Genomic DNA, 48,376 nt, shown 5'->3' with positions numbered 1-48,376 from the left:
TGGCCACCATTCCCATCAAGCGCCTGGGCACGCCGGAGGAGATCGCCTCCATCGTTGCCTGGCTGGCCGGCGAGGAATCGGGCTTCACCACCGGCGCCGACTTCAGCTGCAACGGCGGCCTGCACATGGGTTAAGTCGCAGGCTGCGCCGCCCGCGAGGGCGCGTGCCGAAGCACCAAAAGGCCGCGCATTGCGCGGCCTTTTCCTTTGGATCGGCGCGGGCGGAAGGCGCGTCAGGAAGGGCAGGGCCCGCAGGCCCTCACTCCACGATCCCCGCCATGAAGTACTTGATCAGCCCCTTGGCCGCGAAGCCCAGCATGCCGAAGCCCAGCGCCAGGAAGAGCACGAAGGTGCCGAACTTGCCGGCCTTCGACTCGCGCGCGAGCTGGAAAATGATGAATGCCATGTAGAGCATGAAGGCCGTGACGCCGATGGTCAGGCCCAGCTGGGCAATGTTTTCCTCGTTGAATTCGAACATCGTTTGTTGTTTCAGGCTGCTGCCGCGCGGCTGACGTGCACGCCGCGCGGCCGGGCCCCAACTGCCCGCAGCGGTTCTCGATCAGGTTCTCAAGGCATCTCGTGCCACTGGGAGGTGTCCACCAAGTCGCGGTAGGCGTGCCAGCTCGAATGCGCCAGCCACGGCACCACCACGATCAGGCCCAGCAGCAGCGTGGCCATGCCCACCAGCGTCAGCGCCATGATCAGCGCCGCCCACAGCGCCAGCGGCAGCGGGTGCTGCATCACCACGCGCCAGCTCGTGAGCACCGCCACCAGCACGCCCACGCGGCGGTCCAGCAGCATCGGGATCGCCACCACCGAGGAGGCGAACACCGGCGCCGCCAGCACGCCGCCCAGCAGCAGCCAGGCTTCGAAGAGCTTGCCTTCATCGGCCAGTACCACGTGGCGCAGGAAGTCCTGCGGCGTGTGCACCGCCGCCGGCGCGAAGGTCAGAATGAATGAGGTGGAGGTCATCACCCAGCCCGTGCCCGCGAAGGCCAGCAGGATGCCGAACACGATCAGCCGTCCGTCGTCGGGCTTCCAGGCCCGCAGCGCGGTCTGCAGCGTCGCGGGCTGGCGCTTGTTGTGCAGCGCGCGGCTCACGGCATAGAGCCCGGTGGCCAGCAGCGGCGCCACCAGCAAGAAGCCCGAGAAGGCCCCGGCCAGCAGCCACACATGCCCCTGCGCCAGCACCGCCAGCAAGGCGCCGAACAGGGCCATGGCCACCCCGTGCACCAGGCCTGGAAGCGGTGCGTGCACCAGGTCTTGCCAGCCGCGCGCCAGCCAGCCCAGCGGGCGCAGCACGGGGATGGGCCGCACGCCGAAGCGGCGGGACTGTTCTATGGCGGGTTCAGTGGTTCGCATGCGTGGAGCGGCGACTGTCGCCGAAGTGGGGACGCCCCACTTTAAGCCGCCTCAAGCCTGCGACAGCAGCTCGCGAGCGGCCGCCTGCAGGTTGTCGGTGCCTCCGTCACGCAGCACGAGGCACGGCGCCTGCGCCAGGTGGAGGAAGTGCTTGTCCATGGAGCGCAGGTACAGCGGGTCGTAGTGCTCGCGCATCATCTCGGCGAAGACCTCGGACCAGGCGCCGGCGCGCGCCTGGCGCTGCCAGCGCTGCACGGTTTCGCGCCCGCGCAGCTCCACCAGGCCGTCGATGAGACGGCAGAAGCGCTCGGGGTCGGCCGCGAAGAAGCCGTAGTCCTCCAGCAGCAGCGCCACGCGCGCGTCCTCGGCCATCTCCACCACGGTGCAGCGGCCGTGCTCGCGCAGGCGCAGGATCAGCGCATCGGGCACGCGCACGCTGCCCACCTTCTGGCTCTCGCTCTCCACGAACACCGGCCGCGCCGGGTCCAGCGCGCGCAGCGCCTGCCACAGCAGGGTGTCGAAGCGCTTCTGCGGCGGCTGCGGCTTGTCGGGCAGCCCGCCCAGCACCGAGCCGCGGTGGCAGGCGAGGGCTTCCAGGTCCAGCACCTGCGCGCCCTGGTCGCGCAGCGCCTGCAGCAGCCGCGTCTTGCCGCTACCCGTACGTCCGGCCAGCACGCGGAAGTCGAACCGCGCGGGCAGTTGCTCCAGGTCCTCGCGCACGAGGGCGCGGAAGGCCTTGTAGCCGCCGGCGAGCTGGAAGGTGCGAAAGCCGATCTGCGACAGGAACCACGCCAGGCTCCCCGATCGCTGCCCGCCGCGCCAGCAGTACACCAGCGGGCGCCACTCGCGCGGCTTGTCGGCCACATGGCGCTCGATGTGCTGCGCAACGTTCTTGGCCACCAGCGCGGCGCCGACCTTGCGCGCCTGCAGTGCCGAGACTTGCTTGTAGAGCGTGCCCACCAGTCGGCGTTCACCGTCGTCGAGCACGGGCCAGTTCAGGGCACCGGGCAGGAAGTCCTCGGCGAATTCGCTGGGCGAGCGCGCGTCGATGACGCTGTCGAACTCGCCCAGCCGGTCGGCGGCTTCGCGGGCCTCCACGATGGTCAGGGACATGGGTCAGGAATTCACTTCTCTTTCCGTTCGCCCTGAGCTTGTCGAAGGGCCGCAGCCATGCGATGCGGCAGGGGGCTTCGACAGGCTCAGCCCGAACGGGGTGGTCAATTGGGCAGCGGCGCCGCGGCGTCCAGCAGCTCGCTTTCGATCTGCAGCTGCTTGCGCGCGTGCTGCAGCTCCGGGCCGTCCACGAGGAAGGTGTCTTCCACGCGCTCGCCCAGGGTGCTGATCTTGGCCAGCTGCAGGTTCACGTGGTGCGCCGCCAGCACGCGGGCGATGGCGTAGAGCAGGCCCGAGCGGTCGCTGGTGCTCACGCTCAGCAGCCAGCGCTGGGCACGCTCGTCCGGGCGCAGCGACACGCGCGGCATCACGGGGAAGGATTTCACTCGGCGCGATACCCGCCCGCGGCTGGGCTCGGGCAGCGGGCCGCTGGCGTGCAGCGCCGCCGAGAGCTGGTTTTCCACCAGCGCGGTGAGGTCGCGGTAGCTGGCCGAGCCGGGCTCGTCCAGGCGCGGGTGCACGACCTGGAAGGTGTCCAGCGCGTAACCGCTGCGCGTGGTGTGCACCTTGGCGTCCTGGATGTTGAAGCCCGCGCCGTCGAAGTAGCCGCACAGCCGCGCGAAGAGATCCGGCCTGTCCGGCGCGTACACCAGCACCTGCAGCCCTTCGCCGATGGGGGAGGGCCGTGCGCGCACCACCGGCGAGGGGCTGTCCACGTAGCGCCACAGTGCGCGCGCGTGCCAAGCGATCTCGGCGGCGTCGTGGCGCGCGAAGTAGCTCAGCTCCAGCGTCTTCCACAGCGGCCCCTCGGTGCCGGGCAGCTGCGAGGCCAGCGCCAGCAGCGAGCGCGCCTCGGCCTTGCGGGCCTCGATCTCGGCCTCCTGGGAAGGCTTGGCGCCGCCCAGGGCGCGCAGCGTCAGGCGGTACAGATCCTCCAGCAGCTTGCCCTTCCAGGCGTTCCAGACCTTGGGGCCGGTGCCGCGGATGTCGGCCACCGTCAGCAGGTACAGCGCGGTGAGCGTGCGCTCGTCGGCCACCTTGCCCGTGAAGGCGTGGATGACCTCGGGGTCGGAGAGGTCCTCCTTCTGCGCCGTGCGGCTCATGCTCAGGTGCTCGGCGACCAGGAATTCGCACAGCTGCGCGTCCTCCTTGGGCAGGCCGTGGTCGCGGCAGAAGCGGCGCACCTCTGCCGCACCCAGCGCGGAATGGTCGCCGCCGCGGCCCTTGGCCACGTCGTGGAACAGCGCGGCGATGTAGAGCACCCAGGGCCGCTCGAACTGCAGCGCCAGCTGCGAGCAGAAGGGGTACTCGTGCGCGTGCTCCGGCATGAAGAAGCGCCGGACGTTGCGCAGCACCATCAGGATGTGCTGGTCCACGGTGTAGACGTGGAACAGGTCGTGCTGCATCTGGCCCACGATCTTGCGGAACACCCACAGGTAGCGCCCCAGCACCGAGCTCTGGTTCATGAGCCTGAAGGTGCGCGTCTGGCCCTCGGGCGCCTGCAAGATCTGCATGAAGGTGGCGCGGTTGGCGGGGTCGCGCCGGAAGTGGCCGTCCATCAGGCCGCGCGCGTTGTAGAGCGCGCGCCAGGTACGCGCCGACAGGCCCTTGATGCCGACCTCGCGCTGGAACACCGCGAAGGTCTGCAGGATGGCGTGGGGATCGCGCTCGTAGAGGTCGTCGCTGGCCACCTCCAGCATGCCCGCGCGCTCCAGGAAGCGGTCGTCGATGGGGCGCATCGGCGCGTCGCGCGAGCCCTGGATCTGCTCCTCCATGTTGAGCAGCACGATCTGGTTGAGCTGCACCACGGCCTTGGCGGCCCAGTAGTAGCGGCGCATCAGCGACTCGGACGCGCGCTGCGTGCGCGTGCCGCGGTGTCCGAAGCTCTCGGCCACGGCGGTCTGCAGGTCGAACACCAACCGGTCCTCGCGCCGGCCCGCCACCACGTGCAGCCGGGCGCGGATGAGCTTCAGGGTGCCTTCGTTGCGCTGCAGCTGCAGCGCTTCGAAGGGCGTGACCAAGCCGTTGGCGGCCATGGCGCGCCAGTTCTTGCCCAGCCCGGCTCCCAGCGCCACCCAGCGCAGCACCTGCAGGTCGCGCAGGCCGCCGGGACTCTCCTTGCAGTTGGGCTCCAGCGCGTAGGGCGTGTCCTCGTACTTGACGTGGCGCTGGCGCATCTCCAGCGTCTTGGCGCGCAGGAAGGCCTTGGGGTCCACCGCGGCCTCGCTGGTCTTGCGGAACTGCTCGAAGAGCTTTTTGGGCCCGCACACCAGCCGCGATTCCAGCAGCGAGGTCTGCACCGTGACGTCGCGCCGGGCCTCGTCCACGCACTCGTCGAGCGTGCGCACCGAGGAACCGATCTCCAGGCCGATGTCCCAGCAGGCGGTGATGAAGCTCTCGATGGACGAACGCAGCGCCTGCATCGGGCCGCAGCTCGCCGTGGCCGCGGGCTCCTCGCACACCGCGCAGCCGTTGGGCAGCAGCAGCAGCACGTCCACGTCGGAGTAGGGGAAGAGCTCGCCGCGGCCGTAGCCGCCCACGGCCACCAGCGCGGCGCTGTCGGGCAGGCCGCACTGCTGCCACAGTGCCTGCAGCGTCGCGTCCACGTGGCGCGCGAGCCCGCGCAGCAGCCGCGTGGCGGCCGGTACGCTGGGATGCGTGTCACGGAAGGCCTGGATCAGCGCGGCCTTGCCGCTGCGGAATTGCTGGCGCAGCGTCGCCAGGTCGCCCGGGGCCGGGCTCAGGGTCGCGGACATGGGATCGGCAAAAAGAGCGAAGGGAAGCGGCTTGGCCGGTCAGGCGGCAGCCGCGGGCTGCTTGACGAAGGCCGGCGGCGGCGGGGTGCCGGCGGACAGCGTCAGGATCTCGTAGCCGGTGTCGGTCACCAGCACGGTGTGCTCCCACTGCGCGGAGAGCGAGCGGTCCTTGGTGACGATGGTCCAGCCGTCGTACTTGCCGCCCTTGCGGTCCTCTTTGATCTCGCGCCGGCCGGCGTTGATCATGGGCTCGATGGTGAACACCATCCCCGGCACCAGTTCCTCCAGCGTGCCCGGGCGCCCGTAGTGCAGCACCTGCGGCTCCTCGTGGAAGCGCTGGCCGATGCCGTGGCCGCAGAACTCGCGCACCACCGAGAAGCCCTGGCTCTCGGCGAACATCTGGATGGCGTGGCCGATGTCGCCCAGCCGCGCGCCGGGACGCACCTTCTCGATGCCCTTCCACATCGCCTCGTAGGTGATGGTGCACAGCCGCCGCGCGGCGATGCTGCCGTCGCCGACGATGTACATGCGGCTGGTGTCGCCGTGCCAGCCGTCCTTGATGACGGTGACGTCGATGTTGACGATGTCGCCCACCTTCAGCGCCCGCTCGCCGGGCACGCCGTGGCAGACCTGTTCGTTGATCGAAGTGCAGACCGACTTGGGGTAGGGCGGATAGCCGTTGGGCTGGTAGTTCAGCGGCGCGGGGATGGCCTGCTGCACGTTCACGATGTAGTCATGCGCCAGCTTGTCGAGCTCGCCGGTGGTGATGCCGGGGCGCACGTGCGGGGTGAGCATGTCCAGCACTTCGGCCGCCAACCGGCCGGCGACGCGCATGCCTTCGACATCGGCAGCGCTCTTGATGGAGATCGTCATGGGGAAATTATCTCACCCCCCTCTAAAATCACGGGTTTGCACGCATCTGCCGCCATTTGGTGCGCAGGTGCAGCCCCCATGGCGTCCATCACGGACGCGCCTGACGCGAGCTCCCCAGCGTGACCAGCAAACACCTGTTTTCCTTCGAGGGCGGCAATGCCCTGTCGTCCTTCCGCGCCCAGGCGCTGCTGCAGCGGTTGCAAGCCGTCAGCGCCCGCATCACCGGCGTGAGCGCACGCTACGTGCACTGGGCCTGGGCCGATGCGCCGCTGTCGGCCGAGGCGCAGTCCAAGCTGGGCGCGCTGCTGGACTACGGCAGCCCCTACGCCGGCGAGGCCGCCGGCGCCCTGGTGGTGGTGATGCCGCGCCTGGGCACCGTCTCGCCCTGGGCCTCCAAGGCCACCGACATCGCGCACAACTGCGGCATCGGCATCCATCGCGTGGAGCGGGTGACGGAGTACCGCCTCACGCTCAAGAGCGGGCTGCTGGGCGGCGTCAAGCCGCTGGAGCCGCGTGAGCTGCAGGAAGCGGCGCTGCTGCTGCATGACCGCATGACCGAGAGCGTGGCCTTCGAGCGCGAGGCCGCGGCGCACCTGTTCGACGAGCGCGAGGCCGAACCGCTGGCGCACGTGGACGTGCTGGGGCGCGGGCGCGCCGCGCTGGAGCAGGCCAACACCGAGTTCGGCCTGGCGCTGTCCGAGGACGAGATCGATTACCTCGTCAACGCCTTCACCGGCCTGCAGCGCAACCCCAGCGACGTCGAGCTGATGATGTTCGCGCAGGCCAACTCCGAGCACTGCCGCCACAAGATCTTCAACGCGGAATTCATCATCGACGGCGAGCCGCAGCCCCTGTCGATGTTCGGAATGATCCGCAACACCGAGAAGGCCAACCCGCAGCACAGCATCGTCGCCTACAGCGACAACGCCGCCGTGATGGAAGGCGGCCCGGTGGAGCGCTGGCTCCCCGAGGGTTTCACGAATGCCCCGCGCTATGGCGCGCGCCAGGAAGCGGCGCACGTGCTGATGAAGGTCGAGACGCACAACCACCCGACCGCCATCTCCCCGTTCCCGGGCGCCTCCACCGGCGCCGGCGGCGAGATCCGCGACGAGGGCGCCACCGGCCGCGGCGCGCGGCCCAAGGCGGGCCTCACGGGCTTCTCGGTGTCGAACCTGCACCTGCCCGGCACGAACGAGCCCTGGGAGCAGGACCCGGTGGGCAAGCCGGAACACATCGCCAGCGCCTTGCAAATCATGACCGAGGGCCCGCTGGGCGGCGCCGCGTTCAACAACGAGTTCGGCCGGCCCAACCTGGGCGGCTACTTCCGCGTCTACGAGCAGACCGTGGACGGCGTGCGCCGCGGCTACCACAAGCCCATCATGATCGCCGGCGGCCTGGGCACCATCAGCGACGGGCAGACCCACAAGCTCCCGTTTGGCGCCGGCACGCTGCTGGTGCAGCTGGGCGGCCCGGGCATGCGCATCGGCATGGGCGGCGGCGCCGCCAGCTCCATGGCCGCGGGCACCAACACCGCCGCGCTGGACTTCGACTCGGTACAGCGCGGCAACCCGGAAATCGAACGCCGGGCGCAGGAGGTCATCAACCACTGCTGGGCGCTGGGCGACAACAACCCGATCCTGGCCATCCACGACGTGGGCGCGGGCGGCATCTCCAACGCCTTCCCGGAGCTGGTGGACGGCGCGGGCAAGGGGGCGACCTTTGATTTGCGCAAGGTGCCGCTGGAGGAGTCCGGCCTGGCGCCCAAGGAAATCTGGTGCAACGAGAGCCAGGAGCGCTACGTCCTGGCGCTGAACCCGGACCTGCTGCCGCTCTTCGAGCAGATGTGCGAGCGCGAGCGCTGCCCCTTCGCCATCGTGGGTGTCGCCACGGACGACCGCGAGCTGGTTCTGGAGGACGGCCCCGGCGGCGACCGCGCCATCGACATGCCCATGGACGTGCTGCTGGGCAAGCCGCCCAAGATGCAGCGCAACGTGCAGCGCGTGTTGCGCCAGGGCGCGCCGCTGGACCTCTCCGCCGCCATGCTGGAGCAGGCCGCCTTCGACGTGCTGCGCCATCCGACGGTGGCTTCCAAGCGCTTCCTCATCACCATCGGCGACCGCACCGTGGGCGGCCTGTCGCACCGCGACCAGATGGTGGGCCCCTGGCAGGTGCCGGTGGCCGACTGCGCCGTGACGCTGGCCGACTACGCCGGCCTGCGCGGCGAGGCCATGAGCATGGGCGAGCGCACGCCGCTGGCCGCCGTGGACGCGCCGGCCTCGGGCCGCATGGCCGTGGCGGAAGCCGTGCTGAACCTGCTGGCCGCGCCCATCGAGCTGGAGCGCGTGAAGCTGAGCTGCAACTGGATGGCCGCCTGCGGCGAGCCCGGCGAGGACGCCGCCCTCTATGACACCGTCAAGGCCGTGGGCATGGAGATCTGCCCGCAGCTGGGCATCGGCGTGCCGGTGGGCAAGGACAGCCTGTCCATGCGCACGCGCTGGAGCGACGGCGGTGAAGCGAAGCAGGTGGTGGCGCCGGTGTCGCTGATCGTCTCGGCCTTCGCCACGCTGGACGACGTGCGGGGCACGCTCACGCCGCAGCTGCAGGAGGGCGAGAGCACGCTGATCCTGGTCGATCTGGCCGAAGGCAAGACGCGCATGGGCGGCTCGATCCTGGCGCAGACGCTGCGGCAGTTCGGCGACGCGGTGCCCGACCTCGACAACCCGCAGCGCCTCAAGGCGCTGGTGCAGGCCGTCAACCGCCTGCGCGCCGAAGGCAAGCTGCTTGCGTACCACGACCGCAGCGACGGCGGCCTGTGGGCCGCGGCCTGCGAGATGGCTTTCGCCGGCCACCGCGGCGTCAGCCTGAACGTGGACCTGCTGGTCACCGAGGGCGACGGCATCAGCGACAGCCGCGCCGACCACGGCGACGCCAAGAACTGGGCCACGCACGTGAGCGCGCGCCGCAACGAGCTCACGCTCAAGGCGCTGTTCAACGAGGAGCCCGGTGTGCTGCTGCAGGTGCGCCGCAGCGAGCGTGACGCCGTCATCGCCGTGCTGCGCGAGTTCGGCCTGAGCCGCCACAGCCACGTGGTGGGCACGCCCAACGACCGCGGCGTGATGGAGGTCTGGCGCGACACCAAGGCCGTGTTCTCCGCGCCGCTGCGCGACCTGCACCAGGCCTGGGACGAGGTGAGCTGGCGCATCGCCCAGCAGCGCGACAACCCGGCCTGCGCCGATGCCGAGCACGCCGCCGCCGGCGCGCAGGACGACCCGGGCCTGCACCTGCAGCTGAGCTTCGACCCGGCCGAGGACATCGCCGCGCCGTTCCTCAACCGCGGCGCGCAGCCCAAGGTGGCGATCCTGCGCGAGCAGGGCGTGAACTCGCAGGTGGAGATGAGCTACGCGGTGGCGCACGCCGGCTTCGAGAGCTACGACGTGCACATGAGCGACCTGCTGGCCGGCCGCACCCGGCTGGACCAGTACCAGGCCTTCATCGCCTGCGGCGGCTTCAGCTACGGCGACACGCTGGGCGCGGGCGAGGGCTGGGCGCGGACCATCATGTTCCACCCCGAGCTGGCCGAGCAGTTCGCCGCCTTCTTCGGGCGCCAGGACACCTTCGCGCTGGGCGTGTGCAACGGCTGCCAGATGCTGGCGGCGCTGGCGCCGATCATCCCGGGCGCGCAGGCCTGGCCGAAGTTCACGCGCAACAAGAGCGAGCAGTTCGAGGCGCGGCTGAGCCTGGTGGAGGTGCTGGAGAGCCCGTCCGTGTTCCTGCAGGGCATGGCCGGCAGCCGCCTGCCCATCGCCGTGTCGCACGGCGAGGGGTTTGCGGACTTCTCGCAGCGCGGCGACGCCGGCGCGGTGGTGCGCGCGCTGCGCTTCGTGGACCACCACGGCCAGCCCACCGAGCAGTACCCCTTCAACCCCAACGGCAGCCCCGGCGGCCTGACGGGTGTGACCACCGCCGACGGCCGCTTCACCGCGCTGATGCCGCACCCGGAGCGCGTGTTCCGCAACGCGCAGATGAGCTGGAGCGGGGCAGGGGTGGAGGGCTTCAGCCCCTGGATGCGCATGTTCCGCAACGCGCGCAAGTGGGTGGGCTGATCTCTTTTTCCGCTCGTCACTGACGCGATTTCCGTTCGCCCTGAGGTATCGAAGGGTGAACGGCCCTCGCCGGCGTGCCGCCATCGCGCCCTGTCCTGAGGTGCCGAAGGGTCAGTACGAACGGGTCTGGAGGGGTGGCCACAATGCCGCTTCGACTTCCCGCCGGAGCCGCCATGACCGAGTCCGCTTCTCCCGCCGTGCAGGCCGTGCGTCCCGACCGCGAGGTCATGACCACGCAGCGCCTGCCGTACTTCACCGGCCTGTCGGGCCAGACCGTGGGTGCCACCGGGCTGGCGATGCACCTGGTGGTGATCCCGCCTGGCGCCTCCTCGCAGCCCCATGTGCACCTGGGCTACGAAACCGGCATCTACGTGCTGGAGGGCCGGGTGGAGACGCGCTGGGGCGAGCGGCTGCAGCACTCGGTGGTGAGCGAGGCGGGCGAATTCCTGTTCGTGCCGCCCGGCGTGCCGCACCAGGCCATCAACCTGAGCCCCGACACGCCCGCCCGCGCCGTGGTGGCGCGCAACGACCCGGCGGAAGCCGACAAGGTGCAGCCCTGGCCGCCCGCCCAAACCTGAGACTCATGGACGCCGAAACCGACCGCCGCCTCGAAGCCCTGGAGATCAAGGCCAGCTTCGCCGACGACCTGCTGGAAGAGCTCAACCGCACCGTGGCGCGCCAGCAGATGCAGATCCAGCACCTGATGCAGCAGTTGCGCGCGCTGCAGGAACAGCTCCCTGCGGCGGGCACGCCGCGCAGCCTGCGCGACGAGTTGCCGCCGCATTACTGAGCCGAGCCGAACCCCTGCCCGGCAGGCTCCATCGCGAAGGCCGGCGCCAGCCCCGTGCGCCGCGTGATCGTTTTGTGAACTAAGCGCTGTTTCGGGGCGGGTGCAGGGTGCCGCGACTCATTGCGGCCTGCCGGTTGCCGAACATCTGCTGACGCCGGGCCGGCACCGCCGGACCCGGACAAGCAGTGGAGACAAGGTGCCGTCATGGAGCAGTACGCGGGTTTTTTCGACACCTTGGAGGAGCTCGACCTCCTCCTGTCCGCGGCGCCGCTGCGCGGCAAGCTCGGTTCAGCCCGCAGCGTGCTGGCGCAGGTGTTCGTCTCACGGACCGAGGACGACTGGGCGCAGGCCGTGGCCGCGCGTGTGGCCGGCGTCGATGCCCGCATCGTGGTCGTGGGGGCCAGCACCGCCGGTGAGATTTGTGGCGGACAGGTGCGCTCGGCCAGCAATGTCCTTTCGCTGCTGCTGTTCCACACCGCCGAGCTGCATGCGGTGGCGTACGACTGCGCGCCGGGACAGGAAGCCGCGGTGGCCGCGCGCCTCGCGGCCGACCTCGCGGCGCCGGCAGCGGCGCCGCTCAAGGGGCTGCTGCTGCTGGGCACAGGCACCGACCTCGATACCGGCCTGCTGCTGCAGGCGCTGCACGGCCAGGCGCCGGGCCTGCCGCTGTTTGGTGGCGCCGCGGCCGACAGCGTGCAACTGGGCCGCACGCTGGTGCTGCACGGGCAGCGCGTGCTGGACCAGGGTTATGTGGGCGTGGGCCTGTATGGCGATGACCTGGAGGTGCTGCGCCAGGCCTACCTGGGCTGGGAGCCCATGGGCAAGCGCATGCGTGCCACCCGCGCCAGCCGCTTCGTGATCGAGACCATCGATGACCAGCCCGCGCTGGACGTCTATCGCCACTACCTGGGCATCGGCGACGACGATCAGCTGTTTCTCAACGCCATGGAGTTCCCGCTGCTGGTCGAGCGTGACGGGCATCTGCTGGCGCGCGTGCCGCGTCACGCCTTGCCCGGCGGCGCCATCGAGTACATCGGCGACGTGCGGGAAGGTGAGGAGCTGCAATTCGGCTACGCGCATCTGGACGGCATCGTCGAGCGCGCGCGCGGCACGCAGGCCGCGGTGCGGGTGTTCGAGCCCCAGGCCATCCTGCTGTACTCGTGCAATTGCCGCTTCTTCGTGATGCAGCAGGACGTGGAGCTGGAGCTGCGTCCCTACGAGACGATGGCGCCCACCGCGGGCTTTTTCACCTACGGCGAGTTCTGCGACCTGGGCCACAGCAGCCCGCTGATGACGAGCACCCTGCTCGTGGTCGCGTTGCGCGAGGGCCCGCGCGACGGCGTTCCGGCGTTGGAGTCGGACGCCGTGACCACGTCGCGCGACGTGTACGCGCGCAGTCATGCGCGCATCCTGTCGCGCTTCCAGCACTTCGTCCGGGCCATTGCCGAGGACCTGGAGCACGCCAACCGCGAGCTGCAGGTGCTGGCGGAGCACGACGGGCTCACGGGCCTGGCGAATCGGCGCAAGCTGCAGTCGCTGGTGGCCGTGGAGACGGAACGCGCACAGCGTTACGGCCAAGACTTCAGCGTGATGGTGTGCGACGTCGACCACTTCAAGCGCTTCAACGACACCTATGGCCACGAGGTGGGTGACGAGGTGTTGCGCCAGGTGGCACACGCCCTGGTGCGCCAGGTGCGAGGCACCGATACGGTGTGCCGCTACGGCGGCGAGGAGTTCGTGGTGCTGTTGCCGCATACCGGCCTGGACGAGGCGCTGCAGTGCGCCGAGCGGTTGCGCAGCGCGGTGGCGGGCCTGTGCGAACAGCCGGGACACCTGTTGCCCTGTGAGGTGACCATGTCCTTCGGCGTGGCCGGGTATCCAGCCCATGGCCTCAACGAGGCGGCGCTGCTGGCGGCTGCCGACCGGGCGCTGTACGGCGCCAAGCATGCGGGCCGCAACCGGGTGTGCGCCGCGGGCCTGGCGCCCTGAGCCGGCGGCTGCGCGCTGCCGTGCGGGACGGCACGGTGTGGCAGGCGCAATCCGGGCTTCCCACAGCTTGGACCGGCCCACCCCTTGCCTCCAGGCTTGCGCGCGGTGGCGGCCCGGAGGGCTGCCGCATCGACCATGGGAGCCCCTGTCATGAAAACCATTGCCTCGATCCTGCTGCACCTGGACGCCGCGCCCCAGAGCCGCGACCGCCTTACCCTGGCTTGCCGCCTGGCCCAGCGCCTGGACGCCGGACTGCTGGCGCTGTACGCCGCCGCGCCCAGCGGCACCAGCCTCATGCCGCTGCCCATGGGCGGTGGCGGGCTGACCATGCAGGACGTGCAGCGCGACGAGGAGCGCCGTGCGCAGGCGCGCGCCTGGTTCGAGGCGGCGGCCGCGGGCCAGTCCAGGCTCAACTGGTCCGAGCTGCATGCCACCGCGCCCATGGCCGAGGTGTTCGCCCGCCAAGCGCTGCTGCACGACCTGGTCGTGATCGGCCAGCACGATCCCGATAGCTCCGACGCCGCCGGCGTTGCGCCGGATTTCGCCGAGGAGGTGGTGATCGACAGCGGCCGTCCGGCGCTGCTGGTGCCCTTCGCGGGCCGCTATCACGACGTGGGCCGGCGCGTGCTGGTGGCTTGGAAGGCTTCCCGCGAGGCCGCGCGGGCGCTGTCCGCGGCGCTGGCGCTGCTGCAGCCGGGGGCCGAGGTGCATGTGGTGTCCTGGGGCAGCGACCCGTCAGAGCTGCGGCCGTTGCTGCAGCACCACGGCATCGAGGCGCAGTTCCATGCCGAGGGTGGCGACGAGGGACAGGTGGGCGAGCTGATGCTGTCGCGCGCGGCGGACCTGGGCGTGGACCTGATCGTCATGGGCTGCTACGGCCGCAGCCGTACCCGCGAGCGGCTGCTGGGCGGCGCCAGCCGCTCGGTGTTCGGCGCCATGACGGTGCCGGTGCTGATGTCGCACTGAGCGCCCGGCGTGGGCGCGGCGCTCACGCCCGCCGCGGCGCCGCGCGCACCACGTCGCGCACGTAGGGCCAGTAGGGATGCGCCTCGGACATCCCCGGCGTGCCGGACCAGCCGGGTGGCCCCAGCGGGCCCGGGCAGAACCACTCATCGACCACGGTCGCCTGCTGCTCCAGGTTCAGCGGCGGCCAAGGCGGCGCGAGCCCCGCCGGTGGCCGGTAGAAGGCATGGCCGGCCCACGGCCCGGCCAGCAGGCGCCGGCCCAGCCGTGGGAAGTACTCGCCGTGGGCCAGTTGCCAGGCGTGGGCCAGCTCGTGGATGAATAGCTTTCCGGCGCCGGGATAGCCGGGACAGCGGAAGGCAACCGGGTCCTCGTAGGCGCCGCGGCCCAGGTTCACCAGGATCTGGCCGTCGATGGCCGGCACCACGAAGCAGCTGCCGCCCAGCCCGGCCAGGTCCGTGATCACGATCCGCCCCGATCGCGGCAGGGAAGGGCCGAAGACCTGGGCTGCGAAATCCCGTTCCCGCGCCGTCATCGGCCGGTGGCGGATGAGACGCCGCGCCGCCGCCATCCCCGCGACGGCCACCGGCGCGGCCACGCCCGGGCCGGCCAGCAGCAGCGCGCAGCCGCCCGCCAGCACGCCCACGGTGGCGCCGGGTCCGGCCAGCCAAGGGGCCAGGGCTTGGCGGAGTCCGTGAAGCGATCGCATCACGTTGCAGGGTGGGGCGGACCCGTCATGGCCGCCGGTCCGCCGGGCTCGCGCCGTGCGTTGAACGCACGGCCGGAAACCCGTGCGTCAACGGCAACAAGTCCCGGCTCAGTGCCGGTCCGCCCGGGCCGGGCGCGTGGCCTGGGCGTCGGCGGAGCCGGACCCGGTGGTGGCGGCCGAGCCGCTGCCGGTGCCGGCGCCCATGGTGCTGCTGGTCGAGCCGGTGGCGCTGCTGGTATCGCGGTCGCGTCCGGGGGTGAGCGCGTCGGCCGTGGCGTCTCCCGCGCGACGTGCCTTGTCGGCCGCGGACTCGTCGGTGCGGGTCACGGTGGCGGTGTCCGAGCGCGGGACGGCCTCCTTCATGGCCTCCCGGGCTTCGGACGGCGTGACGCCAATGGTGCTGTCGGGCGTCGTGGTGGTGTTCTGGGCAAAGGCCGTCGCGGAGAAGGCGGCCAGGGCGAGCGCGAGGAGACGGTTGCGGTTCGTGGGCATGGTGCTGTCCTTGTGGAAGAGGGTTTCACCGCAGGGAGGCAACCGGCATGCCTCGTTGGGCGCCGTACCCGGCTGGCGCTCACCGCCCCGGCGCCGCCGGCCGCGTCCGGTAGAACACCATCGGCTCCGCCTTGAGGCTGGCCTTTTCCGCCGCCTTGGCCTGCTGCAGCACGTTCTTCTTGATGCGGCCCACCACGTGCATCTCGCAGGGCTTGCAGTCGAAGCGCAGCGTCAGCACCTCGTCGCCGTGCGTGATGGTCAGCGGCTCGGCGCGCACCGTGCCCTGCACGCCCGTCACGCCCTTGGCCTGCTTCGGGCACAGGCTCAAGCTGAAGCGCACGCAGTGCTTGGTGATCATCAGGCTCGCCTCGCCCAGCGCCTCGTGGCTCTCGTACGCCGCCTCCACCAGCTTCACGCCGTGCTTCACGTAGAAGTCGTGCGCCTTGCGGTTGTAGACGTTGGCCAGGTAGCTCAACGTGTCCTCGGGGTAGGGCACCGGCGGCGACACCGGCTCGGCGGGCAGCAGCCGCTCGCGGCAGGCCTCGCGCTCCGCCTCCAGCGCCGCCACGGCGTCGCGGCGCAGCGCGTTGATGAAACCCGCCGGCACGAACCACGGGCGCGACAGCCGCAGCGTGAGCTCGCGCGGCTCGAAGATCGTCGTGCCCAGCTTGGCCAGCTGATCGCGCAGTTGCGGCTCCACGCGCTCCGCGTGCTGCGCGCGCTCGTGCGCATGCGCGGCCTCGACGCGCGCGTAGTGCCCGTCCTCATCGGTGAGCGAGAGCGCGAAGCCGTCCGGCGTCTCCTCGAAGTGCAGGTCCACCGCGATGCGCCGGTCCGCCGACTTCTTCTTCAGCTGCCGCTCCCAGGCCATGTCGCGGTTGCGCAGCAGCACCGTGTCCCGCTTCAGGTCCTTGAGCGCGGACACCGGCTCCTTGGGGAAGGCGCGCCAGCGCCGGCCCGCCTCGTCCAGCGGCTCCACCGTGTTGACCTGCACGCCCTGCAGCGCCTGCTGCAGGTCGAACCAGGTGATGGAGTCGCCGTTGTTGAGCGCGCCCACGCCCTCGTCGAGCACGACCTCGATGTGGTCCTTGCCCAGCTTGGCCACGTAGCCCAGCGGCAGCCCGGCGTGCTTGGGCGTGTCGAAGGCGCCGATGTCGTCCTGGCGGCCGTTGACGAAGTAATCGGTGGCGCCGCGGTTGAAGTTGCGGTCCGGGTCCGGCTCGAAGAAGAAGGTGGTGCGCCCGCTGGAGGCCCGTGACAGCGCGGGGCGCTGCTCCAGCACCTCATCGAGCAACCGGCGGTAGTGGGCGGTGATGTTCTTCACGTAGCCCATGTCCTTGTAGCGCCCCTCGATCTTGAAGCTGCGCACGCCCGCGTCCACCAGCGCGGCGAGGTTGGCGGACTGGTTGTTGTCCTTCATCGAGAGCACGTGCTTGTCGTGCGCCACGATGCGGCCCTGGGTGTCCGTCACGGTGTAGGGGAGGCGGCAGGCCTGCGAGCAGTCGCCACGGTTGGCGCTGCGACCGGTGAAGGCGTGGCTGACGTAGCACTGGCCGCTGTAGGCCACGCACAGCGCGCCGTGGATAAAGAACTCGATCACCGTGTCCCTGGGCAGCGCGTCCGCCACGGCGCGGATCTGCGGCAGGGTGAGCTCGCGCGCCAGCACGACCTGCGCGAAGCCCGATTCGGCCAGGAACTTCGCCTTCTCCACGCTGCGGATGTCGCACTGCGTGCTGGCGTGCAGCTGCAGCGGCGGCAGGTCCAGCTCCAGCAGCCCCATGTCCTGCACGATCAGCGCATCGGCGCCGGCGTGGTAAACGTCCCAGGCCATGCGGCGCGCGCCTTCGAGCTCGTCGTCGCGCAGGATGGTGTTGAGGGTGATGAACACCTTGGCGCCGAAGCGGTGGGCGTGCTTCGCCAGCCGCTCGATGTCCTGCACCGGGTTGCCGGCCGAGGCTCGGGCACCGAAGCCCGGGCCGCCGATGTACACGGCATCGGCCCCGTGGTTCACGGCCTCGATGCCGATGTCGGCATCGCGGGCCGGGGAGAGAAGTTCGAGTTGACGGGATCGGTGCTGCGCGCTCATAGGGCGCGCATGGTAGCGGCGGGGGAGGGGAATCCCGCAGTCGGGGGTGTCAGCCGGCCTGCTGCCCCAGCTTCTCCAGCTTCTTGAGCCAATCGGCGCGCTGCCTGTCGGAAAGCTCGCCGAGGCGCCCGATCAGCGTCTCGTGGATGGGCGCGATGCCCACGAAGCCGAGGATGTTGCGCTCCAGCGCCCGCAGGCTGTGGGCGCGGAAGTAGAAGCGGTAGATCAGCGCCGGCATGCCCATGGTCACCACCACGCGCGCGGAGCGGCCGGTGAGGCCCTTGTTGGCCAGCGGGTTCTTGCCCTCGGGATGGAAGGCGAAGCCCGGCCGCGCCACCTGCTCCAGGAACCCTTTGAGCAGCGCCGGCACCCCGCCCAGCCACAGCGGAAAGAAGATCACCAGGTGCTGCGCCCAACCGATGGCGTGCTGTGCCTCCACCAGCCCTGGTGGCACCGCCCCGTGCATCCACTGCTCGGGGTCGCGCAGCAGCGGGAAGTCCAGCTTCGCCACGTCGATGCGCCGCACGTCATGCCCGTGGTCCTCCGCGCCGCGGCCATAGGCGTCGGCCAGGGCGTGGTTGAAGTGCGGCTGGCTGGCGTCCGGGTGGCCTTGGAGGATCAGGATGCGTGTCATGGCCGAGATGCTCTCAGGGTTCCACCCGGGCGGGGTTAGCTCTCGTCAAGGCGCGCGGGCGGGTGTCTCCCGGGTCAGCTCTCGCCCGTGGCCAGCCGCACGCTGACTTGGCGCGTGCGGCCCGCGCGCCACACGCTCAGCGTCACGGTGTCGCCGCCCTGGAAGCGCTCCAGCTCGTTGAGCAGGTCGTCGAAGTCCGTCACCGGCTCGCCGTTGACGGCGGTGATCACGTCGCCGGCCTCGATGCCGCCGTCGCGCGCGCGGGTGAAAGGCTGCAGCCCCGCGCGCTGTGCCGGGCCGCCCGGCGTGACGCGCAGCAGCGCCACGCCCTTGGGCAGCTTCAAGGCCGTCGTCAGTTGCTGGGTGCCGGCGGCGATGCCCAGCGTGGGCCGCACGATGCGGCCGTCGCGGATGAGCCGCGGCACCACGCGGTTGACCTCGTCCACGGGAATGGCGAAGCCGATGCCCGAGGAACCGCCGCTGGGGCTGTAGATGGCGGTGTTGACGCCGATGAGCCGCCCGGCCGAGTCGAGCAGCGGCCCGCCGGAGTTGCCCGGGTTGATGGCGGCATCGGTCTGGATCACGCCGCGGATGCTGCGCCGCGTCACGGACTCGATCTCGCGGTTGAGCGCGCTGACGATGCCGGTGGTCATGGTCTGGTCCAGCCCGAAGGGATTGCCGATGGCGTAGACCTTCTGCCCCACCTGCAGCTCGCGGCTGCTGCCCATGGGGATGGGCGTGAGCCTGGCCTTGGCGTTGATGCGCAGCACCGCCAGGTCGCGGTCGGGGAAGGCACCCACCAGCTCGGCGCGGTAGCTCGACTGGTCGGCCAGCGTCACGCGCGCGGCGCTGGCCTCCTGAATGACGTGAAAGTTGGTGACGATGTGCCCGGCCTCGTCCCATACGAAGCCCGTGCCCGTGCCGGTGGGCACCTGCGAGACGTTGAGCGAGAACAGATCGCGCTGCAGCGCCAGGCTGGTGATGTTCACCACCGAGGGCGACACGCGCTTGAACACGTCGATGTGGTTGCGCTCGTCGGCATCCAGCGGCCCGCGCGGCGTGACGGCGCGCGGCTGCGCGGGGGAGCGGTTCTGGGCCGCGGCGGGGGGCGGCAGCCCGGCGCCCAGCAGGGCGGCGGCCAGCAGCAGGCAGGACAGAGGGCCGGGGCGGCGGACCGCGGCGGCGGGTCGGTGCGGCGTCATGTGCAACGAGTCGTGTACGGCGGAGCGGGGATCATAAGGAGGCGCCCGCTACGATCCCGCCATGCCGTCGTCCCACCGCTTCGATCGCCTCGACGCCCTGCGCGGCCTCGCCATGTTCTGGATGGCGGCCTTCCACTTCTGCTTCGACCTCAACTTCTTCCGGCTGCTGTCGCCGCCGCAGAACTTTTATCAAGACCCTTTCTGGACCGGGCAGCGCACGGCGATCGTGAGCCTGTTCCTGTTGTGCGCGGGGATGTCGCAGGCGCTGGCGCACGAGGCGGGGCAGAGCGGGCGGCGCTTCTGGAAGCGCTGGGTGCAGATTGCGGGTTGCGCGCTGCTGGTGTCGGCCGGCTCGTGGTTCATGTTCCCGCGCAGCTGGATCTCGTTTGGCGTGCTGCACGGCGTGGCGCTGATGCTGATCCTGGCGCGCGGGCTGGCGCCGCTGGGCCGCTGGCTGTGGCCGCTGGCGCTGGTGGCGCTGCTGCTGCCGCAGGTCGTGCAGCACCCGGTGTTCGACAGCCGCTGGCTGAACTGGACCGGGCTGGTCACGCGCAAGCCGATCACCGAGGACTTCGTGCCGGTGCTGCCCTGGCTGGGCGTGATGCTGCTGGGCCTGGCCGCCGGCCAGTGGTTGCTGGCGCACCGGCGCGCGCTGCTGGGCGGCGCGCTGCCGCGGGTGTTCGCGCCGCTGGCCGCGCTGGGCCGCTGGCCGTTGAGCTTCTACATGCTGCACCAGCCGGTCCTCATCGGGCTGATCGTGGCGGTGAAGCCGTTCCTTTGAGCGTGCTCCGTTCGGGCTGAAGCCGGCGACCGTCCCGGTCCGACCGCCTGCCGGCTTCCCGTCAGCCGCCCGCGTTAGGCTTGCGCCCTTTTTTCCGGGGCCGGCCTTGAGGCCCTGGTGCGGTACCGAGCAAGACAACCCATGAACGACGATCTGAACGCCTCCAAGAAGGCGGCCCCGGGGCGCGGCGGCCTGCTGCCGCGCTGGGCCTGCCTGGCGCTGGCCGCGCTGTGCGCGGGGCTGGGCGGCTGGGCCAGCGTGGTGACGCTGCGCTACTTCGAATTCGGGGCCCGCGCGCTGGAGGCCGACGAGGCGGCGCGCGCCCTGGCCAGCACCACGGCGTTGCTGCTGGTGGTGCTGGAGATGGCGGCCTTCGCGCTGGCCGCGCTGCTGCCCCGCCAACGCCTGCGCGCGCAGCGCTGGGGCCTGGCGGTGCTGGCCGTCTCGGTGCTGGCCTTCGAGTGCCTGACCATCGTGCTGGTGCAGCAGGGCATCACGCGCGCGGCGGACGTGGGCGCCGAGGCGCGCCAGCAGCGCGTCATCGAGCTGCGCGCCTCCATCACCGCGCTGCGTGCCACCGCCGAGGAGCTGCGCAACGCCGCCGCCGCGTCCTCGCAGTCGAAGGTGCTGGCCTCGCGCCAGTCCGCCGCCGAGTCGCTGAACGCGGCGCTGGAAACCGAGCGGCTGGTGCAGGCGCGCACGGCCGAGCTGGCGGAGCTGCAGGCCGCGCTGCGGCCGACCACGACGCAGATCCTGGGTGAGCAAGGTGCGCTGGCCTACTCGGTCACGCGCGGCCTGTTGGTGTCGGTGGCGGGGCTGGTGCTGTTCGGCGCGGCCGGATCGCTGCTGCGCGCGGCAGGGGAGGGTGCCACGCCGGTGGGCGTGTCCGCGGCGGCGCCTGTGTCCATGTCCGTGGTGCCGGATGTGTCCGGGGCTGTGTCCGGTGTGTCCGTGCCGGTGGCGCCGGGTCGGATCGGCGCTTCCTTCGCGCTGGCCGCGGTGCCGTTGGCGGCGGGGGCGACGGTGCCGCTGCAGGTGGTGCCGGGCGGGGACTTGCAGATCTTTTCCCAGGGTGGCTGGGTGCCGTCACCGCGGTCGAAGCCGGCTGCCGCGCCGCTGCCGGGCGGCGATTCCGGTGTGTCCGAAGGTGTGATTGCGGACCGTGCGGCGGACGTGCCTGGTGTGGCCGTGGGTGTGTCCGCCGATGTGTCCGGCGGGGTGGCGGGTGTGTCCGTCGCCGTGCGCGAAGCGGCTGGCGCGGTGTCGGCGGCGGTGGCAAGGGACGAGGTCGAGGCGGTCGAAGCGCCCGCGGCGGTGGTGCCGGCAGCGGACGAGCCGGCGGCCTCCGGGGCTGAGGACACACCCTTGCCGGCGGCGGACAGCGCCGGCGCCGATGCACGGCTGGAGCGGGTGCGCGCCGGCGTGCGCGACGGCACGATCGCGCCGAGCATCCGGGGCGTGCAGGCGGCAGTGCGCTGCGGGGCGCCGATGGTGCGGCGCTACCTGGCGCAGTTGGAGGCCGAGGGGCTGATCCGGCGCACGGAGCGGGGGTATGAACGGGTGGTGGAGCGGGAGCCATGGGCCGTAGAGGCTTGAGCTGCGCCCGGGCCGCGCCGCCATCGCAGCCCGGCCTTGGTTGCGCGAGCGACTTCCGCCCGGGGGGCGCCTGACCCCCGGCGGCGATAATTCCGCGGATGAGTTCCGCCAAGCTGCTATTCGGCTTCCATGCCGTCACGGTGCGCCTGAAGACCGCGCCCCAGTCCATCACCGAGATCCACGTCGATGCCACGCGGCGCGACGCGCGCATGCGCCAGTTCGTGGAGCGTGCCAAGGAGGCGGGCGCCAAGCTGATCGACAGCGACGACGAGCGCCTGTCCAAGCTGTGCGGCACGCACCGGCACCAGGGCGTGGTGGCGCGGGTGCAGGCGCTGGCGCAGCAGCACTCGCTGGACGACGTGCTCGACGAGGTGGAAGGTCCGCCGCTGCTGCTGGTGCTCGACGGCGTGACCGACCCGCACAACCTGGGCGCCTGCCTGCGCGTGGCCGACGGTGCCGGCGCGCACGCGGTGATCGCGCCCAAGGACCACGCGGTGGGGCTCAATGCCACGGTGGCCAAGGTCGCCAGCGGGGCGGCCGAGACGGTGCCGTACCTGATGGTCACGAACCTCGCGCGCAGCCTCAACGAGCTCAAGGAACGCGACATCTGGGTGGTCGGCACGGCGGAGGATGCCGAGAAGTCCATCTACGACATGGACTTCAAGGGCCCGGTGGCGCTGGTGCTGGGCGCGGAAGGGCCGGGCATGCGCCAGCTCACGCGCAAGACCTGCGATGAGCTGGTCCGCATTCCGATGCAGGGGGCCGTCGAGAGCCTGAACGTGTCCGTGGCTGCCGCCGTGTGCCTGTACGAGGCGCGGCGCCAGCGCGGCGCCTGAGCCGAGGGAGCCGCTCCATGGATGCCCGCACCGCCCGCGACGTGTCCGACCTGCGCCAGCGCCTGAGTGCGGCGCAGAAAGTGTGCGTGCTCACGGGGGCGGGCATGTCGGCCGAGAGCGGCATTCCCACCTTCCGTGACGCGCAGAGCGGCTTGTGGTCGAAGTTCGACCCCATGCAGCTCGCCAGCGAGGCGGGTTTCCGCGCCGATCCGGGGCTGGTGTGGGACTGGTACGCCGAGCGGCGCGAGGGCGTGCGCCGGGCGCAGCCCAATGCCGGCCACGTGGCGCTGGCCGACTACGAGCGCCGCCACCCGGGCCGGCTGACGCTGGTGACGCAGAACGTGGACGACCTGCACCAGCGCGCCGGCAGCCGCGAGGTGCTGCGGCTGCACGGGGACATCCTGCTCGACCGCTGGCTGGAGTCCTGCCCGCACCAGCCTTCCCTGACGGATACCTCCAGGGCCGTCTCCGGCCGTCCGCCGAAGTGCCCGTCCTGCGGCAACCTGGTGCGCCCGGGCGTGGTGTGGTTCGGGGAAATGCTGCCCGAAGGGGCGATGGAGGCGGCGGAGCGCGCGGCCTTCGAGTGCGACGTGATGCTGGTGGTGGGCACCTCCGGCGCCGTGTGGCCCGCTGCCGGGCTGGCGCGGGTGGCGCACGAGGCGGGGGCGCACGTGGCGATCCTCAACCCGCAGCCCAGCGCGATCGACGACCAGGCGCATGTGTGCCTGCGGGGGACGGCGGCGGGGGTGTTGCCGGGGGTGTTGGAAGGAGTTTGAAACCCGCGGCCGTCTTGGGCTGGCCCATGTCCGTGGCTTGCCAGCTCTGGTTGGCGTGGATGCCGAACTATGGGTGCGACCCGGCCGCCGGCCGTGCCAGCTGCGCCGCCCACTGCGTCAGCCACGGCTGCGCGGCCCCGGCCACCAGCAAGCCCATCACCCCTGCCAGCGCCACGCACAGCATCGCCGTCGCCAAGCCGCGGATGAGTGGCGCGTGCCGCGTGCGCAGCACGAAGGTCAGGCTGAACACCAGGCTGGTGAAGGACGCCAGTACCGCCCCGGTCGCCGCGACCGAGGGCGACAGGCTGCCCTGCGAGGCCAGCGTGGCCGCGGCCGCCACGGCGCTGGCGCTGGACATGAGCCCGCCCAGCACGCTCACCGTGTAGAAGCCCATGTTGCCGAACTGGCGCTGCGTCAGCCCGCCCAGCACGTGCAGCACCAGGAACACCACGCCGTACTTCAGCGCCTGCGGCAGTGAAAAGGGCAGCTCCAGCTTCAGCGTCGCGGGCGAGGCCGGGCGCAGCGCCTGGCCTCGGCGGTAGCTCCACAGCACCAGCGCCGTGCTCATGAACAGCATCAGCACGAAGGTGGGCAGCGAGCTCAGCAGCACCAGCGGCGCGAAGATCAGCAGCAGGCTGGCGTTGCGCAGCAGCATGGCCGAGGTCGCCAGCAGGATGCCCCGGTACGCCGGCTGGACGAAGGTCTGAGGCGCCTGCTGCACGCGCGAGGACAGCTCGATGACGGTGAAGTTGCTGTTGACCAGCCCGCCCAGGAAGCCTGACAGCTCCGTGCCGCGGTCGCCGTAGAGCTTCCAGAGCACGTAGTTCACGAAGCCGATGGCCGCGATGAGGATCACCGTCACCCAGGCCGCGCGCGGCTCCACCAGGTGCCACGGGTCCACCGCGCCGCGCGGCAGCGCCGGGTAGATGACGATGGCCAAGATGGCCAGCAGCAGCGCCGATCGCAGTTCGCTCTCGGTCAGGCCCATGGAGAAGCCCGCCAGGCGCTCCTTCCAGGCCAGCAGGGCCGTGGCGATCACCATCACCGCCGCCGGCGAGATGGTGTGGCCCTGGCCGCACAGGATGCCCGCCATGCAGGTCACCAGCATGGCCGCCGAGGTCGTGAGCTCGGTGCCCTCGTCGGCGCGTAGCGTCTGGATGTTGAGGAAGACCACCAGCAGCCCGACCAGCCCCAGCACCAGCAGCGAGAAGGCCGTGCCCAGCGAGCCGCCCAGCGCGCCCAGCAGGCAGATGAAGCCGAAGGTGCGCAGTCCCGCCTCCTTGCCGCGGCGCTCGCGCTCCAGCCCGATCAGCAGCCCCAGGGCCAGGCTCAGCGCCAATCGAACCAGGATTTCTAGGTACGGCCATTGGGCCGTGGGCAGGCCGGGGAGGTGATCGGACATCGGTTCAGGCGAGGGAGTCTTTTGGGTGACCTTAGCGCAAGTGAATTAAGGGATTGGTGCGCAGTGCGCAACGGTCAAGGGTTGTTGGTATGGATTCTTGCCAGTGCCATGGCATCTCATGAATTCAGGAGTTGTGTGTTTGGATTGAAAATATGCTTGCTCTCATGATCGATTGCGGCTCTCAGAATGAGAGTTTTTGATGTTTTCTTGCCGTTGACCCGCTCTCTGATCTCGACCTCGCCAACGGATGCATCAATGTGGTAGTTGTGAAATTTCTGAAGATAGGGGAGCAGTATGAATTTGACTTGTTCGGCAATATCGAGTTCTAGTTGATCGTTTTTCATGAGGGTTCCTGAAATGGTGGCGATGCCTGGTGTCAACTGAGTATGGTGAGGCACTTTTTCAAAGTGACATGAATTCCGGCTGTCATCAACGCCGGCCCGTGCTTCCCCGGCAAGGTCCATGTTCTCCATTCAGTCCCAGGTGTCGTTTCGGCGCATGGGGTCATCCAGAAAATTGCTGATGCAGACCAGCGAGCCCACGGCGCACTTGCGAATGGGAGCGCAGTGGCATGATTGGGTGTTACTGCTATTTCGGCGATGGATGCCAGGCGGGAGATGCCATTCAAAATGTGCCGTCGTGAAAAGTTCACGAAAGATAAATGAGCACATCAAGTCGAGTCCGTGCCGCCATGCGGTGGGCGGCCGGTCTGAGGGACTCCTGGGTTTCCGCCTTCGCGGGAATGGCGGACTGATGGGGCACCGCCCGGGCTTCTCCGTGCTGCGCCAGACTGGATCAAACCAGCCCCTTCAACCTCAACAACCCGAACACTGCCATCGTCACCCCATCCTGGATCACGCCGTCCCGCAGCATGTTCTCGAATTCGGGCAGGGGAAAAGGGCGGCATATCAGCCCGGCTTCTTCGGCATCGAGTTGCTGGCCCTGGTGCGTCAATTCCGTTGCCAGGAAGACGTTGCAGCGCTGCGTGCACAGGCCGTAGGCGATGAACATCGAGCCGGCGTGGTGCATCTTGCCGGCCACCAGCCCGGTTTCCTCGCGCAATTCGCCGCGGGCCACTTCCTCCGGCGATTTGCCGGGGTCGTCTTCCCAGGCGCCCTGCGGCAATTCCCAATGCCGCCCGCCGACCGGATACCTGAACTGCTCGACCAGATAAATCTGCCCGGCTTCGATGGCCACGATCGCCGCGAAATCGGCCCGTTCCACCACGCTGTAGATACCGGGCGTGCCGTCGGCCCGGACGATGGCGTCTTCCCGAACCTTGATCCAGCGGTTCTGGTACACGACCCTGGAACCGGTGCAGACGATTTCCGGCGTTTCGCCGTGTGGAATCGATTCGTTCATCCGCTCCCTCGCGCTTGGTTTGGTAGGGGCCGCCGCACGGGGATGGCGTGCCTCATGCGGTCGTCCGCCTCCTTATAGCAGCGCGTCCAGCGAGATTGGCAGGTTCCGAATTCGCTTGCCCGTCGCATGCCACACCGCGTTCGCCATCGCGCCGGCCACGCCGGTGATGCCGATTTCGCCGATGCCCTTGGCCCCCAGCGGTCCGATATGCGGGTCCTCCTCCGGCACGATGATCAATTCGATGTCCGGCACGTCGGCATTCACCGGCACGTGGTATTCGCCCAAATTGGCGTTGGCGATGCGCCCGTAGCGCGGGTCGCGCAGCGAGTGCTCGTGCAGTGCCATCGACAGGCCCCACACGATGCCGCCGAGTAATTGGCTGCGCCCGGTCTTGGCGTTGAGCAGCCGCCCCACCGCGTAGGCCGCCACGATGCGCGGCACGCGGATCTCTCCCAGCTCCGCGTCCACCCGCACCTCCACGAACACCGCGCCGAAAGAGTGCTTGGAGAATTTTTCCGAGTCCGGTCCCGGCGTGGCGCGCACCTTCACCTGCAACTCGTCCTCGGCATGGCGGGCGGCCAGCGTCTCGATCGGCTCGCCGCGCCCGGGCTGCTCGCGGTGGCACAGACGGCCTTCGCGCAGTTCGATCAACTCGTGCGGCGCGCCGTGCAGCGGCGAGCCCTCGTCCGCCACCGCCAGCTCGATCAGCCGCGTGCGCAGCGCCTCGCACACGTCGTGCACGGCCGAGCCGGCGCTGGCGGCGCTCATGGACCCACCGGACACCGGTGCCATCGGCAGCGCCGTGTCGCCGATGGACACTGCGATGCGCGACGGCGGGAGGCCCAGCGTGTCGGCTGCCACCTGCGTCAGCAACGTCCAGGTGCCGGTGCCCAGGTCGTGCGTGCCGCACTGCACCCGCACCCGGCCGTCCGGCAGCAGCGCGGCTTGGGCCTCCGAGGGCATGCGCTTGGCCGGGTAGGTGGCCGTCGCCATGCCCCAGCCGACCAGCGCCTCGCCGTCGCGCATGACGCCCGGGCGCGGCTCGCGGCGCGACCAGCCGAAAGCCTCCGCCCCGCGCGCGTAGCACTCGCGCAAGGATTTGCTGGAGTAGGGCATGCCGCGCTCGGCGTCGAAGTCCGAGTGGTTGCGCAGGCGGAATTCCAGCGGGTCGATGCCGGCCGCGTGCGCCAGCTCGTCCATCGCCGACTCCAGGGCGAAGCTGCCCGTGGCCTCACCGGGCGCGCGCTGGAAGGTGGGCACGCCCACGTTCAGCGGCACCAGCCGGTGCGAGGTCGCGACGTTGTCGCAGGCGTACAGGAAGCGCGAGAGCAGCGCCGAGGGCTCGATCCAGTCCTCGATGCGCGCCGTCTCGGCGTGCACGTGGTGCTCCAGCGCCGTGAGACGGCCGTCCTGTGCCGCGGCGAGCCGGAACGCCTGCTCGGTGAAGGGCCGGTTGCCCACGGGCCCGAACATCTGCGTGCGCTCCACCATCAGCCGCACCGGCCGCCGCGCTTCGCGAGCCGCCATCGCGGCCAGCACCACGTGCGACCACGCGGAGCCCTTGCTGCCGAAGGCGCCGCCAACGAAGGGGTTGACCACGCGCACCTTCTCCACGTCGATGCCCAGCCGTTGCGCCACCGTCTGCCGCACGCCGTGCACGTACTGCGTCGCGTCCCAGAGCGTGAGCTCGTCGCCGTCCCACGCGGCCAGCGTGGCGTGCGTCTCCAGCGGGTTGTGGTGCTCCAGCGGCGTGGTGTAGGTGGCGGCGTGCCGGTGCGCGGCCGCGGCCCAGCCGGCCTGCGCGACGCCGCGCGCGCTGTCGGGCCGCTGGCCCTGCGCCTCCTTGGGCGGGTGCGCCTCGGCCTTGGCCTGCTCGAAGTCCAGCACGGGCGTCTCTTCCTCGTACTCGATCTTCAGCAGCCGCGCCGCCTGGCGCGAGGCCTCCAGCGTCTTGGCCACCACCACGGCGATGGGTTGACCGTCGTAGTGCACGCGGTCGTCCTGCAGCAGCGACAGCGTGCGCCCGGCCGGCGGCTTGATGCCGGCCTGCCCGCCTTCGGGCAGGCGTGGCGCGTTGAAGGGCGTCATCACCAGCAGCACGCCGGGCTCGCGTTTGGCGGCCGTGTCGTCGATGGCGCGCACGCGCCCGCAAGCGATGCGGCTCAACACCATCGTTGCGTGCGCCAGGCCCGGCGCGTCGAAGTCGGCCGCGTACCGGGCCTCGCCGCAGACCTTCAAGGGGCCGTCCACGCGGGGCAGGCCGCTGCCGAGCCGGCCGTCCTGTGCGCCGTCGGCAGCGGGCGTCACGGTCATGGGAAGGGGAGAGGCGTCCATGGCGTCGTCCTGCGGAGGTTGCGCTCAGAGCGCGCTGCCGCGGGCGGCGCGCGCGAGGGCGCGGCGCACGGCGCGGCGCGCCAGCTCGATCTTGAAATCGTTGTGGCCGCAGCCGCGGGCGCCGGCGAGCAGCGCATCGGCCGCGTCGGAGGCCGCGGCGGCGTCATCGGGCAGCCGCCCAACGAGGGCGTGTTCCGCCGCCGCCGCGCGCCAGGGCTTGTGGGCCACGCCGCCCAGTGCCAGGCCCGCGCGCTCGACGCGGCCATCGCCGTCCAGTTCCAGCGCCACCGCTACCGACACCAGCGCGAAGGCGTAGCTGGCGCGGTCGCGCAGCTTCAGGTAGTGGCTGTGGCCGGCGGCCTTCGAAGGCGGCAGCTCGACGGCGACGACCAGTTCATCCGGCTCGATTTCCGTGTCCCGCTCCGGCGTGTCACCGGGCAGGCGGTGGAACGCCGATAGCGGCAGCGCGCGCTCGCCGCGTTGGCTCTTGAGCAGCACGCGCGCGTCCAGCGCCGCCAGCGCCACGGCCATGTCCGACGGGTGCGTGGCGATGCAGTGCTCGCTGGCGCCGAGGATGGCGTGCTGCCGGTTGAAGCCCTGCAGCGCGTCGCAGCCGCTGCCCGGTTCGCGCTTGTTGCAGCGTCTGAAACCGTCGTCGTAGAAGTAGAGGCAGCGGGTGCGCTGCAGCAGGTTGCCGCCGACGGTGGCCATGTTGCGCAGCTGCTGCGTGGCGCCGGCCAGCAGGGCGCGCGCCAGCAGCGGGTAGCGCTGGCGCACCTGGGCATCGTCGGCCGCGTCGCTGTTGCGCACGCCCGCGCCCAGGCGCAGGCCACCATCGGGCAGGGGCTCGATCGCGTCCCAGGGCAGGCGGCTGACGTCGATGAGCTTGCACGGGCGGGCGATGCCGCCCTTCATCAGGTCCAGCAGGTTGGAGCCACCGGCGATGGCCGCCACGCCGGGCTGCGCCATCAGCGCCAGCGCCTCGTCGAGCGAGCCGGGGCGCTGGTAGAGGAAGTTGTCCATGCGCGGCGCTCCTCAGCCCGGGTTCGAGTCCAGCACCTGCCGCACCGCGCGCACGATGTTCGGATAGGCGCCGCAGCGGCAGAGGTTGCCGCTCATGCGCTCGCGGATCTCGGCGTCGCTCAGCGGGCCCTCGATGCGGCAGAGGTCCGGCGTGACGGCGCTGGCGCGGCCGGCCCGGGCTTCCTCCAGCAGCGCCACGGTCGAGCAGATCTGCCCGGGGGTGCAGTAGCCGCACTGGAAGGCGTCCTGCTCGATGAAGGCGGCCTGCACCGGGTGCAGAGCCTCGGGCGTGCCCAGGCCTTCGACGGTGGTGACGCTGCGGCCCTCGCACATCACCGCCAGGGTCAGGCAGCTGTTGACGCGGCGGCCGTCCACCAGCACGGTGCAGGCGCCGCACTGTCCGCGGTCGCAGCCCTTCTTGGTGCCGATGAGTTTCAGGTGCTCGCGCAGCGCGTCGAGCAGCGTGACGCGGGGCTCCAGCTCCAGTTCGTGGGGCTGGCCGTTGAGCTCGAAGGCGATGCGACAGCGAGGTGTTCCGGCCACGGCCGGCGGGGCCGTGGCGGGGATGGCGGGCTGGTCCATGGCGGGCGGGGCGCGAGGCGTGAAGCGGTCGCGCTGATCGGCAAGGGCTGTTCCCGCAAGGCGAGGGCGCGAACCGCAAAGGCAGCGGGGGCGATGCGTTGGCCCGGGCTGCGTCAGCCCTCTCGCGGCCTTGCGTAAGCCAGCACTTAGACTTCCGCCCATGCCCATCATCGACGTCACTCACCCCCTGGTGAAGCACAAGATCGGCCTGCTGCGCGAGGCCGGCATCTCCACCAAGAAATTCCGCGAGCTCACGCACGAGCTCGCCCGGCTGCTGGCCTACGAGGCCACGGCCGACTTCCCGCTGGAAAAGACCACCATCGACTGCTGGAGCGGCCCGGTGGAGGTGGACCAGATCAGCGGCCTGAAGGTCACCGTGGTGCCCATCCTGCGCGCAGGCCTGGGCATGCTCGACGGCGTGCTGGACATGGTGCCCAACGCCAAGATCAGCGTGGTGGGCCTGTCGCGCAACCACGAGACGCTGCAGCCCGAGCACTACTTCGAGAAGTTCGTCGGCCACCTGGACCAGCGCACCGCGCTGATCGTGGACCCGATGCTCGCCACCGCCGGCTCGATGATCGCCACCATCGACCTGCTCAAGTCGCGCGGCTGCAAGGACATCCGCGCGCTGGTGCTGGTGGCCGCGCCCGAAGGCATCGCCGCGCTGCAGGCCGCGCACCCGGACGTGCGCTGCTGGACCGCCGCGATCGATTCGCACCTCAACGACCTGGGCTACATCATCCCGGGCCTGGGCGACGCGGGCGACAAGATCTTCGGCACCAAGGACGAGGAGACGCGCTGACAGCCAGGCGCGCCTGCACGGGGAGCAGGAGGAAAAAGAGGCGGTCCACGGGCCGCCTCTTTTCATTGGCGTGGTGCGTCAGGCGCTGCGCCGCCTGCGCCGCGGCGTCACCACCGCCTTGGCGCGCTTGGCCGGCACTGCCGCGGCCAGCGTGGGCACGATCGCCGCCGCGGCCGGTGTCAGCCCGACGCGCGCCAGGCGCTGCGCGTTGGCCGTCACGCGCTTGTGCACGGGCTTGAGTCCCGCTGCGGTCACGCCCGGCATCGCGCGCAGCCAGGGGCCGGGGTCCACCCACGCCTGAGGCTTCCACCATGCGCTCATGAGCGCCAGCGTCGCGGTTTGCTGCGCCTGCAACAGCTGCAGCATCACCGCGAAAGCCGATTCGCCCATGGCTTCCAGCTTCTCCGCGCCCATGAGGTGAAATTCCTTGCGGTCGCGTGCCGAGGGCATGTGCCCCGCCAGCGCCATGCGCGTGCTGCGGTGCGCGATGACCTGCGGCGCCGACTGGGCGATCTCCCACATCGTCTGCGCGTTGCGCCACCAGGATGACCAGGTGGCGATGGAATGAGGCATGGGTGGGCTCCTAAGGGATAAAGGGTTTTTCAAGCAAGCCATGCGCCCAAGGCAAGGCGGCACTGGGCGCCATGGGCATCGGCACAGGCTGCGCGCGACGGCTTACACCAAGCCCAGCGCCCCGGCCACGGCGCCCGCCGCGATCAGCCACAGCGGGCTGAGGCGCCAGCGCCAGGACACCAGCGCGCTGCCCGCGAACAGTGCCAGCGCGCCCAGGTGCGCATGCGCGGGCTCGGCCAGCAGCCAGCCGGTGGACAGCAGCAGCGCCACCGTCAGCGGCGCCAGGCCGCCGGTGAAGGCGCGCACCCCGCGGCTGTCGCGACGGCGGCGGCTCCAGTGCGCCAGCGCCAGCGTGAGCGCGCTGGAAGGCAGCAGGATGCCGGCCATGGTGGCAATCGCACCCATCACGCCGCCGAGCTGCCAGCCCAGCACCGCCACGAACAGCACGTTGGGGCCGGGCGCGGACTGTGCCAGCGCGATGGACTGGCTGAAATCGGCGCCGCTGATCCAGCCGTGCTCGCGCACCATGAAGCGGTGCATCTCGGGCGCGGTGGTGATCGCGCCGCCGATGGACAGCAGCGACAGCAGCATGAAATGCAGGATCAGCTGGGCCCAGTCGCCCCAGCCCAGCGCGGCGGCGGCGCTCATTCGGGCTTCACCTCAGCCCCCAGCCGCCACCAGGCCCACAGCACCGAGCCCACGCCCACGCTGCCCAGCACCGCCGGCAGCGGCCAGTGCAGCACCAGGATCAGCACCAGCGACAGTGCCACCACGCCCAGCGCCGCCAGCCAGCCCAGTGGGCTCTTGCGCAACGAGGGCAGCAGCTTCAAGCCCATGGCGAGCACCAGCCCGGCCGCCACGGCGGCCATGCCGCGCAGCGCGCCGGCCACGGGCGCGAGCTCGTTGAAGCGGCCGTACAGCGCTACCAGCGCCAGCACGATCAACGTCGGCACGGCGGTGAGTCCCAGCAGCGCCGCCACGGCGCCGCGCAGGCCGAAGTGGCGGTGGCCGAACATCAGCGCCATGTTCACGATGTTGGGCCCGGGCAGCACCTGCCCCAGCGCCAGCAGTTCCAGGAATTCCGCCTTGGTCAGCCAGCCGCGTCGTTCGACCAGCTCGTGCTGCGCCACCGGCAGCACGCCGCCGAAGCCCTGCAGCGCCAACTGGTTGAAGGCCAGCGCCAGCGCCCACGCGCTGCGCGGCCGGTGCGCGGGCCGTTCCCCGCTCAACGAACCACCTGGAGCGCTTGCGGGTTGACGATGTTGGTGGGCTGCTTGTTGATGTAGGCCAGCACGTTGTCGAAGGCCGCGCCGAAGTACAGCTCGTAGCTGTCCTGCTCCACGTAGCCGATGTGCGGCGTGCACACGGCGTTCTCCAGCCGCAGCAGCGGGTGGCCCTGCAGGATGGGCTCGGACTCGAACACGTCCACCGCCGCCATGCCCGGGCGGCCCTTGTTCAGCGCCGACACCAGCGCGTTCTCTTCCAGCAGCTCCGCGCGCGAGGTGTTGACGAAGAGCGAGGTGGGCTTCATGCGCGAGAGATCCTCCAGCGTCACCATGCCGCGCGTGTCGTCGTTGAGGCGCAGGTGCAGGCTCAACACGTCGCAGCGCTCGAAGAAGTCCTGCTTGCTGCTGGCCACCAGGTGGCCATCGGCCTGGGCCTTGGCGAGGGAGGGCTCGCGGCCCCACACCAGTACCTCCATGCCGAAGGCGCGCGCGTAGCCGGCCACGATCCGGCCGATCTTGCCGTAACCCCACAGGCCCAGCGTCTTGCCGCGCAGCACCATGCCGAGCCCAAAGTTCGGCGGCATCGACGCGGCCTTGAGCCCGGACTGCTGCCATGCGCCGTGCTTGAGGTTGCTGATGTACTGCGGCAGCCGCCGCATGGCGGCCATGATCAGGGCCCACGTCAGCTCCGCCGGCGCCACCGGCGAGCCCACGCCCTCGGCCACGGCGATGCCCAGCCGCGTGCAGGCCTCGATGTCGATGTGCGAGCCCACGCGGCCGGTCTGCGAGATCAGCCGCAGCTTGGGCAACTTCTCCAGCAGCATGCGCGGGAACTGTGTGCGCTCGCGAATGAGCACCAGCACCTCCGCGTCACGCAGGCGCACCGAGAGCTGTCCAATGCCCTTGACGGTATTGGTGAACACCTTGGCGTTGAGGTGTTCGAGCTTGCTGGCGCAGCGCAGCTTGCGTACCGCGTCCTGGTAGTCGTCAAGGATGATGATGTTCATGGGCAGCGCGAATTCTGCCTGCGCCGCTCAACGAGCTCTCCAGGACGAGGCTCGTGACACCGCCGAAGGGCAGCGCCAAGCGCGCTCAGCGCCGCGGGGGGGCCGACGGCGCGGAGGTCAGGCGCCGGGTCGGGAAGTGCCGGTCCACCGCCGCCATGCGCCGCTGCGCTTCGGACTCGCTGCTGTGCCGCGCCACCAGCCCGAACACCGCCGAGCGCAGGTGCCACAGCTCCTGTAGCCCCGGGCTCACGCGTACGCGGGCGCGCAGCCGCTCGGCTTCCTCGCCCGGCAAGCCTTCCAGGGCCGCCTCGAAGGCTTGGCGCGCCTCGTCGGACAGGCCGTCCGACCACGGCCACAGCCAGCGCATGAGGTAGTGCCAGCGGCTGTCATACGTGCCGAAGCTGCTTGGCCCAGGCGGGCAGACTTCGGTACGGCGACAGGGGCGGCGGAAGAATCTCATGGCACGCAACAAGGTTGCGCCCATTGTCCAAGCAGCGCCCTGCGCCCGAACCCGTGAAATACGCCGCTTGACAGTCGCATTTCAAACAGTAACCGACTGTGAAAATCGAGCTTCGAGACTGAAGCGGGATGGCCGGTTTGTAGCCGATGGCCAGCCGCCCGGCAGGCCAGGCGCTTGACTGGAGAGAGGGGAATCCTGGCCGGCGGCGGAGCATCGTCCGCCGCCGCGCCACCGCGGCCCGGGCGGGCCACGGCGCCGCGCGTCACATCAGCGGCGTGTTGCGGATCAAGCCCACGGCCACGCCTTCGAGCGCGAAGTCGTTGCTGCCGGAGGCGATGCGAATGGGCTGGAACTCGGGGTTCTCGGGCAGCAGCTCGATGCCCGCGCGCGTGCGCTGGAAGCGCTTGACCGTGACCTCGTCGCCCAGGCGCGCCACGACGATCTGGCCGTTGCGCGCGTCGTCAGCCTTCTGCACCGCCAGCAGGTCGCCGTCGAGGATGCCCGCGTCGCGCATGCTCATGCCGCGCACGCGCAGCAGGTAGTCGGGCTTGGTGGGGAAGAGCGCGGGGCTGACCTGATAGAGCTGGTCGATGTGCTCCTGCGCCAGGATCGGGCTGCCGGCGGCCACGCGGCCCACCAGCGGCAGCGACAGCGCCGCGGCCATGACGCTGGAGGGCAGCGGTGCGTCCTCGGCGCGCGCGGATCGCAGGGCGCGCAGCGTGTCGGACTTGAGGCGGATGCCGCGCGAGGTGCCGCCCACGAGCTCGATGGCGCCCTTGCGCGCCAGCGCCTGCAGGTGTTCCTCGGCGGCGTTGGCGGAGCGGAAGCCCAGCTGCGCCGCGATCTCGGCCCGCGTCGGCGGCGCGCCGGTGCGCTCGATGGCCTCCTGTACCAGGTCGAACACCTGCTGTTGGCGGGGCGTGAGAGTGGGGTTCATGGGGCGGCTCGCGCGGCTGGTGGAATTGCTGCGCGCTGCGGCCTGGGGCCGGGCGCGAGGGCGGAGGTCGGAATCCATACCTGTATTTTCATCCATGGAGTGAGCGCGTGCAAAGCCGATTTGCCGTGCCGCGGTCGCTGGCCGCAAGCCGCGCCGTGCGCTCCGCATAGGCCGCGGCAAGCCGACATGAAAACGGCGCCCCACGGGCGCCGCTCGTCGATGCGGGGCGGGCCGCCGCACGGCCCTGCGTGGCTCACACCACGTTGAGCTTCACGTCCACGTTGTTGCGCGTGGCGTTCGAGTACGGGCAGACCTCGTGCGCCTCGGCCACCAGCTTCTCGGCGGCGGCGCGGTCCATGCCGGGGATGGAGATGTCCATGTCCACCTGGATGCCGAAGGCGCCGGGCTTGTTGGCGTGCGGGCCGATGGCGACCTTGGACGTGATCGACACCTCGCCCGGCAACTGCAGCTTCTGCCGCCCGGCCACCGCCTTCATCGCGCCGATGAAGCAGGCCGAGTAGCCCGCGGCGAAAAGCTGTTCCGGGTTCGTGCCCTGGCCGTCGTCGCCGCCCAGCGCCTTGGGCGTGGACAGCGTCACCGTCAGCCGCCCGTCGTCGGACTTCGCGCTGCCCGCGCGGCCGCCCGTGGCGGTGGCGGTGGCGGTGTAGAGGGCTTTTTCGATCGCCATGGTCTTCCTCATAGGGTCGTTGGAGGGGGTGGCAGTGTAGGAATCTGGCGCCATGGCGCACCCGGGGAACGTCCCTGTCGCAACCAAGGGCATACGGCTTGCCGAACGGCTGCCTATCGACAGCTTTTTTTCTCCGGCAACCCGATGACCGCCAACAATCTTCCCGCGGCGTTGCGCCGTTCCCTGCGCCGCACTTTTGGCCTGCGCGAGTTACGCGAAGGCCAGCAGGCCGTGATCGAGCGCGTGCTCGCCGGCCAGGACACCCTGGCCGTCATGCCCACCGGGGCGGGCAAGTCGCTGTGCTACCAGCTGCCCGCGCTGCACCTGGACGGGCGCACGGTGGTGGTGTCGCCGCTGATCGCGCTGATGCACGACCAGGCCAGCAAGCTCGAAGAGGCGGGCGTGGAGGCCGCGCAGCTCAACAGCGCGCGGCCCGCGTCCGAGCAGAAGGACTCCATGGCGCGCATCGCCGAGGCGCGCAGCGACATCGTGTTCACCACGCCCGAGCGGCTGGAGGACGTGGACTTCGTCGAGACGCTGCGCCAGGCCGGCGTGGCGCTGCTGGTGGTGGACGAGGCGCACTGCATCTCGCAGTGGGGGCACGACTTCCGCCCGGCCTTCCTGGGCATCGGCACCGCGCTGCGCGCGCTGGGCAACCCGCCCGTGCTGGCGCTCACCGCCACCGCCACCGACCAGGTCATCACCGACATCCGCCGCCACCTGGGACGCCCGGAGCTGCAGGTGGTGGACACCGGCGTGTACCGGCCCAACCTGCGCCTGCAGGTGGCCGTGTGCGACAGCGAGAAGCACAAGTTCGAGACGCTGCAGCGGGCGCTGGCCAAGACCACGGGGCCGGGCATCGTCTACGCCGCCACGGTCAAGGCCTGCGAGGAGCTGTACCAGCGCCTGGGCGCCGCGGGCGAGTCGGTCACGCGCTACCACGGCAAGCTGCGCGCGGTCGAGCGCCATGCCAACCAGGAGCGCTTCATGAGCGGGCAGGCGCGGGTGATGGTGGCGACCAACGCCTTCGGCATGGGCATCGACAAGGCCGACCTGCGCTTCGTGCTGCACTACCAGCTCCCCGGCAGCCTGCTGACCTACTACCAGGAAGCCGGCCGCGCCGGGCGCGACGGCGAGGCCGCCGACTGCGCGCTGCTCTACCACCGTCCGGACCGCCAGGTGCAGCAGTTCTTCCTCGCGCGCAGCCGGCCCGATCGGGATGAGCTGCGCGCGGTGCTGGACGCGCTGAGCCAGGCGCCGATGTCGGCGGCGGCGCTGCTGCAGCGCTTGCGGGGCTTCACGCGCCACCGCCTCATGCACGTGCTGACGCTGCTGCGCGACGCGGGCGTGGTGCGCGCCAACCGCACGCGCGCGTGGTCGCTGCTGCCGGGCGCCGAGTCGCTGGACCTGGCCCCGCTGGTGGCGGACTACGACGCCCGCGCCGAGCACGAGCACGAGGCGCTGGAGCGCATGGTGTTCTATGCGCAGACGGGCCTGTGCCGCTGGCGCGTGCTGCTGGAGTATTTCGAGCAGGAGCCGCCCTTCGAGGGCGAGCACTGCGGGCACTGCGACAACTGCCTGAACTTCGCGGCGGCCCAGGAGGCGGCGCAGGCCGAGGCGCTACGGCCCGCCGTCGCCGCCACACCGGCGGCGGCCAACGAGGCGATCCCGGCCGCGGCGCTGCAGGAGCAGCCGAGCCCGCAGGCGGTGACGCCGGGGCCGGGCTTGGCCCTGCCCGAGCCGCCGGCGCCAGCAACCCCACCGCCCAGCCTGCGCAAGCCTGCCAAGCCGCCGTCGCTGTCCACGCCGGCGCCGTTCCAGGTCGGCGAAGCGGTGCGCGTGCCGCGCTATGGCAGCGGCCGTGTCGCCTCGGCCAGCGCGGAAGAGGTGGCGATCCAGTTCCCGGACGGGCGCACGCGGCGCTTCGTGGCGCAGTACGTGCAGCGGGAGGAGGAGGCGGCCACGGTGCCGGTGCAAGGCGCCGCTGCGGCCTGAGCCGCCCGGCCGCAGGCACGGCGTATGGCGGCGAGCGGCTGCCGCAAGCGGCCGTATGGGCCGCTGAGCGCTACCCCGCCAACTGCTCCAACTGCTCCCCCAGCTCCAGCCACCGCATTTCCAGCTCCTCGATCTCCTCCTCCAGCGCCTTGAGCTGCCTCCCGGCATCCGCGCGCTGCTGAGGGGAAAGGTCCGCCGCGCCCAGTGAGGCGAGGGCAGCGTCGCGCTCCTCGGTGGCCTTGGCCAGCCGCGTTTCGACCTTCTTGAGCTCGTTCTTGATCGGCTTGGCCTGTTCGTTGAGCTTCTGCCGCTGCGCCGCCGCGGCCTTGCGCTCTTCCTTGCGGTTCACCGGCGCCTCGCCGGCCGCCGCGGCTGCGGCAGCCGCCTGGGCCGCCGCCGCATCCTTCAGCGCCCGTGCCGCCTCCTTGGCCTGCTCCAGCAGCCAGCGCTGGTAGTCGTCCAGGTCGCCGTCGAAGGGCTCCACGCCGCCGCGGCTCACCAGCCAGAACTCGTCGCACACCTCGCGCAGCAGGGCGCGGTCGTGGCTCACCAGCATGACGGTGCCTTCGAACTCGTTGAGCGCCATCGACAGCGCCTCGCGCGTCGTCAGGTCCAGGTGGTTCGTCGGTTCGTCCAGCAGCAGCAGGTTGGGGCGCTGCCACACCAGGCTCGCCAGGACCAGCCGCGCCTTCTCGCCGCCGGAGAGCGTGCCCACCGGCTGCGCCGCCATCTCGCCGCCGAAGCGGAACTGGCCCAGGAAGTCGCGCAGCTCCTGCTCGCGTGCCTGCGGGCTCACCACCTTGGCCAGCCGCACCATGTGCGACAGGGGCGTGTCCTCCGCGTGCAGCAGATCCATCTCCTGCTGCGCGAAGTAGCCGATGGTCAGCCCCTTGCCCTCGGTCAGCGTGCCGGCGATCGGCGCCAGCTCGCGCGCCACGGTTTTCACCAGCGTGGATTTGCCCTGGCCGTTCGCTCCCAGGATGCCGATGCGCTGTCCCGCCAGCACCGTGCGATTCACGTTGCGCACGATGGTCACCGAGCCGCCGCCCTCCTGCGGGTAGCCGCACTCCAGCGCGCGCAGGCTCAGCATCGGGTTGGGCAGGTTCGCCGGCTCGCGGAACTCGAACGAGAAATCGCTGGCGGTGAGCACCGGCGCGAGCTTCTCCATGCGGTCCAGCGCCTTCACGCGGCTCTGCGCCTGCTTCGCCTTGGTCGCCTTGGCCTTGAAGCGGTCGATGAAACGCTGCAGCTGCGCGATCTTGTCCTGCTGCCGCTCGTAGGCCGAAGCCTGCTGGCTCAGCCGCTCGGCGCGCATGGACTCGAAGGCCGTGTAGTTGCCGCCGTAGCGGTCGAGCTTGGCGTTCTCCAGGTGCAGCGTGACGCCGGTGATGGCGTCCAGGAACTCGCGGTCGTGGCTGATCACCAGCAGCGTGCCCTTGAAGCGCTGCAGCCAGCCTTCCAGCCACACCAGCGCGTCCAGGTCCAGGTGGTTCGTGGGCTCGTCCAGCAGCAGCAGGTCGGCCGGGCACATCAGGGCCCGCGCCAGCTGCAGCCGCATGCGCCAGCCGCCGGAAAAGCTGTTCACCGGGGCGTCGAGCTGCTGCAGCTTGAAACCCAGGCCCAGCAGCAGGGCCTGCGCGCGCGAGCGCGCGTCGAAGGCGCCGGCTTCCTCCAGCTTCACGTGCGCCTCGGCAATCGCATGGCCGTCGTTGCGGCCTTCCGCGGCGACGAGGGACTCGCGCGCCTCCACCAGCGGCAGGTCGCCGTCCAGCACGAAGTCGGTGGCCGGTTGCTCGGTCTCGGGCATGGCCTGCGCCACCTCGCCCAGGCGCCAGGTCGGCGGCATCTCGAAGTCGCCGGCGTCGGCCAGCAGCCGCCCGGCCATCAGCGCGAACAGGCTCGATTTACCAGCGCCGTTGCGCCCCACCAGGCCCACCTTCTCGCCCGGGTTGAGCGTGACGTTGGCGCCCTCCAGCACCACCTTGGCGCCGCGGCGCAGCGTGACGTTGCGCAGCGTGATCACGGCTGCACCTCCACCAGCGCGGTCAGCATCTCGCGCGTGAGCAGCAGCACCTGGTCGTCGCCCGCGCTCGTGGGCAGCCAGGCCGGGCCCAGGTGCGGGAAGGCGTCCTCGAAGTGCTGGCGCTCATGCCCGATTTCCAGCACCAGCACGCCCTGCGGCGTCAGGTGCGCCGGCACGTCGCGCAGCAGCCGGCGAACGAAATCCATGCCGTCCGCGCCGCCGGCCAGCGCCAGTTCGGGCTCGGCCCGGAATTCCGGCGGCAGCGCCGCCATGGACTCCGAATTGACATAAGGCGGATTGCAGAGGATCAGGTCATAGGCGCCATCGGCCGCCTGCAGGCCGTCGCCCTGGCGCAGCCGGATGCGTTGCGTGAGCTCGTGCTTCTCCACGTTGATGCGCGCCACCTCCAGCGCCTCGGCGCTGAGGTCCGCCGCGTCCACCTCGACCTCGGGCCAGGCGAGGGCGGCCAGCACCGCCAGGCTGCCGTTGCCGGTGCACAGGTCCAGCACGCGGCGGGTGTGCTCGCTGAGCCACGCATCCAGCGTGCCGTCGGCCAGCGGCTCGGCGATGAGCGAGCGCGGCACGATGGTCCGCTCGTCCACGTAGAAAGGCACGCCCTGCAGCCAGGCCTCCTTCGTGAGGTAGGCGGCGGGTTTGCGGGTGCTGATGCGTTCGTCCACCAGCGCGTCCACGGCGGCGACTTCGTTGGCCGTGAGCTCGCGCTCGGCCACGCCGTCGAGGTCTTCCAGCGGCAGGCCCAGTTTCCACAGCACCAGCCAGGCGGCTTCGTCGAAGGCGTTGGTGGTGCCGTGGCCGAAGCTCAGGCCGGCCTCTTCCATGCGCTGGGCGCTGCGCTCCAGCAGGGCGATGAGTTTCATGGGGTCGATTCTTTCCCCCGTTCGCCCTGAGCTCGTCGAAGGGCCCAGCCCGAACGGAAAACGGGTGTCAGGGGGTGGCCAGCAGCCGCTCCAGCGTGCGCCTGTAAATGTTCTTCAGCCCTTCGACGCTGGCCGTTTCCACGTGCTCGTCGATCTTGTGGATGGTGGCGTTCACCGGCCCGAACTCCACCACCTGCGGGCAGATGCGGGCGATGAAGCGGCCGTCCGAGGTGCCGCCGCTGGTGGACAGCTCGGTGGCGATGCCGGTCTCGTCCTGGATCGCCCCCGCCAGCGCCGTGCACAGCGAACCCTCGCGCGTGAGGAAGGGGTTGCCGCTCAGCGTCCAGGTGATCTCGTACTGCAGCCCGTGGCGCTCCAGCAGGCTGATCACGCGCTGCTTCAACCCCTCGGCGGTGCTCTCGGTGCCGAAGCGGAAGTTGAAATCGACCACCGCCTCGCCCGGGATCACGTTGCCCGCGCCGGTGCCCGCGTGCAGGTTGGAAATCTGAAAGCTCGTGGGCGGGAAGTGCTCGTTGCCGCGGTCCCACTCGATGGCGATCAGCTCGGCCAGCGCCGGTGCCAGCTCGTGCAGCGGGTTGCGCGCGAGCTGCGGATAGGCGATGTGGCCCTGCACGCCGATGACGCGCAGCCGCCCGGACAGCGAGCCGCGGCGGCCGTTCTTGATCATGTCGCCCAGCCGGCTCACCGAGGTGGGCTCGCCCACGATGCAGGCATCCAGCCGCTCGCCGCGCTGCTGCAGCAGCTCCACCAGGCGCACGGTGCCGTCGTGGCCCGGGCCTTCCTCGTCGCTGGTGAGCATGAAGGCGATGGCGCCGGCATGGTCGGGCTGCGCGGCGACGAACTCCTCCACCGCCACCACCATGGCGGCCAGCGAGGTCTTCATGTCCGCCGCGCCGCGACCGTAAAGCTTGCCTTGGCGGTGCGAGGGCACGAAAGGGTCGGAGTTCCACTGCCCCAGGGGACCCGGCGGCACGACATCCGTATGGCCGGCGAAGGCGAAGGTGGGGCCGGGTTTGCCGCCGCGGCGGATCGCCCACAGGTTGGCGACGCGGAAATCCTCCGGGCCATGCTGCAGCAGCTCGCACTCGAAGCCGAGCGGGCGCAGGCGCTGCGCGATGAGGTCCTGGCAGCCGGCGTCCTCCGGCGTGACGGAGCGGCGCGCGATCAGCGCCTCGGCGAGTTCTAGGGTGGTGGTCATGACGGGGCCGAGGGGCCGATCAAAGGCCCGAAATGCAAACAGTCATCGGGGGCTGTTGCAGCCCCCATGCGTGATCAGGCGCGCAGCAGCTCGTTGATGCTGGTCTTGGCGCGGGTCTGCGCGTCCACCTTCTTCACGATCACGGCGCAGTACAGGCTGTACTTGCCATCGGCGCTGGGCAGGTTGCCGCTGACAACCACCGAGCCCGCGGGCACGCGGCCGTACGTCACCTCGCCCGTGGCGCGGTCGTAGATCTTGGTGCTCTGGCCGATGTACACGCCCATGCTGATCACGGAATTCTCCTCCACGATCACGCCTTCCACGATCTCCGAGCGCGCGCCGATGAAGCAGTTGTCCTCGATGATCGTCGGGTTGGCCTGCAGCGGCTCCAGCACGCCGCCGATGCCGACGCCGCCGGAGAGGTGCACGTTCTTGCCGATCTGCGCGCAAGAGCCCACGGTGGCCCAGGTGTCCACCATCGTGCCCTCGTCGACGTAGGCGCCGATGTTCACGTAGGAGGGCATCAGCACCGCGCCGCGGCCGATGTAGCTGCCGCGGCGAGCCACGGCCGGCGGCACCACGCGCACGCCGCTGGCGCGCATTTCCTCGTCCGGGGCGGTGGCGAACTTGGTGTCCACCTTGTCGTAGAAGCCCAGGTCGCCGGCGCGGATGATCTGGTTGTCCTTCAGGCGGAAGCTCAGCAGCACCGCCTTCTTGATCCACTGGTGCACCGTCCATTGGCCCACGCCCTCGCGCGTGGCCACGCGCAGGCGCCCGGCGTTGAGATCGGCAATCACCGTCTCCACGGCCTCGCGCACCTCGGCGGGGGCGCTGGCGGGCGAGAGGCTGGCGCGGTCTTCCCACGCGGCATCGATGACGGCTTGCAGTTGCTGGCTCATGGCTGTCCTTGAGAGGGGGTATTACTTGGATTCGGGGGAGTACGTGGCGGTGAAGGCCACGATGCGGCGCGCGGCTTCGAGGCATTCCTCTACGCCCGCCACCAGGGCCATGCGGATGCGGCCGCGGCCAGGATTGACACCGTGCGCATCGCGGGCGAGCAGGCTGCCCGGCAGCACCGCGACATTGTATTGAGCGAGCAACTCCAGGCTGAAACGGATGTCGTCCCCGCCCGGCACGCCGGCCCACAGGTAGAAGCTTGCGTCCGGCAACTTCACGTCCAGCACCTCGGCCAGCATGGGCGTCACCAACTCGAACTTTTGCCGGTACAGCGCGCGGTTCTCGACGACGTGCAGCTCGTCGCCCCAGGCCGCGATGCTGGCCGCCTGCACCACGCCGCTCATGGCGCTGCCGTGATACGTCCGGTACAGCAGGAAGTCTTTCAGGATGGCCGCATCACCCGCCACGAAGCCCGAGCGCATGCCCGGCACGTTGGAGCGCTTGGACAGGCTGGTCAGCACGATCAGCCGCTTGAAGTCGTCGCGGCCCAGGATCTTCGCCGCCTGCAGCGCGCCCAGCGGCGGCTCGTCGCGGAAGTAGATCTCCGAGTAGCACTCGTCGCTGGCGATGACGAAACCGTGCCGGTCGCTGAGCTCGAAGAGCATCTTCCACTCTTCCAGCGGCGCCACCGCGCCGGTCGGGTTGCCGGGCGAGCACACGTACAGCAGTTGCGTGCGTGACCAGGTGGCCTCGTCGATGGCGGACCAATCCGGCGCGAAGTTGCGCGCCGGGTCGCTGTTGGCGAACACCACGTCGGCGCCGGCCAGCAGGGCCGCGCCCTCGTAGATTTGGTAGAACGGATTCGGGCACACCACCGTGGCGCCCGCGCGCGTCGGGTCGATCACGGTCTGCGCCAGCGCGAACAGCGCCTCGCGCGAGCCGTTGACCGGCAGCACCTGCGTGGCGGGATTGAGCGCCACGCCGTAGCGCCGCTGCACCCAGCCCGCGCAAGCCTCGCGCAGCTTCGGGCTGCCGGCGGTGGGCGGGTAGCCCGAGAGTTCCTGCAGGTTGCCGATGAGCGCCTGCTCCACCAGTGCCGGCGTGGCGTGCTTGGGCTCGCCGATGCCCAGGCTGATCGGGCGCAGCGCGGGGTTCGGGACGATGTCCTTGGTGAGCGCGCGCAGCCGCTCGAAGGGGTACGGATTGAGGCGTTGGAGCAGCGGGTTCATTGGCTTCTTCTTTCCCGTTCGCCCTGAGCTTGTTGAAGGGCTCAGCCCGAACGAAATTCTTTAATTTCTGATTTCCGTTCGTCCTGAGGTATCGAAGGATGAACGGCCCCGGCTGTGCGGCAGGCGTACGAGCCTGTCGGATTCGTCCTTCGATACCTCAGGACGAACGGGTTGGCGGGTCCGAAGACTTGATGCGATCCGGCTCACAACTTCCCAACGCAGTTGGCCGCGCCGCATTGGCAGCGCAGCCGGCCTTCGTGGTGCGTCTCGCCGTAGTTCACGGTGATTTCCTCGCCCGGCGCGATGGCGCGCAGCGCGTAGAACTCGACTCGGCCCTGGCGGATGCACAGCCGCGCGTTGGGCGCGCAGGAGTGGTTGGTGAAGCGCATCGGGTCGGTGGAGCGGTGGAAGTCGATCGCCTTCTTCTCCGACACCTCCACGATCATCACGCGCTCGTAGCGCGTGGCGCGGATGCGCGCGGCCTCGACGCTGATCGACTCGCCGCGGATCTCGCCGATCTTCACCCGCGGCGGGATCGGCTCCTTGGCGAACACGCCATGGCCGTCGATGAGGCTGCGCTGCACCAGCACGTCGAACTTCTGCCAGGGGGGCCGCACGACGGGCGGCGCCGCGAGCTCGGTGCCTGAGCCCGTGGCCGGAGCCTCGTGCGACGCGCCCATCACAGCAGCCCGCGCTCTTCGGCGTGCGAGGGCAGGTCCACGCGCGGCTGCGGCTTCCAGCCGCGCTTGCGGTGCTCGACCACCACGTTGGTGTAGATGCCGCCGCGCACGTACCACTTGGCCGTGATGCGCACGAAACGCGGCTTCGTGGCCTTCACGATGTCGTCGAGGATGGTGTTGGTCACCTTCTCGTGGAACGCGCCTTCGTTGCGGTAGCTCCAGAAGTACATCTTCAGGCTCTTGAGCTCCACGCACAGCTCGTCGGCGATCATGTCGATCGTGAAGTGCGCGAAGTCGGGCTGGCCGGTGAGCGGGCAGTGGCAGGTGAACTCGGGCACCTGGAACTGGATCACGTAGTCACGCTCGGGCGCCGGGTTCGGGAACACGTGCAGCTCCTTGCTCGGGGCGCTGGGCGGGTTCGGCGGCATCTGGCGCTGGCGGCTCGCGGGCAGCTTCTCGGCGACGGAGCGCTTGCGGGCAGCGCCGGCGCTGCTCTTGGCGGCGGCTTTCTTGGCGGCGGGAGCCGCGGTCTTGCTGGGCATGGGAACTTTTGGAAAGGATTCGTAGCCGCCCGGGCGGCGAGGGGCGCGATGGTATCATCCGGCCCGCTTTCGCCTGGCGCGCCCGCGCTAATTTCCCTTAGGAATCAACTACTTGGCCTGCGGCTGATTCATCCGCCCCGGGCCATGGCGCTGCATGCGGCTCAACCAGATCAAGCTCTCCGGTTTCAAATCTTTCGCTGAACCGACCACTTTCCAGCTGCCCGGACAGCTCGTGGGCGTGGTGGGTCCCAACGGCTGTGGCAAGTCCAACATCATGGATGCGGTGCGCTGGGTGCTGGGCGAGTCCAAGGCCAGCGAGCTGCGTGGCGAGTCCATGCAGGACGTCATCTTCAACGGCTCGGGCAACCGCAAGCCCGCCAGCCGCGCCAGCGTGGAGCTGGTCTTCGACAACAGCAGCGCCCGCGCCGGCGGCCCTTGGAGCCGCTACAGCGAGATCGCGGTGAAGCGCGTGCTCACCCGCGACGGCACCAGCAGCTACTACATCAACAATCAGCCCGTGCGCCGGCGCGACGTGCAGGACGTGTTCCTCGGCACCGGCCTGGGCCCGCGTGCCTACGCCATCATCGGCCAGGGCACCATCAGCCGGATCATCGAGAGCAAGCCCGAGGAGCTGCGGCTGTTCCTGGAAGAGGCCGCGGGCGTGTCCAAGTACAAGGAGCGCCGCCGCGAAACCGAGCTGCGGCTGCGCGACACGCGCGAGAACCTGCTGCGCGTCGAGGACATCCTGCGCGAGCTCGACAGCAACCTCGTCAAGCTGGAGAAGCAGGCGGAAGTTGCGCAGCGCTACAAGCTGCTGCAGGAGCAGGGCACGCTGAAGCTGCATCAGCTCTGGTATCTGAAACACCGCGACGCCAGCACCGAGGAGGCGCGCGTGAAGGCCGCCATCGCCGAGGCCCAGGGCGTGCTGGCGCAGCGCATGGAGGAGCTGGCCCAGGTCGAGGCCGAGCTCGAAGAGGTCAAGGGCGCGCACTTCGCCGCCAGCGACGCGCTGCACATGGAGCAGGGAAAACTGTCGGACGCGGCGCTGGAGGTCAGCCGGCTGGAGGAGCGCATCCGCTACGTGGCCGAGGGCCGCGACCGTGCCCAGCAGCGTCTGGCCGAGCTGCGCGCGCAGGACGCGCAGTGGGCGCAGCGCCGCGAGCACGCCGCCGAGGAGCTGGAGCTCATCGCCGAGAAGATCGCCGCCGCCGAGGAGCAGGCCGAGCTGCTGGCCGCGCAGTCCGAGGAACAGGCCGAGCGCCTGCCTGAGGTCGAGGAAGCGCAACGCCAGGCCGCCGGCCGCGTGGCCGCGCAGCACCAGCGCGTGGCACAGGTGCAGCAGCAACTGCAGTTGCTGGCCGCCGATGGGCGCCACCTGCAGGAGCAGCAGCGCCAGCTCAACAGCCGCCGCGAACGCCTGCACGGCGAAGGCCAGGCGCTGCAGGCGCCCGATCCCGACCACCTGGCCGAGCTGCAGCAGCAAAGCGAGGACGCCGCCGCCGCGCAGGCCCAGGCCGAGGAGCAACTGCACGCGCTGAGCGAGGACCTGCCGCAGCTCGACGCCGCGCGGCGCCAGGCGCAGGAGGCGCTCAACGCCGAGACCGCGCGCCAGGCCCAGGTCGCGGCCCGGCTGCAGGCGCTGCGCGCGCTGCAGGAGAAGGTGCAGACCGAGGGCAAGCTCAAACCCTGGCTGGCCAAGCATGGGCTGGAAGGGCTGCAGGGCCTGTGGAAGCAGCTCCACATCGAGCCGGGCTGGGAGACGGCGCTGGAGTCCGCGTTGCGCGAGCGGCTGTCCGCGCTGCCCGTGGGCCGGCTCGACACCGTGCGCGCCTTCGAGCGCGACGCGCCGCCGGCCAAGCTGGCCTTCTATCACGCACCCGATGCCGAGATCCCCGTCACGCACCGCACGCTGCCGCGCCTGGCCGAGCTGCTGCGCCTGAACGACCGCGGACTGAAGGCGCTGCTGGACGACTGGCTGGAAGGCATCTACACCGCGGGCAACCTGGAAGAGGCGCTGAAGAACCGCGAGGCGCTGACGCACGGCGAGTGGATCGTCACGCGCGAGGGCCACGCGGTGTCGCAGTTCGCCGTGAGCTTCTACGCGCCGGACAGCGAGCAGGCCGGGCTGCTGCAGCGGGCGCAGGAGATCGAGCAGCTGCAGGAAAAGCAATCCGAGGTCGCGCGCGCGGTCGAGGACGCGCAGCACACGCTGCGCCGCGCCGAGAGCGTCTACGGCGAGGCCGCCGCGCAGCTCGGCACGCTGCGCCGCACCGCGGCCGAGGCGCAGACGCAGGCTCATAAACTGCATGTCGAGTGGTTCAAGCTGCACCAGCAGGCCCAGGCCGCCGCCGGGCGCCGCGCGCAGCTGCAGGATGAGCTGCAGGAGATCGACGCCCAGCTCGAAACCCTGGCTGCGCGCCAGGCCGAGGACGAAGCCAGGTTCGAGGAGCTGGACCTGCAGCTCGCGCAGCTGCAGGAAGACGAGGCCGTGGCGCAGGAGGCTGCCGCCGAGGCCGAGCGCCGCGTGGCGCAGGCGCGCGAGCAGTTGCGCGCGCTGGAGCGCCGGGCGCAGGAAGCGCAGTTCGAGACCCGCTCGCTGGGCGCGCGCCGCGGCGAGCTGCAGCGTGCGCTGGAGACGGCCGCGCGCCAGTTGCAGGACAACGCGCAGGCGGCCTCGCAGGTCGCCATCGAGCTGGCCGCCTTCGACGACGCGGCGGCGCAGGAAGGGCTGACGCAGGCGCTGGCCGTGCGCCGCGAGCGCGAGGCCGCGCTGGCCGCGCAGCGCCGCGCCTACGACGAGCTCAGCCTGCGCGTGCGGCAGGTCGATGAGCGGCGGCTGATGGTGGAGCGCGGCCTGCAACCGCTGCGCGAGCAGATCACGCGGCTGCAGCTGGAACAGCAGGCCGCCACGCTGGGCGGCGCGCAGTACCTGGAGCAGCTCACCAACGCGCAGGCGGACCTCGCCGCCATCGAGCAGTCCATCCAGGCCGGGCAAGTGAAGCTGTGGGGACTGCAGGGCGAGATCGACCGCATCCAGCGCGAGATCACCAGCCTGGGCGCGGTGAACCTGGCAGCCCTGGAGGAGCTGGGCGAGGCGCGCGAGCGCAAGGGCTTCCTGGACAAGCAGAACGCCGATCTGCTGGACGCCATCAACACGCTGGAAGACGCGATCCGCCGCATCGACCTGGAGACGCGCGAGCTGCTGACCAGCACCTTCGACCGGGTCAACGACGGCTTCGGCACCATGTTCCCCAGCCTGTTCGGTGGTGGGCAGGCGCGGCTGGTGATGACCGGCTCCGAGATCCTCGACGCCGGCGTGCAGGTGATGGCGCAGCCGCCGGGCAAGAAGAACAGCACCATCCACCTGCTTTCCGGCGGGGAGAAGGCGCTCACCGCGATCGCGCTGGTGTTCGCCATCTTCCAGCTCAACCCGGCGCCGTTCTGCCTGCTGGACGAG

General features: G+C 70.6%; 42 protein-coding genes and 1 pseudogene. 13 read left to right on the top strand and 30 right to left on the bottom strand.

Annotated features, from left to right (window positions below):
* Positions 1–134, top strand: a 134-nt coding sequence (locus Q0741_RS06180; RefSeq protein ID WP_298232323.1) for an SDR family oxidoreductase, incomplete at its 5' end; no start/stop codon positions are given.
* Positions 135–258: 124 nt separating this feature from the next.
* Here Q0741_RS06180 and Q0741_RS06175 read toward each other — a convergent pair.
* From Q0741_RS06175 to map, 5 genes are all read right to left on the bottom strand, one after another.
* Positions 259–477, bottom strand: coding sequence for a DUF2788 domain-containing protein (locus Q0741_RS06175; RefSeq protein WP_298232321.1), 219 nt, complete (start codon positions 475–477; stop codon positions 259–261).
* 89 nt (positions 478–566) lie between these two features.
* Positions 567–1,361, bottom strand: coding sequence for a DUF2189 domain-containing protein (locus Q0741_RS06170; RefSeq protein WP_298232320.1), 795 nt, complete (start codon positions 1,359–1,361; stop codon positions 567–569).
* Positions 1,362–1,412: 51 nt separating this feature from the next.
* On the bottom strand, positions 1,413–2,474 hold the full coding sequence (gene mnmH / locus Q0741_RS06165) for a tRNA 2-selenouridine(34) synthase MnmH (RefSeq protein ID WP_298232319.1): 1,062 nt from the start codon (positions 2,472–2,474) through the stop codon (positions 1,413–1,415).
* 104 nt (positions 2,475–2,578) lie between these two features.
* Positions 2,579–5,230, bottom strand: a complete 2,652-nt coding sequence (locus Q0741_RS06160) for a [protein-PII] uridylyltransferase (RefSeq protein WP_298232318.1) — start codon at positions 5,228–5,230, stop codon at positions 2,579–2,581.
* Positions 5,231–5,269: 39 nt separating this feature from the next.
* Positions 5,270–6,103: a type I methionyl aminopeptidase gene (map, locus tag Q0741_RS06155; protein ID WP_298232317.1), complete on the bottom strand. Its 834-nt coding sequence runs from the start codon at positions 6,101–6,103 to the stop codon at positions 5,270–5,272.
* 119 nt (positions 6,104–6,222) lie between these two features.
* Between map and purL the strand changes: the two genes are divergently transcribed.
* The 5 genes from purL (at position 6,223) to Q0741_RS06130 (ending at position 13,951) form a co-directional block, all read left to right on the top strand.
* Positions 6,223–10,206 carry a phosphoribosylformylglycinamidine synthase gene (gene purL / locus Q0741_RS06150; protein WP_298232316.1) on the top strand — a complete coding sequence of 1,328 codons (3,984 nt, stop codon included), beginning with the start codon at positions 6,223–6,225 and terminating at the stop codon, positions 10,204–10,206.
* A 173-nt stretch (positions 10,207–10,379) separates the two neighbouring features.
* Positions 10,380–10,784 carry a cupin domain-containing protein gene (locus Q0741_RS06145; RefSeq protein ID WP_298232315.1) on the top strand — a complete coding sequence of 135 codons (405 nt, stop codon included), beginning with the start codon at positions 10,380–10,382 and terminating at the stop codon, positions 10,782–10,784.
* Positions 10,785–10,789: 5 nt separating this feature from the next.
* The gene (locus Q0741_RS06140) at positions 10,790–10,996 is read left to right on the top strand and encodes a SlyX family protein (protein WP_298232314.1); all 207 of its coding nucleotides are present in this window, start codon (positions 10,790–10,792) and stop codon (positions 10,994–10,996) included.
* A 204-nt stretch (positions 10,997–11,200) separates the two neighbouring features.
* Positions 11,201–12,985: a diguanylate cyclase gene (locus tag Q0741_RS06135; RefSeq protein WP_298232313.1), complete on the top strand. Its 1,785-nt coding sequence runs from the start codon at positions 11,201–11,203 to the stop codon at positions 12,983–12,985.
* Positions 12,986–13,135: 150 nt separating this feature from the next.
* Positions 13,136–13,951, top strand: a complete 816-nt coding sequence (locus Q0741_RS06130) for a universal stress protein (protein ID WP_298232312.1) — start codon at positions 13,136–13,138, stop codon at positions 13,949–13,951.
* Between the two features lie 22 nt (positions 13,952–13,973).
* On the opposite strand, the gene Q0741_RS06125 is transcribed toward Q0741_RS06130, so the two are convergent.
* From Q0741_RS06125 to Q0741_RS06105, 5 genes are all read right to left on the bottom strand, one after another.
* Entirely contained in the window at positions 13,974–14,657 is a 684-nt protein-coding gene (locus tag Q0741_RS06125; RefSeq protein ID WP_298232311.1) for a hypothetical protein, read from the bottom strand.
* A gap of 108 nt (positions 14,658–14,765) precedes the next feature.
* Positions 14,766–15,149, bottom strand: coding sequence for a hypothetical protein (locus Q0741_RS06120; protein WP_298232310.1), 384 nt, complete (start codon positions 15,147–15,149; stop codon positions 14,766–14,768).
* 79 nt (positions 15,150–15,228) lie between these two features.
* Positions 15,229–17,235, bottom strand: coding sequence for a U32 family peptidase (locus Q0741_RS06115; RefSeq protein WP_298232309.1), 2,007 nt, complete (start codon positions 17,233–17,235; stop codon positions 15,229–15,231).
* Between the two features lie 49 nt (positions 17,236–17,284).
* The gene (locus tag Q0741_RS06110; RefSeq protein WP_298232308.1) at positions 17,285–17,869 is read right to left on the bottom strand and encodes an NAD(P)H-dependent oxidoreductase; all 585 of its coding nucleotides are present in this window, start codon (positions 17,867–17,869) and stop codon (positions 17,285–17,287) included.
* A 74-nt stretch (positions 17,870–17,943) separates the two neighbouring features.
* On the bottom strand, positions 17,944–19,071 hold the full coding sequence (locus Q0741_RS06105; protein WP_298232307.1) for a trypsin-like peptidase domain-containing protein: 1,128 nt from the start codon (positions 19,069–19,071) through the stop codon (positions 17,944–17,946).
* Between the two features lie 61 nt (positions 19,072–19,132).
* On the opposite strand from Q0741_RS06105, the gene Q0741_RS06100 reads away from it, so the two are divergent.
* The 4 genes from Q0741_RS06100 (at position 19,133) to Q0741_RS06085 (ending at position 23,060) form a co-directional block, all read left to right on the top strand.
* Entirely contained in the window at positions 19,133–19,852 is a 720-nt protein-coding gene (locus Q0741_RS06100) for a DUF1624 domain-containing protein (RefSeq protein WP_298232306.1), read from the top strand.
* Positions 19,853–19,993: 141 nt separating this feature from the next.
* Entirely contained in the window at positions 19,994–21,448 is a 1,455-nt protein-coding gene (locus tag Q0741_RS06095) for a hypothetical protein (protein ID WP_298232305.1), read from the top strand.
* A 98-nt stretch (positions 21,449–21,546) separates the two neighbouring features.
* The gene (gene rlmB / locus Q0741_RS06090) at positions 21,547–22,284 is read left to right on the top strand and encodes a 23S rRNA (guanosine(2251)-2'-O)-methyltransferase RlmB (RefSeq protein WP_298232304.1); all 738 of its coding nucleotides are present in this window, start codon (positions 21,547–21,549) and stop codon (positions 22,282–22,284) included.
* 17 nt (positions 22,285–22,301) lie between these two features.
* A complete protein-coding gene (locus tag Q0741_RS06085; RefSeq protein WP_298232303.1) occupies positions 22,302–23,060 on the top strand; it encodes an NAD-dependent deacylase in 759 nt (252 codons plus the stop codon).
* Between the two features lie 67 nt (positions 23,061–23,127).
* Here Q0741_RS06085 and Q0741_RS06080 read toward each other — a convergent pair whose 3' ends face one another.
* The 6 genes and pseudogenes from Q0741_RS06080 to Q0741_RS06055 form a co-directional block, all read right to left on the bottom strand.
* On the bottom strand, positions 23,128–24,462 hold the full coding sequence (locus Q0741_RS06080) for an MgtC/SapB family protein (protein WP_298232302.1): 1,335 nt from the start codon (positions 24,460–24,462) through the stop codon (positions 23,128–23,130).
* Between the two features lie 116 nt (positions 24,463–24,578).
* Positions 24,579–24,926 (bottom strand): hypothetical protein, encoded by a 348-nt coding sequence (locus Q0741_RS06075; protein ID WP_298232301.1) that lies wholly within the window; start codon positions 24,924–24,926, stop codon positions 24,579–24,581.
* Positions 24,927–25,257: 331 nt separating this feature from the next.
* The gene (locus Q0741_RS06070) at positions 25,258–25,824 is read right to left on the bottom strand and encodes an NUDIX hydrolase (protein WP_298232300.1); all 567 of its coding nucleotides are present in this window, start codon (positions 25,822–25,824) and stop codon (positions 25,258–25,260) included.
* 72 nt (positions 25,825–25,896) lie between these two features.
* Positions 25,897–28,137: a xanthine dehydrogenase family protein molybdopterin-binding subunit gene (locus Q0741_RS06065; RefSeq protein ID WP_298232322.1), complete on the bottom strand. Its 2,241-nt coding sequence runs from the start codon at positions 28,135–28,137 to the stop codon at positions 25,897–25,899.
* 45 nt (positions 28,138–28,182) lie between these two features.
* On the bottom strand, positions 28,183–29,181 hold the full coding sequence (locus Q0741_RS06060) for a xanthine dehydrogenase family protein subunit M (RefSeq protein WP_298232299.1): 999 nt from the start codon (positions 29,179–29,181) through the stop codon (positions 28,183–28,185).
* Positions 29,182–29,193: 12 nt separating this feature from the next.
* Positions 29,194–29,688 (bottom strand): annotated as a pseudogene (locus tag Q0741_RS06055) (2Fe-2S iron-sulfur cluster-binding protein); the annotation flags it as partial.
* A 235-nt stretch (positions 29,689–29,923) separates the two neighbouring features.
* On the opposite strand from Q0741_RS06055, the gene upp reads away from it, so the two are divergent.
* Positions 29,924–30,565 (top strand): uracil phosphoribosyltransferase, encoded by a 642-nt coding sequence (gene upp, locus Q0741_RS06050; RefSeq protein ID WP_298232298.1) that lies wholly within the window; start codon positions 29,924–29,926, stop codon positions 30,563–30,565.
* 78 nt (positions 30,566–30,643) lie between these two features.
* On the opposite strand, the gene Q0741_RS06045 is transcribed toward upp, so the two are convergent.
* From Q0741_RS06045 to Q0741_RS06015, 7 genes are all read right to left on the bottom strand, one after another.
* Positions 30,644–31,138 carry a polyhydroxyalkanoate granule-associated phasin gene (locus Q0741_RS06045; protein WP_298232297.1) on the bottom strand — a complete coding sequence of 165 codons (495 nt, stop codon included), beginning with the start codon at positions 31,136–31,138 and terminating at the stop codon, positions 30,644–30,646.
* Between the two features lie 102 nt (positions 31,139–31,240).
* Complete coding sequence (locus Q0741_RS06040) at positions 31,241–31,786, bottom strand: chromate transporter (RefSeq protein WP_298232296.1); 546 nt, start codon at positions 31,784–31,786, stop codon at positions 31,241–31,243.
* The gene (locus Q0741_RS06035) at positions 31,783–32,367 is read right to left on the bottom strand and encodes a chromate transporter (protein ID WP_298232295.1); all 585 of its coding nucleotides are present in this window, start codon (positions 32,365–32,367) and stop codon (positions 31,783–31,785) included. Before Q0741_RS06035 ends, Q0741_RS06040 begins: the two co-directional genes overlap by 4 nt.
* A complete protein-coding gene (locus tag Q0741_RS06030; RefSeq protein ID WP_298232294.1) occupies positions 32,364–33,371 on the bottom strand; it encodes a D-2-hydroxyacid dehydrogenase family protein in 1,008 nt (335 codons plus the stop codon). Before Q0741_RS06030 ends, Q0741_RS06035 begins: the two co-directional genes overlap by 4 nt.
* Before the next feature lie 85 nt (positions 33,372–33,456).
* A complete protein-coding gene (locus tag Q0741_RS06025; protein ID WP_298232293.1) occupies positions 33,457–33,738 on the bottom strand; it encodes a hypothetical protein in 282 nt (93 codons plus the stop codon).
* A gap of 355 nt (positions 33,739–34,093) precedes the next feature.
* Positions 34,094–34,768: a transcriptional repressor LexA gene (lexA, locus tag Q0741_RS06020; protein ID WP_298232292.1), complete on the bottom strand. Its 675-nt coding sequence runs from the start codon at positions 34,766–34,768 to the stop codon at positions 34,094–34,096.
* A 253-nt stretch (positions 34,769–35,021) separates the two neighbouring features.
* On the bottom strand, positions 35,022–35,456 hold the full coding sequence (locus Q0741_RS06015; protein WP_298232291.1) for an organic hydroperoxide resistance protein: 435 nt from the start codon (positions 35,454–35,456) through the stop codon (positions 35,022–35,024).
* A gap of 144 nt (positions 35,457–35,600) precedes the next feature.
* On the opposite strand from Q0741_RS06015, the gene Q0741_RS06010 reads away from it, so the two are divergent.
* On the top strand, positions 35,601–37,451 hold the full coding sequence (locus Q0741_RS06010; RefSeq protein ID WP_298232290.1) for an ATP-dependent DNA helicase RecQ: 1,851 nt from the start codon (positions 35,601–35,603) through the stop codon (positions 37,449–37,451).
* Positions 37,452–37,521: 70 nt separating this feature from the next.
* On the opposite strand, the gene Q0741_RS06005 is transcribed toward Q0741_RS06010, so the two are convergent.
* The 7 genes from Q0741_RS06005 to queF all read right to left on the bottom strand — a co-directional run bounded on the left by Q0741_RS06005 (position 37,522) and on the right by queF (position 44,805).
* A complete protein-coding gene (locus tag Q0741_RS06005) occupies positions 37,522–39,474 on the bottom strand; it encodes an ABC-F family ATP-binding cassette domain-containing protein (protein ID WP_298232289.1) in 1,953 nt (650 codons plus the stop codon).
* Positions 39,471–40,352 (bottom strand): 50S ribosomal protein L3 N(5)-glutamine methyltransferase, encoded by an 882-nt coding sequence (prmB, locus tag Q0741_RS06000; RefSeq protein WP_298232288.1) that lies wholly within the window; start codon positions 40,350–40,352, stop codon positions 39,471–39,473. The genes Q0741_RS06005 and prmB overlap by 4 nt, the downstream gene beginning before the upstream one ends.
* A gap of 67 nt (positions 40,353–40,419) precedes the next feature.
* Positions 40,420–41,571, bottom strand: a complete 1,152-nt coding sequence (gene dapE, locus Q0741_RS05995; RefSeq protein WP_298232287.1) for a succinyl-diaminopimelate desuccinylase — start codon at positions 41,569–41,571, stop codon at positions 40,420–40,422.
* Between the two features lie 74 nt (positions 41,572–41,645).
* Positions 41,646–42,470 carry a 2,3,4,5-tetrahydropyridine-2,6-dicarboxylate N-succinyltransferase gene (dapD, locus tag Q0741_RS05990; RefSeq protein WP_298232286.1) on the bottom strand — a complete coding sequence of 275 codons (825 nt, stop codon included), beginning with the start codon at positions 42,468–42,470 and terminating at the stop codon, positions 41,646–41,648.
* A 21-nt stretch (positions 42,471–42,491) separates the two neighbouring features.
* Positions 42,492–43,697, bottom strand: coding sequence for a succinyldiaminopimelate transaminase (gene dapC / locus Q0741_RS05985; protein WP_298232285.1), 1,206 nt, complete (start codon positions 43,695–43,697; stop codon positions 42,492–42,494).
* 203 nt (positions 43,698–43,900) lie between these two features.
* A complete protein-coding gene (locus Q0741_RS05980) occupies positions 43,901–44,377 on the bottom strand; it encodes an SET domain-containing protein-lysine N-methyltransferase (protein WP_298232284.1) in 477 nt (158 codons plus the stop codon).
* Positions 44,377–44,805 carry a preQ(1) synthase gene (gene queF / locus Q0741_RS05975; protein WP_043459066.1) on the bottom strand — a complete coding sequence of 143 codons (429 nt, stop codon included), beginning with the start codon at positions 44,803–44,805 and terminating at the stop codon, positions 44,377–44,379. Before queF ends, Q0741_RS05980 begins: the two co-directional genes overlap by 1 nt.
* A gap of 268 nt (positions 44,806–45,073) precedes the next feature.
* Here queF and smc point away from each other — a divergent pair.
* A partial coding sequence (gene smc / locus Q0741_RS05970; RefSeq protein ID WP_298232283.1) for a chromosome segregation protein SMC occupies positions 45,074–48,376 on the top strand: 3,303 nt, incomplete at its 3' end.

The sequence above is a fragment of the uncultured Azohydromonas sp. genome, assembly GCF_937926365.1.
Taxonomy (GTDB): domain Bacteria; phylum Pseudomonadota; class Gammaproteobacteria; order Burkholderiales; family Burkholderiaceae_C; genus Azohydromonas.
This window is presented reverse-complemented; position numbering and strand designations above follow the sequence as displayed.

Coding starts and splice junctions, on each gene's coding strand:
- Q0741_RS06135 (WP_298232313.1), top strand. CDS start 11,201: ATGGAGCAGTACGCGGGTTTTTTCGACACCTTGGAGGAGCTCGACCTC.
- dapD (WP_298232286.1), bottom strand. CDS start 42,470: ATGAGCCAGCAACTGCAAGCCGTCATCGATGCCGCGTGGGAAGACCGC.
- Q0741_RS06040 (WP_298232296.1), bottom strand. CDS start 31,786: ATGAGCGCCGCCGCCGCGCTGGGCTGGGGCGACTGGGCCCAGCTGATC.
- Q0741_RS06030 (WP_298232294.1), bottom strand. CDS start 33,371: ATGAACATCATCATCCTTGACGACTACCAGGACGCGGTACGCAAGCTG.
- Q0741_RS06095 (WP_298232305.1), top strand. CDS start 19,994: ATGAACGACGATCTGAACGCCTCCAAGAAGGCGGCCCCGGGGCGCGGC.
- Q0741_RS06125 (WP_298232311.1), bottom strand. CDS start 14,657: ATGCGATCGCTTCACGGACTCCGCCAAGCCCTGGCCCCTTGGCTGGCC.
- Q0741_RS06060 (WP_298232299.1), bottom strand. CDS start 29,181: ATGGACAACTTCCTCTACCAGCGCCCCGGCTCGCTCGACGAGGCGCTG.
- Q0741_RS06015 (WP_298232291.1), bottom strand. CDS start 35,456: ATGGCGATCGAAAAAGCCCTCTACACCGCCACCGCCACCGCCACGGGC.
- Q0741_RS06070 (WP_298232300.1), bottom strand. CDS start 25,824: ATGAACGAATCGATTCCACACGGCGAAACGCCGGAAATCGTCTGCACC.
- Q0741_RS06160 (WP_298232318.1), bottom strand. CDS start 5,230: ATGTCCGCGACCCTGAGCCCGGCCCCGGGCGACCTGGCGACGCTGCGC.
- Q0741_RS06130 (WP_298232312.1), top strand. CDS start 13,136: ATGAAAACCATTGCCTCGATCCTGCTGCACCTGGACGCCGCGCCCCAG.
- Q0741_RS06120 (WP_298232310.1), bottom strand. CDS start 15,149: ATGCCCACGAACCGCAACCGTCTCCTCGCGCTCGCCCTGGCCGCCTTC.
- Q0741_RS06080 (WP_298232302.1), bottom strand. CDS start 24,462: ATGTCCGATCACCTCCCCGGCCTGCCCACGGCCCAATGGCCGTACCTA.
- Q0741_RS06175 (WP_298232321.1), bottom strand. CDS start 477: ATGTTCGAATTCAACGAGGAAAACATTGCCCAGCTGGGCCTGACCATC.
- mnmH (WP_298232319.1), bottom strand. CDS start 2,474: ATGTCCCTGACCATCGTGGAGGCCCGCGAAGCCGCCGACCGGCTGGGC.
- Q0741_RS06045 (WP_298232297.1), bottom strand. CDS start 31,138: ATGCCTCATTCCATCGCCACCTGGTCATCCTGGTGGCGCAACGCGCAG.
- dapC (WP_298232285.1), bottom strand. CDS start 43,697: ATGAACCCGCTGCTCCAACGCCTCAATCCGTACCCCTTCGAGCGGCTG.
- Q0741_RS06085 (WP_298232303.1), top strand. CDS start 22,302: ATGGATGCCCGCACCGCCCGCGACGTGTCCGACCTGCGCCAGCGCCTG.
- Q0741_RS06010 (WP_298232290.1), top strand. CDS start 35,601: ATGACCGCCAACAATCTTCCCGCGGCGTTGCGCCGTTCCCTGCGCCGC.
- Q0741_RS06115 (WP_298232309.1), bottom strand. CDS start 17,235: ATGAGCGCGCAGCACCGATCCCGTCAACTCGAACTTCTCTCCCCGGCC.
- Q0741_RS06075 (WP_298232301.1), bottom strand. CDS start 24,926: ATGGACCTTGCCGGGGAAGCACGGGCCGGCGTTGATGACAGCCGGAAT.
- Q0741_RS06110 (WP_298232308.1), bottom strand. CDS start 17,869: ATGACACGCATCCTGATCCTCCAAGGCCACCCGGACGCCAGCCAGCCG.
- Q0741_RS06065 (WP_298232322.1), bottom strand. CDS start 28,137: ATGACCGTGACGCCCGCTGCCGACGGCGCACAGGACGGCCGGCTCGGC.
- Q0741_RS06140 (WP_298232314.1), top strand. CDS start 10,790: ATGGACGCCGAAACCGACCGCCGCCTCGAAGCCCTGGAGATCAAGGCC.
- Q0741_RS05980 (WP_298232284.1), bottom strand. CDS start 44,377: ATGGGCGCGTCGCACGAGGCTCCGGCCACGGGCTCAGGCACCGAGCTC.
- Q0741_RS06100 (WP_298232306.1), top strand. CDS start 19,133: ATGCCGTCGTCCCACCGCTTCGATCGCCTCGACGCCCTGCGCGGCCTC.
- Q0741_RS06025 (WP_298232293.1), bottom strand. CDS start 33,738: ATGCGCTGGCTGTGGCCGTGGTCGGACGGCCTGTCCGACGAGGCGCGC.
- prmB (WP_298232288.1), bottom strand. CDS start 40,352: ATGAAACTCATCGCCCTGCTGGAGCGCAGCGCCCAGCGCATGGAAGAG.
- queF (WP_043459066.1), bottom strand. CDS start 44,805: ATGCCGCCGAACCCGCCCAGCGCCCCGAGCAAGGAGCTGCACGTGTTC.
- upp (WP_298232298.1), top strand. CDS start 29,924: ATGCCCATCATCGACGTCACTCACCCCCTGGTGAAGCACAAGATCGGC.
- lexA (WP_298232292.1), bottom strand. CDS start 34,768: ATGAACCCCACTCTCACGCCCCGCCAACAGCAGGTGTTCGACCTGGTA.
- dapE (WP_298232287.1), bottom strand. CDS start 41,571: ATGACCACCACCCTAGAACTCGCCGAGGCGCTGATCGCGCGCCGCTCC.
- Q0741_RS06170 (WP_298232320.1), bottom strand. CDS start 1,361: ATGCGAACCACTGAACCCGCCATAGAACAGTCCCGCCGCTTCGGCGTG.
- Q0741_RS06105 (WP_298232307.1), bottom strand. CDS start 19,071: ATGACGCCGCACCGACCCGCCGCCGCGGTCCGCCGCCCCGGCCCTCTG.
- rlmB (WP_298232304.1), top strand. CDS start 21,547: ATGAGTTCCGCCAAGCTGCTATTCGGCTTCCATGCCGTCACGGTGCGC.
- Q0741_RS06145 (WP_298232315.1), top strand. CDS start 10,380: ATGACCGAGTCCGCTTCTCCCGCCGTGCAGGCCGTGCGTCCCGACCGC.
- map (WP_298232317.1), bottom strand. CDS start 6,103: ATGACGATCTCCATCAAGAGCGCTGCCGATGTCGAAGGCATGCGCGTC.